This window comes from Pseudomonas sp. E102, from assembly GCF_052660185.1.
In genome coordinates this window covers 5260903-5316729 of the sequence record NZ_CP084025.1, presented here as the reverse complement: position 1 = coordinate 5316729, position 55827 = coordinate 5260903, and the positions used below count along the sequence as shown (strand labels likewise).

Genomic DNA, 55827 nt, shown 5'->3' with positions numbered 1-55827 from the left:
GAGCTTGCTCCCGCTGGGCCGCGAAGCAGCCCCAAACCGGGCGCCACCGTCGTCCAGACAGCCCCGGGCGGCAGCATTCAGGGCCGCTTCGCGCTGGAGCGCCAGCCCGGCCCAGCGGGAGCAAGCTCCCTCGCCACAGATTGATCCAGTCACCACAGGGTTTGCATCAGCGGACAATCAGCGCCGCCCTTTGCTTGCCGCTAACCCCAGCGGTCTTTAGACTTACGCCTCATTTCAACGAGAGCAGGGTCGATGCCAGCTGCCTTTCCCCCCGATTCCGTTGGTCTGGTGACGCCGCAAACGGCGCATTTCAGCGAGCCCCTGGCCCTGGCCTGCGGCCGTTCGTTGCCAGCCTATGACCTGATCTACGAAACCTACGGCATCCTCAACGCCACGGCGAGCAATGCCGTGCTGATTTGCCACGCCTTGTCGGGGCATCACCACGCCGCCGGCTACCACAGCGTCGATGACCGCAAGCCCGGCTGGTGGGACAGTTGCATCGGCCCCGGCAAGCCCATCGACACCAACCGGTTCTTCGTGGTCAGCCTGAACAACCTCGGCGGTTGCAACGGCTCCACCGGCCCCAGCAGCCTCAACCCCGACACCGGCAAGCCCTTCGGCGCCGATTTCCCGGTACTGACCGTGGAAGACTGGGTCCACAGCCAGGCCCGCCTGGCCGACCGCCTCGGCATCGGTCAATGGGCGGCGGTGATCGGTGGCAGCCTCGGCGGCATGCAGGCCCTGCAATGGACCATCACCTACCCGGATCGCGTGCGCCATTGCCTGGCAATCGCCTCGGCGCCCAAGCTGTCGGCGCAGAACATTGCCTTCAACGAAGTGGCGCGCCAGGCGATCCTCACCGACCCCGAGTTTCACGGAGGTTCGTTCCAGGAACATGGCGTGATTCCCAAGCGCGGGTTGATGCTGGCGCGGATGGTCGGGCACATCACCTACCTGTCCGACGATTCCATGGGTGAAAAATTCGGCCGAGGCCTCAAGAGCGAAAAGCTCAACTACGACTTCCACAGCGTGGAATTCCAGGTCGAGAGCTACCTGCGTTATCAGGGCGAGGAATTCTCCGGGCGCTTCGACGCCAACACCTACCTGCTGATGACCAAGGCGCTGGACTACTTCGATCCGGCGGCGAACTTCGACGATGACCTGGCGAAAACCTTCGCCAATGCCACCGCCAAGTTTTGCGTGATGTCGTTCACCACCGACTGGCGCTTCTCCCCGGCCCGCTCCCGGGAGCTGGTGGACGCGCTGATGGCCGCGCGCAAGGACGTCTGTTACCTGGAAATCGACGCACCCCAGGGCCACGACGCCTTTTTGATTCCGATCCCGCGCTACCTGCAGGCGTTCGGCAACTACATGAACCGTATTACGCTGTGAGGACGCCATGAGAGCCGATCTGGACATCATCCAGGAATGGATCCCCGCCGGCAGCCGCGTGCTCGACCTGGGCTGCGGCAACGGCGAATTGCTGACCTGGCTGCGCGACAACAAGCAAGTGACGGGCTACGGGCTGGAAAACGACCCGGACAACATCGCCGAATGCGTGGCCAAGGGCATCAACGTCATCGAACAAGACCTGGACAAAGGGCTGGGCAACTTCGCCAGCAACAGCTTCGACATCGTGGTCATGACCCAGGCCCTGCAAGCCGTGCATTACCCAGACAAGATTCTCGACGAAATGCTGCGCGTCGGGCGCCAGTGCATCATTACCTTCCCCAACTTCGGTCACTGGCGCTGCCGCTGGTACCTGGCGAGCAAGGGACGGATGCCGGTGTCGGAATTCCTGCCCTATACCTGGTACAACACTCCGAACATCCATTTCTGTACGTTCGAGGATTTCGAAGAACTGTGCCGCGAGCGCAAGGCCAAGGTCATCGACCGGCTGGCGGTGGACCAGCAGCACCGCCACGGGTGGGCCAGCAAGCTATGGCCTAATCTGTTAGGTGAGATTGGCATTTACCGGGTCAGCAGCCCGGGCCTTGCCGACCATCAGGTCGCGGTGTGAGCACCCGCCTTTTCAGGAGCACGACATGAAGCGTCTAGCGTTGCTGTTAATCACCTCCTGCCTGAGCATCGGCGCCATGGCCGCCGATGTCATCAAGGCCGAGCGCAAGGAAGTGTTCGGTGACGTCACCGTTCACTACAACACGTTCAACTCCACCTTCCTGACCCCCGACATCGCCAAGGGCGCCGAGCTGATTCGCAGCAAGCACCAGGGCGTCATCAACGTCTCGGTGATCAAGGAAGGCAAGCCGTTGATGGCCCAGGTCAGCGGTACGGTCAAGGACCTGACCAGCAAGACAGTCCCGCTCACCTTCCGCCAGGTCACCGAAGCAGGCGCGATCTACTACATCGCCCAGTATCCAGTGGAACAGCAGGAAACCCGCACCTTCGAGATCAAGGTGCAAACCGGCGACAAAATCAACACCATCAACTTCAACCAGGAACTGTTTCCGGGCCAATGATCAACCTTACCCAACTCGTACTGGCCAGCCACAACGCCGGCAAACTCAAGGAACTCCAGGCGATGCTCGGCGGATCGGTGCAGCTGCGCTCGATCGGTGAATTCAGCCAGGTCGAGCCGGAGGAAACCGGTTTGTCGTTCGTCGAGAACGCCATCCTCAAGGCCCGCAATGCGGCGCGCATTTCCGGCCTGCCGGCGCTGGCCGACGATTCCGGTCTGGCGGTGGACTTCCTCGGCGGCGCGCCGGGCATCTATTCGGCCCGTTACGCCGATGGCAAAGGTGACGCAGCGAACAACGCCAAGCTGCTCGAAGCCCTCAAGGACGTGCCCGAAGCCGAGCGCGGCGCGCAATTCGTTTGTGTGCTGGCGCTTGTGCGCCATGCCGACGATCCACTGCCGATCCTCTGCGAAGGCCTGTGGCACGGGAGCATCCTCGCCAAGGCCAGCGGCGAACACGGCTTTGGCTACGACCCGTTGTTCTGGGTGCCTGAGCGCAATTGTTCCAGCGCCGAGCTGGGCCCCGTTGAAAAGAACCAACTGAGCCACCGCGCCCGCGCCATGGCCCTGCTGCGCCAACGCCTGGGCCTGCAATGACCACCGACTCCCCCGCACCGCTGATCCACGGCGGCGCACAGACACCTCGGGCGCCGCTGCCCATGCTGCCGCCCTTGGCGTTGTACATCCATATCCCCTGGTGCGTGCGCAAATGCCCGTATTGCGACTTCAACTCCCACACCGCCAGCCCGCAGCTGCCGGAGGAGGAATACGTCGACGCCTTGCTGGCCGATCTCGACCAGGATTTGCATGGGGTTCACGGCCGGCCGTTGTCCTCCATTTTCTTTGGCGGCGGCACGCCGAGCCTGTTCAGCGCCCAAGCCCTGGGGCGTCTGCTGCGGGGCGTCGAGGCGCGCATCCCTTTTGCGCCCGATATTGAAATCACCCTGGAAGCCAACCCAGGCACCTTTGAGCAAGAGAAATTCGTCGCCTACCGGGCGCTGGGCATCAATCGTCTGTCCATTGGCATCCAGAGCTTCCAACAGGCCAAGCTCCAAGCGCTTGGCCGAATCCATAACGGCGACGAGGCGGTGCGTGCCGCTGGCATGGCCCGCCAGGCCGGGTTCGATAATTTCAATCTCGACTTGATGCATGGCCTGCCGGATCAATCCCTCGAAGATGCCTTGAGCGATCTGCGCCAGGCCATTGCCCTGAAGCCCACCCATTTGTCCTGGTATCAACTGACGCTGGAGCCGAACACGGTGTTCTGGAACCAGCCGCCAATCTTGCCGGAAGACGACACGCTGTGGGACATCCAGGAAGCCGGGCAGGCGCTGCTCGCCGAGCATGGCTACGACCAATATGAGGTCTCCGCCTATGCCCAGCCAGGGCGCGCGGCGCGTCACAACCTCAATTATTGGAGCTTCGGTGACTTCATCGGCATCGGCGCCGGGGCCCACGGCAAGCTCAGCCATCCGGACGGGCGCATCGTGCGCACCTGGAAGACTCGCCTGCCCAAGGATTATCTCAACCCGGCCAAACGTTTCCTGGCCGGCGAAAAGAGCCTGGCCAACGAAGAACTGCCTTTCGAGTTCCTGATGAACGCGCTGCGTCTTACCGAAGGTGTAGCGGCGCAGCTTTATCCGCAGCGCACCGGCCTGTCTTTGGAAAGCCTGGCCGACGGCCGGCGCGAGGCCGAACAAAGTGGGTTGTTGCAGGTCGAACCGTCACGTCTGGTGGCGACCGAGCGCGGACAGCTGTTTCTCAACGACTTGCTGCAGAAATTTCTGAGCTGATCAACACAAGGAAATCGAATGGATCTGGTACTCGACCTGCTCGCCACCGTATCCCGCTGGAGCCGCAGCAACCTGTCGGAAATCTCCCTGGCGTTGGTAGGCTGCCTGCTGGTGTTGTTTGGTGCGGATATTAAGGGCTGGGTCGAACAGCGCCTGGGCAGCATCGCCGGCGCCTTGCGCGTCCCGCTGATCGCCCTGCTATGCATGATCGGCAGCGGCGCCGCGCTGATCTACGCCACGCCGTGGATCGTCCGGGGCTTGAGCCAGTTCAATAACTACAGCCTGGCGCCGGTGTTATTGGTGGTGTTGGTGTTGATCGGCGTGGTGGCGGATCGGCGCTGAGCCAGCCACAACCAAAAACAATTGTGGGAGCGAGCTTGCTCGCGATGAGGCCATGACATTCAACATTTTTGTCGATTGTCAGGCCGCCATCGCGAGCAAGCTCGCTCCCACAGGGGGGCGCTTTTCAAAGAGTCTTCGGGTGCTTAAGCGACCTTCTCGAACTTCAAGTCCCAAACCCCATGCCCGAGCCGTTCGCCACGACGTTCGAACTTGGTGATCGGCCGTTCAGCCGGGCGCGGTACGCACTTGCCGTCCTCGGCCAGGTTGCGATAACCCGGCGCGACGTTCATCACTTCCAGCATGTATTCGGCGTAGGGCTCCCAGTCGGTGGCCATGTGCAACACACCGCCGACCTTCAACTTGCTGCGCACCAGCTCAGCGAACGACGCCTGGACGATCCGGCGCTTGTGGTGTCGGCTTTTGTGCCACGGATCCGGGAAGAACAGCATCAGCCGATCGAGGCTGTTATCGGCCACGCAACGATTAAGCACTTCGATAGCGTCGCAATCGTAGACCCGCAGGTTGGTCAGCCCTTGGGTCAGCACGCCGTTGAGCAGCGCACCGACACCCGGACGATGGACCTCCACGCCGATGAAATCCTGTTCCGGCGCGGCGGCGGCCATCTCCAGAAGCGAGTGGCCCATGCCAAAACCGATTTCCAGCGAGCGCGGCGCCGAGCGTCCGAAGACCTGGTCGAAGTCGACCGGTGCATCGGCCAGGGGCAGGACATACAGCGGGGCGCCCTGTTCCAGGCCGCGTTGCTGGCCTTCGGTCATGCGCCCGGCGCGCATCACGAAACTCTTGATGCGGCGGTGCTGGCGCTCTTCGCCTTCTTCCGGCAGGACAGGCGTGTCGTTCGATTCAGTCATCAATGGCTCTTACTTGATCAGACCATCCAGCGGCGAGGACGCGCTGGCGTAGAGTTTTTTCGGCATGCGGCCGGCCAGGTAGGCCAAGCGGCCGGCAACGATGGCGTGCTTCATGGCTTCGGCCATCAGGATCGGCTGCTGGGCATGGGCGATGGCCGAGTTCATCAGCACCGCTTCGCAACCCAGCTCCATGGCGATGGTGGCGTCGGATGCGGTACCGACACCGGCATCCACCAGCACCGGGATCTTGGCTTCTTCCAGGATGATCTGCAGGTTGTATGGGTTGCAGATCCCCAGGCCGGTGCCGATCAGGCCGGCCAACGGCATGACCGCGATGCAGCCGATTTCCGCCAACTGACGGGCGATGATCGGGTCATCGCTGGTGTAGACCATCACGTCAAAACCTTCCTTGACCAGGGTCTCGGCGGCCTTGAGGGTTTCGATCACGTTGGGGAACAGGGTTTTCTGGTCCGCCAGCACTTCCAGCTTCACCAGGTTGTGACCGTCGAGCAGTTCACGGGCCAGGCGACAGGTGCGCACGGCCTCGATGGCGTCGAAGCAACCAGCGGTGTTCGGCAGGATGGTATAGCGATCCGGCGGCAGGATATCCAGCAGGTTCGGTTCGCCCGGGTTCTGGCCGATGTTGGTGCGGCGCACGGCGACGGTCACGATTTCGGCGCCCGAGGCCTCGATGGCCAGGCGGGTTTCTTCCATGTCGCGGTATTTGCCGGTGCCTACCAGCAAGCGCGACTGGTAGGTACGACCGGCCAGGACGAAGGGCTTGTCGCTACGAACGATGCTCATGGGAAATCCTCTGTTGGGGTGAGGTTCTTGCGAAAGGCTGCGAAACCGAGGCGACTAACCGCCACCGATGGCGTGGACCACTTCGACGCTATCACCGTCGTTCAATTTGGTTTCGGCGTGCTGGCTGCGCGGGACGATATCCAGATTGAGTTCCACCGCGACGCGGCGTCCGGTGAGTTCCAGACGGGTCAGCAGGGCCGCGACGGTTTCACCGTCGGGCAGATCAAGGGGTTCGCCGTTCAACTGAATGCGCATGCCGGATGCCGCCATCATTTTTAGGGGCTGGCATTCTAGCCCGATCAGTCTGGGTGACCCAAGCCCCTTGGTCAGCTACGAGCGACAAGCTTCAAGCGGCAAGTTGCAGGCGCCAGGCCGCGATGCCCAGGCACAACCAACCGATCAGAAAAGCCACGCCGCCCAGGGGCGTGATCATGCCCAGCTTGGTGACACCGGTAAGGGTCAGCAGATACAGGCTGCCGGAGAACAGCAGAATGCCGATCACGAATGAAATTCCGGCCCAAGTGACGATACGACCCGGGATGTGCGTGGCCAACAGCGCAACGCCGAACAGCGCCAGGGTATGCACCAGTTGGTAGGTCACCCCAGTGTGGAAAATCGCCAGATAATCGGCGCTCAGGCGGTTTTTCAGGCCATGGGCGGCAAACGCCCCCAGCGCCACGCCCGTGAAGCCGAAAAAAGCCGCCAGCATCAGAAAGCTACGCAACATGGGAACTCCGGTCAGACTCGATGGACAGGGTCTGTATAATGGCCCGCTCGACGGGTTCGGCCAAGCCATCTCTATGCTGCGTTCATTGTTTCGACGATTCATTAAAGCCCTGTTCTGGTTCGCCGCCTGCAGCGTTGTGCTGGTGCTGCTGTTTCGCGTGGTGCCACCGCCGTTCACCGCGCTGATGATCGAGCGCAAGGTGCAATCCTGGTTCGGAGGCGAACCGATCGACCTGCAGCGTGACTGGCAACCCTGGGACAAGATTTCCAATCATCTCAAGGTTGCGGTCATTGCCGGGGAAGACCAGAAATTTCCCGAGCATTGGGGCTTTGACATCGGCGCAATCCAGGCCGCGTTCGCCCACAACGGGCGCGGCGGTTCGATTCGTGGCGCCAGCACCCTTAGCCAGCAGGTTTCCAAGAACCTTTTCCTATGGTCGGGCCGCAGTTGGCTGCGCAAGGGGCTGGAGGCCTGGTTCACCGCGCTGATCGAAGTGTTCTGGCCCAAGCAGCGGATCCTCGAGGTGTACCTCAATAGCGTCGAGTGGGACGACGGGGTGTTTGGGGCCGAAGCGGCGGCGCGGCATCATTTTCGTGTCGGTGCAAACGCCTTGTCCCGACAACAGGCCAGCCTGCTCGCCGCAGTCCTGCCCAACCCGAGGGCCTGGAGCGCCAGTCGGCCGAGCCCTTATGTGCTCAGGCGTGCGAGTTGGATTCGCCAGCAGATGAGCCAATTGGGAGGTGATGGTTATCTGTTGCGGTTAGATGAGTCTCGGCCGGCGCCCTGGGCTCAATAGCCGCGATACCACGGATTCTTGTGGGAGCGAGCCTGCTCGCGATGACAATCGAGCATTCAGCAGAGATGTCGCCTGACCCACCGCCATCGCGAGCAAGCTCGCTCCCACAAAGGCTGAGTTGACGCTTGCATCGCACAAACAAAAACGCCCCGATCAGTAATGATCGGGGCGTTTTTGTGATAGCTGTCGCAGGTCAAGCCGCAATCGACACCTTGAGCTTGTTCATCGCGCTCTTCTCAAGCTGGCGAATTCGCTCGGCCGACACGTTGTACTTTTGCGCCAGGTCGTGCAGCGTGGCCTTCTCCTCGGCCAGCCAGCGCTGGTAGAGAATGTCGCGGCTGCGCTCGTCCAGCACTTCCAGCGCTTCGTGCAGGTTGGTGTTGGAGTTGTCACTCCAGTCGGCGTCCTCCAGTTGACGCGCCGGGTCGTACCGGTGGTCTTCCAGGTAGTTGGCCGGCGATTGGAAAGCGCTGTCGTCGTCCGCTTCGGCGGCCGGGTCAAAAGCCATGTCATGGCCGGTCAGGCGACTTTCCATTTCGCGCACTTCACGAGGTTCCACACCGAGGCTCTCGGCCACGCGATGGACTTCCTCGTTGTTCAACCAGGCCAGGCGCTTCTTCTGGCTGCGCAGGTTGAAAAACAGCTTGCGCTGGGCCTTGGTGGTCGCGACTTTCACGATGCGCCAGTTGCGCAGGATGAACTCGTGGATTTCCGCCTTGATCCAGTGCACTGCAAACGACACCAGGCGCACACCCATTTCCGGGTTGAAACGCTTGACCGCCTTCATCAGGCCAACGTTGCCTTCCTGGATCAGGTCGGCCTGGGCCAGCCCGTAGCCGGAATAGCTGCGGGCGATATGTACGACAAAACGCAGGTGGGCGAGCACCATCTGCCGAGCCGCCTCAAGATCCTGCTCATAGTAGAGACTCTCGGCCAGTTCACGCTCCTGCTCGGGGGTCAGCAGCGGGATGCTGTTGACCGTGTGCACATAGGCCTCCAGGTTCGCACCTGGGACCAGAGCATAAGCAGGTTGCAAAGAAGTGGTCATACGAAAAAACCTCCGACTCACATAACTCGTGCAGTTCAGCACTGCGAAAATTGACCGGGAACCGTAGGACAAGTTCCCACAAAAACCGAAAGGTCAATACGCGCAAAAACAACTATTTTGGCGCAAGCTCACGTAGGTGGCGTGCTACCGCAATCCATGCACCGATATAACCCAACAGCACCGCGCCTAGCAAGAGCGACAGACCGTCAGCGACTGGCACTCCGGCCAGCGCGAAGTCACTGCCATACAAACCGGCCAGTCCCACTACCGCATCGTTCAGCCAGTCCAGGCCGAACGCCAATACACCCCAGGACAGGATGCCTGCGCCGAAGCCATACAACGCTCCCATATAAAGGAAAGGCCTGCGTACATAACTGTCCGTACCGCCGACGAGTTTAATCACTTCTATCTCGGTGCGGCGGTTTTCAATATGAAGACGAATGGTATTGCCTATCACCAAAAGTAATGCAGAAACCAAGAGCACCGTCAGGCCGAAGACAAACCTGTCGCCGAGCTTGAGGATCGCCGCAAGACGCTCGACCCAGACTAGATCAAGTTGCGCCTGTTGTACCTTCGGCAGCTCGGAAAGTCTTTGTCTTAATGCTTCAAGGGTCGGCTTGTCGACCTCATTTGGGGTGACCAGCACAACGCCTGGCAGCGGGTTCTCCGGCAGCTCCTTGAGGGCTTCGCCCAGGCCCGACTGCTGCTGGAACTCTTCCAGCGCCTGCTCGCGACCCACGTATTCGGCATCGGCCACGCCCGGCATGGTCTTGATCTGCTCACGCAGCGCCTCGCCTTCGCCTGGCGTCGCATCCAGTTGCAAATAAAGGGAGATCTGCGCCGCGCGCTGCCAGGAACCGCCCAGGCGCTCCACATTACTCAGCAGCAATGACAGGCCCATGGGCAGGCTCAAGGCCACCGCCATCACCATGCAGGTAAAGAAGCTGCCGATCGGTTGCTTGCCCAGGCGCCGAAGGCTGTCCAGCAGGCTGGCGCGATGGCTTTCGATCCAGGCGTGCAACAGCGTGGTGAAATCCGGGCCATCGTCATCGTCGCGCTTTTTCTTCTGCGGCTGCGGATCGGTGCCCTTCGGGGCCACGCGTTCGGCCACTTTCGGGCTGCGAGTAGCACTCATACGCCTGCCTCCCCGTCGCCGATCAGTCGACCGCGTTGCAAGGTCAGCATGCGGTGACGCATACGCGCGATCAGTGCCAGGTCGTGGCTGGCGATCAGCACGCTGGTGCCCAAGCGGTTGATGTCTTCGAATACGCCCATGATCTCCGCCGCCAGTCGCGGGTCGAGGTTACCGGTGGGTTCGTCCGCCAACAGCAAGGCCGGGCGATGGACGATGGCGCGGGCAATGCCGACGCGCTGTTGCTGGCCGGTGGACAGGTCGCCCGGGTACAGATCGGTCTTGTCCGACAGAGCCACGCGCTCCAGGGCCGAATCCACGCGTTTGTTGATTTCGGCCTTGGACAGCCCAAGGATCTGCAAAGGCAGCGCCACGTTATTGAATACCGTGCGATCGAACAGCAGTTGGTGATTCTGGAATACCACGCCGATCTGGCGCCGCAGATAAGGGATCTGGGCGTTGCTGATGGTGCTCAAATCCTGGCCGGCCAGCAGCAGCTTGCCGGTGGTGGGCCGTTCCATCGCCAGCAGCAGGCGCAGCAAGGTACTTTTACCGGCACCGGAGTGGCCGGTCACAAACAGAAACTCGCCCCGACGGACCCGAAAGCTCAGCTCGTGCAAGCCGACGTGACCGTTCGGATAGCGTTTACCGACCTGTTCGAAACGAATCATGAATGCTCCCGCTCGGCAAACAGCGCCTGGACAAAGGGCTCGGCTTCGAAGGTGCGCAGGTCATCGATGCCTTCACCCACGCCGATGTAGCGAATTGGCAGGCCAAACTGCTTGGCCAGGGCGAAGATCACCCCGCCCTTGGCGGTACCGTCGAGCTTGGTCAGGGCCAGCCCGGTCAGTTCGACGGTCTGGTTGAACTGCTTGGCCTGGTTGATGGCGTTCTGGCCGGTCCCGGCATCCAGCACCAGCAACACTTCGTGGGGCGCATCGGCGTCGAGCTTGCCGATCACCCGGCGGACCTTCTTCAACTCTTCCATCAGGTTGTCTTTGGTGTGCAGGCGACCGGCCGTGTCGGCGATCAGCACATCGACGCCACGGGCCTTGGCGGCCTGCACGGCGTCGAAGATCACCGAAGCGGAGTCGGCACCGGTGTGCTGGGCGATGACCGGGATCTTGTTGCGCTCGCCCCACACTTGCAGTTGCTCGACGGCGGCGGCGCGGAAGGTGTCGCCGGCGGCAAGCATGACCTTCTTGCCTTCGAGCTGCAGCTTCTTCGCCAGCTTGCCGATGGTGGTGGTCTTGCCGGCACCGTTGACGCCAACGACCAGAATCACGAACGGCTTGTTCTGCGAGGCAATCACCAGCGGCTGCTCCACGGGCTTGAGCAGGTTGGTCAGTTCGCCCTGGAGGGACTTGTACAGCGCATCGGCATCGGTCAACTGTTTACGCGCGACTTTCTGGGTCAGGCTCTGGATGATCACCGAGGTGGCCTCGACGCCTACGTCGGCGGTGAGCAGGCGGGTCTCGATGTCTTCCAGCAGCTCGTCATCGATGACTTTCTTGCCCAGGAACAGGCTGGCCATGCCCTCGCCAATACTGGCGCTGGTCTTGGACAGGCCCTGCTTGAGGCGGGCAAAAAAACCGACCTTGCTCTCTTCAACGGGCCGCGGCGGTTCGACCGGGGCCGAAGCCTCTACCACGACAGGTTCAGGCTCGGGGGCGAGCTCCGGGGTCGAAGGCGCGAGCACGGCAGCCGGCGTCTCCTCCGGTTGCGTCGGGGCTGGGATTGGCGGCGTGACGTGGGGTGCCTGGGCGTCCTCTACCAGCGCGACCGGTTCTTCCGCCACGGGCAAGGTGAGCCAAGGGGCCTGCCCGGGAGGCGGGGTCAGGGGTTGCTCGACCACCGGCTCATCCACCGGTTCAGCCACTGGCTCGGCTTCGGCCTCGGCCGGTTGCAGCACCGGCTCGGCGATCGGCAGGACAATGGGCGCAGCCTCTTCGACCACCGTCTCGTCGGCGGGCTCAGGCTGCGGTTGCGGCTGTTCGCCCACGGTTTCCTGCGGCTTCTTGCGCAGCCATCCGAACAGGCTTTTTTTCTCGCCAGCCGCAGCTGGGGTCTTCTTGTCGTCGTTGGAACCAAACATGGAGGACGGCTATCTCACGGTAGCGACGCGCCTGGAGGGCGCCTCGGTGATAAATATTCGATGCTGAACAGACTGCGTTTCATCGAGCTTGTTCACGCGCAACAGATTGTCGAAATGTCGCCAGGACACCTCATGGTCGATTTTTTCGAAGGACTGGTACGGCATCGTCGGCGAAAACGCGGGGATACAGGAACAAACCCAACGTTTGTGCACGGAACCCAGACAGCCTTGGGCCGATAAAAGACCCGATAGGCGTGGCCGCCAGTAAAACGGACCGTTATCCTAGCACCTCCTCGCCTGCTGAGGCTAAGACCCGGCAGGCAGCCCGACAGGTTTAAACACGAATGAATGCTCTTGCCCGCCGCGCCGCAGGCCTGCTGCTCAGCACGGTTTGTCTGCCCTTTTCAGTCTTTGCTGCCGATCCACAACCTACCCACGAATTCACCCTCGACAACGGCCTCAAGGTCGTGGTGCGTGAAGACCATCGCGCCCCGGTCGTGGTTTCCCAGGTCTGGTACAAGGTCGGCTCCAGCTACGAAACGCCGGGCCAGACCGGTTTGTCCCATGCCTTGGAACACATGATGTTCAAAGGCAGCGATAAAATCGGCCCCGGCGAAGCATCGTTGATCCTGCGCGACCTGGGCGCCGAAGAAAACGCCTTCACCAGCGATGACTTCACTGCCTACTACCAAGTGCTGGCCCGGGATCGCCTGGGTGTGGCCTTCGAACTGGAGGCCGATCGCATGGCCAGCCTGCGCCTGCCGCCGGAAGAGTTCAGCCGCGAGATCGAGGTGATCAAGGAAGAGCGCCGCATGCGCACCGACGACAAGCCGATGTCGAAGGCCTTCGAGCGCTTCAAGGCCATGGCCTATCCAGCCAGCGGCTATCACACGCCGACCATCGGCTGGATGGCCGATCTGGACCGGATGACCGTCGGCGAGCTACGTCACTGGTACGAATCCTGGTACGCCCCGAACAACGCAACCCTGGTGGTGGTGGGTGACGTGACGCCGGATGAGGTCAAGAACCTGGCCCAGCGCTATTTCGGTCCGATAGCGCGGCGCCCGGTGCCCGCCGCCAAGATCCCTCTGGAGCTGGCCGAACCGGGCGAGCGCAAGCTCACCCTGCATGTACAAACCCAACTGCCCAGCGTCATGCTGGCCTTCAACGTGCCCAGCATCGCCACCGCGACGGATAAGGGTTCGGTCAACGCGCTTCGCTTGATCTCGGCCTTGCTGGACGGCGGCTACAGCGGCCGCATCCCGACCCAGCTGGAGCGTGGCGAGGAACTGGTGTCAGGGGGCTCGTCGAATTATGACGCATTCACCCGTGGCGACTCGTTGTTCACTTTGTCGGCAACGCCTAACACACAGAAAAACAAAACCCTCGCCCAGGCCGAAGCAGGTTTGTGGCGCTTGCTTGAACAACTGAAAACCACGGCCCCGACCGTCGACGAACTGGAGCGCGTCCGCGCCCAGGTCATCGCCGGGTTGGTGTATGAGCGCGACTCGATCACCAGCCAGGCCACCGCCATCGGGCAATTGGAAACCGTCGGCCTGTCCTGGAAGCTGATGGACACCGAGCTCGCCGAACTGCAAAGCGTGACCCCGCAGGATATCCAGAAGGCAGCCCAGCTGTATTTCACCCGCTCGCGCTTGAGCGTTGCGCACGTCCTGCCCGAGGAGAAAGCCCATGAGTAAGCGCCAATCATCACGCCTGGTGCTGATGGGCCTGGTGTTGGTTGCCCTGGCCGGTTCCCTGGCCGTCTACCTATCGCCATCGAAGAGCACCGATGCCAGCCAGGCATTGGACAAGGCCAAGTCAGGCAACAAGTTGCAATCGTTGGCCGAACTGGATGACAAGGCACCGAGCCGCCGCCAGCTCGATGTGCAGACCTGGAAAACCGCTGACGGCGCCAAGGTCCTGTTCGTCGAGGCCCGGGAATTGCCAATGTTCGACCTGCGCCTGACCTTTGCCGCCGGCAGCAGCCAGGACGGCGACGCCCCCGGCCTGGCCCTGCTGACTAATGCCATGCTCAACGAAGGCGTGGCCGGCAAGGATGTCAGCGCCATCGCCCAAGGCTTCGAAAGCCTCGGCGCGGACTTCGGCAACGGCGCCTATCGGGACATGGCCGTGGCCTCCCTGCGCAGCCTCAGCGCGACGGACAAGCGTGAGCCGGCGCTGAAGCTGTTTGCCGAAGTCGTCGGCAAACCGACCTTCCCCGCCGACTCGTTCGCCCGAATCAAGAACCAGATGCTCGCCGGTTTCGAGTATCAGAAGCAGAACCCCGGCAAACTGGCGGGCTTGGAGTTGATGAAGCGCCTGTATGGCGATCATCCGTACGCCCACTCCAGCGACGGCACCGAACAGAGCATTCCACCGATTACCCTGGCCCAAACCCGGGCCTTCCATGCCAAGGCCTATGCCGCCGGCAACGCCGTGATCGCCCTGGTGGGGGACCTGTCCCGCGCTGACGCCGAAGCCATCGCCAACCAAGTATCAGCCGCGCTGCCCAAGGGCCCTGCGCTGGCCAAGACTCCGCCACCGGTGGAGCCGAAAGCGAGCGTCAACCATATCGAGTTCCCGTCCAAGCAGACCAACCTTATGCTCGCGCAGTTGGGCATCGACCGGGACGATCCGGATTATGCCGCCGTGTCCCTGGGCAACCAGATCCTGGGCGGCGGGGGTTTCGGTACACGACTGATGACCGAGGTCCGGGAAAAACGCGGCCTGACCTATGGCGTGTACTCCGGCTTCACGGCAATGCAGGCTCGCGGTCCGTTCATGATCAATCTGCAAACCCGCGCGGAAATGAGCGAGGGCACGCTCAAGCTGGTGCAGGACGTGTTTGCCGATTACCTCAACAATGGCCCGACCCAGAAAGAACTCGACGACGCCAAGCGCGAGTTGGCCGGGAGCTTCCCGCTGTCCACCGCCAGCAATGCCGACATCGTTGGCCAGCTCGGCGCGATGGGCTTCTATGATTTGCCGCTGAGCTACCTGGAAGATTTCATGCGCCAGTCCCAGGCGCTGACGGTCGAGCAGGTCAAGGCTGCGTTGAATAAACACCTGAGCACCGACAAGATGGTCATCGTCACCGCTGGCCCGACCGTGCCGCAAAAGCCATTGCCGGCCCCCACTGACAAACCTGCCGAGCAGCCGCTCGGGGTTCCGGAGCACTAATGGCCCGCCCATCCAATTCCAGCAAGAAACCCGTGCACAACGGCGTGAACCAGTTGCGCATCATTGGCGGCGAATGGCGCAGCCGGCGGCTGAGTTTTCCGGATGCTCCAGGATTGCGACCGACACCGGACCGGGTTCGTGAAACCCTGTTCAACTGGCTAGCGCCTTACGTGGCGGGCGCCAAGGTGCTCGACCCGTTTGCCGGCAGCGGCGCACTGTTTCTCGAGGCGTTGTCCCGTGGTGCCGCCATGGGCCAGGCGCTGGACGCCAGCAGCCTGGCCGTGTCCAGCCTGAAGGAACACCTCGGCACCCTACGCTGCACCGTCGGCCAGGTGCAGACAGCCGATGCGCTGCGTTACCTTGACAGCCAGCCGGCAACTCCATTCGACCTCGTCTTCCTCGACCCGCCATTCAACCAGAATCTGCTGCCGACGGTATGCGCCTTGCTCGAGGAACGTCAGTGGCTGGCCGAGGATGCCTGGGTCTACACTGAAAGCGAGACCGCTCCGTCCACCCTGGGCTTGCCGAGCAATTGGCGCTTGCATCGCGAGCAGAAATCCGGACAGGTGCATTACGCGTTGTGGCAGCGTTTACCAAAGGACATTGGCTGAACGGCTGGCCGTGCATCGAGAAATAGTCAGAATGTCCGCCGCATCCGAACCTTTCGTCCCTGCCCCTGGGCTTGGCAACCCGCACCTGCAAACATTGTGGGGGCCGTTATGGCGGAAGTCCTGCCCCATCGATCGCGAACGGGAGCGGCTGTGGCTGGAAGACGGCGACTTTCTCGACCTCGACTGGTATGGACCCCATAGCGCCGAGGCGCCATTGGTACTGGTACTTCACGGGCTGACCGGTTCTTCCAACTCGCCCTACGTGACCGGGCTGCAACAAGCACTCAACGACCAAGGCTGGGCCAGCGTCGCGTTGAACTGGCGCGGGTGTTCGGGGGAGCCGAACCTGCTGCCCCGCAGCTACCATTCAGGAGTGAGCGAAGACCTGGCCGCCGCCCTGACGCATCTGCGCACCCGGCGACCTCTGGCGCCATTGTTTGCCGTGGGCTATTCACTGGGCGGCAACGTCTTGCTCAAGCATCTGGGCGAGACCGGCAGCGACAGCCAACTGCTGGGCGCGGTGGCCGTTTCGGTGCCGTTTCGCCTGGACCAGTGCGCCGATCGTATCGGGCAGGGCTTCTCCAAATTCTACCAAGCGCATTTCATGCGGGAGATGATCGCCTACATGCGCAACAAACAGCGCCAATTCCAGCACGACGGACGCCAGGAAGGGCTTGCGGCCCTGGCCGCGCTGGGCTCGCTGGACAATATGCGCACGTTTTGGGATTTCGATGGGCGCGTCACCGCGCCCCTACACGGATTCTCGGATGCGGCGGACTATTATCGTCGCGCCTCCAGCCGCTATTTCATGGCGGGGATCAAAACGCCGACCTTGCTTATCCAGGCCGCCGACGATCCGTTCGTATTTCCCCACAGCCTGCCCGCCCCTGAAGAGTTGTCAGCGTCGACCCGGCTTGAATTGCATGCCCGAGGCGGACATGTCGGATTCGTCGACGGGACGTTACGGCGTCCCGGCTACTATCTGGAACGACGCATCCCCAAATGGCTCGCCACCCTGGGCCATGGCTGACGATTCGCAAGCGAGAAAACTTTTCTGGGAGCGAGCTTGCTCGCGATAGCGACAGATCAGCGACATGACTGATACACCGCCATCGCGAGCAAGCTCGCTCCCAATTGGTTGTAGGTGCCTCGTTATTCGCCCTTCGCCACGCCCCGCCGCGGATCATTGATCCACTCGCTCCACGAGCCGGCGTACAGCTTGCCCAACGGATACCCTGCCAGGCACAAGGCGAACAGGTTATGGCATGCTGTCACGCCCGAGCCGCAATAGGCCACCAGGCCGCTCGGCGAGCGATCGCCGAATTTTGCGGCAAAGCGCTGCTTGAGCTGGTCGGTCGGCAGGAACCGCCCATCGGCGCCAAGGTTATCGGTGAAGGCCGCGCATTGCGCGCCCGGGATATGCCCGGCCACCGGATCGATCGGCTCGACCTCACCTTTGAATCGCGGCAACGCCCGCGCATCCAGCAACGTCATGTCCGGCTGGCCGAGACGTTGTTGCAATATGTCGGCATTGACCAGCAGATTCGCGTCCGGCGAACCACTGAAGGAGCCGGCCTGGATGGCCGGCGGATCGAGACTCAGGGGCAAACCGACCGTGTGCCAGGCCTTGAGGCCGCCGTCGAGAATGTAGACGCCCTCGCGCTTGCCCAGCCAGGCCAGCAGCCACCAGGCCCGGGCAGCGTAGGTACCGGGACCATCGTCGTACAGCACGACGTCACTCTCATTGTTGATGCCCCAGGTCTGCAGACGCGTAACCAAGGCCTCAGGTGCGGGCAAAGGATGGCGCCCGGTCACGCCTTTGACCACCGGACCGCTCAGGTCGCGCTCAAGGTCCGCGTGAGACGCACCGGCGATATGGCCTTCGGCATAACTGCGCTGGCCGTAGTCCGGGTCCTCCAGGGCAAAACGACAATCAAGGATCACCAACCCAGGCTGTGATCGCCTCTGTTCTAGGGCCTGGGGGCTTATGAGTTGCGCGATGGGCATGGTGAACTCCTGTGGCTGAATCAAGCAGGTCCGATCCTTATTGCCCTTCCTCCAGGGTCTGGGCCAGGGGGACATAAAATTCTTTGAACAACGCATCCACCGCTTCACGGGCCTGGTCAGTCACGAAACCCGCCTCGAGCACCAGGACCTGGTATACGCCACGCTTGATGGCTTGTTCGCTCAAGTGGCTGGAGTTTTCACGGGTCGTGCACAGGAACCGTACCCAGGACGTGAGGATGATCCAGGCGTTGAGGGTCAGGGATTCGATCTGCACGCGGTCCATCTTCAGGATACCGGCTTCGACGAAGCCCTCGTAGATGGCGGTGCCATGGATCAGGCAGCGCTGGGAAAAACGCCGATAACGCGCCGCAAGTTCCGGGTCGCTGTCGAGCAGGTGTTCCAGGTCGCGATGCAGGAACCGGTAACGCCACATCGCCGACAGCAGCTCTTGCAGATAAAAGCGCTTGTCGTCCACCGTGGCCAGGCGGCCTTGGGGCGGGCGCAAGAAGCTGTCCACCAGGTTTTCATACTCACTGAACAGCACGGCGATGATCGCCTGCTTGTTGGGGAAGTGGTAGTAGAGGTTGCCGGGGGACATCTCCATGTGAGCGGCAATATGGTTGGTGCTGACGCTGCGCTCGCCCTGGCGGTTGAACAACTCGAGGCTGTTCTGCACGATGCGCTCGCTGGTTTTCATTCGTGGGGCCATGGCTTGGGCTTTAATAAAAAGTGATCGAAGGGCATCTTACGACCTATCGGTCACAGGATAAAACCCAAGGGATTTACAGAGGCTCATTTGACTTTCTAGAGCATAAGCTCTAGAAAACACCGATTCCAATAATAATCCGGTGCCCGCCATGCCTGCCGATGTCGCTTACCTGCACGAGTCTCAACAGCAGCTGGACGAGCTCCAAGCGCTCTTCATCGCCCAGCGCCAAGCCTACGCGGCTCACCCGATGCCACCGGCGGCGCAGCGACTGCAATGGCTCAAGGCATTGGGCGAACTGTTGAGCAATGAACGGCAGGCCTTGATCGACGCCATCAGCGAGGATTTCAGCCACCGCAGCGCGGACGAAACATTGTTGGCCGAGCTGATGCCGAGCCTGCACGGTATCCATTACGCCAGGCGACACCTCAAAGGCTGGATGAAGCCCTCTCGACGCAAGGTTGGCCTGGCCTTCCAGCCGGCATCGGCCAAAGTGGTCTATCAGCCGCTGGGGGTGGTCGGGGTCATCGTGCCCTGGAACTATCCGCTCTTCCTGGCCATAGGGCCTTTGGTCGGAGCCTTGTCGGCGGGCAACCGGGTGATGCTAAAACTCAGCGAATCGACCCCTGCCACCGGCTTGTTGCTCAAGCAACTGCTGGCCCGGATATTTCCCCAGGACCTGGTGTCCGTCGTGCTTGGCGAAGCAGACGTAGGCATCGCGTTCTCCAGGCTGCCGTTCGATCACCTGCTGTTTACCGGCGCCACCAGCATCGGCAAGCACGTCATGCGTGCGGCCGCGGAAAACCTGACGCCCATCACCCTGGAACTGGGCGGAAAATCTCCGGCCATCGTTTCCGATGACGTCCCGCTTGAACACGCTGCCGAGCGCATCGCCTTCGGCAAGACCCTCAACGCCGGGCAAACCTGTGTCGCACCGGATTACGTGCTGGTGCCGCAAAACCGTGTCGGGGCGTTCGTCGAGGCCTATCGCGAGGCCGTACGCGGGTTCTATCCGACGTTGATTGACAACCCGGACTACACCGCCGTAATTAACGAACGACAACTGGCGCGGCTTAACGGCTACATCGGCGATGCAACAAGCAAAGGGGCGTTGCTGATCGAGCTGTTCGAGCAAAGCCAGGGACAACGCATGGCCCACAGCCTTTTGCTCAATGTCACGGACGACATGACGGTCATGCAGGACGAGATTTTCGGGCCGCTGCTCCCCATCGTCCCTTATGAGAACCTCGACCAGGCATTTGCCTACATCAATCAGCGACCTCGCCCCTTGGCGCTCTACTATTTCGGCTACAACAAGACCGAACAGAATCGCGTACTCGACGAAACCCATTCCGGCGGCGTCTGCCTCAACGACACGCTGTTGCACGTGGCCCAGGACGATATGCCGTTTGGCGGTATTGGCGCCTCGGGGATGGGGCACTACCACGGACATGAGGGGTTCCTGACCTTCAGCAAGGCCAAGGGCGTGCTGGTCAAGCAGCGGTTCAACGCGGCGAAACTGATCTACCCGCCCTATGGAAAGCCGTTGCAGAAACTGATCCAGAAGCTGTTTATCCGCTAACCAGTGTCTTCCCGGGTAATAACAATAATGAACCCAAGCCTGACCGATAAGCCCGTCCTGTCACGACGCGGTTTACTGCAACTGAGCTTCGGCGCCAGCGCCTTCCTGGCCACGGTGGGATTGGGCGCCAGCCTGAGCGGCTGCTCCTCCAGCCAACCGGCCCTCGGGCTGGCGGCATTGCGCGACAGCGACTTGCCGTTCTTGCGTGCCGTGATAGCCGTCATGCTCGACGGGGCCACAACAGCTGGAACGCTCCCCGCCGCCACCGATGCCACGCTGCAAAGCCTGGATCGAGGGCTGGCGCACCTGTCGCCCGCCATGCTCAAGCTAACGCACCAGCTATTCGACGTGCTGACGCTGGGGATTACCCGCGGGCCGCTGACCGGGATCTGGGGCGCGTGGGAAAACGCCAGCGCCGATGACATTCGACAGTTTCTGACGCGGTGGGAAAACAGCTCGCTGAGCTTGTTGCGCCAAGGCCACGGCTCGTTGCTGCAAATGGTGATGATGGCGTGGTACAGCCGGCCCGAGTCCTGGGCCCATTGCGGGTACCCGGGACCACCGATGGTTTGAAAGCCACAGTGGACTCCAGCGCCGTCCATAACAACAAGGGACCCCTAGCATGCCCGTACCCGACCCGTTCCGTGAAGGCCTCGCCCGTGGCTGGACCACCTACAACGGCGCGCAACTGAGCCAGGACCTCACGCTGGAAGCGGACGTGGCGATCATCGGCAGCGGCGCCGGCGGTGGCACCACGGCGGAAATCCTCAGCGCCGCCGGTTACAAGGTATTGCTCATCGAAGAAGGGCCGCTGAAGACCAGCCACGACTTCACGCTGCGGGAGGACCAGGCCTATACCAGCCTGTACCAGGAAGGCCTCGGACGCATGAGCAAGGACGGCGCCATCACCATCCTCCAGGGACGTGCGGTGGGCGGCACGACGTTGATCAATTGGACTTCAAGCTTGCGCACCCCAACGCAAACCCTTGAGCACTGGGCGGCCGAACACAACGTCAAAGGCCACGGCCCCGCCGACATGGCCCCTTGGTTTGAACGGATGGAACAACGCCTCGGCGTGGCACCCTGGATGATTCCACCCAACGCCAACAACGACGTGATCCGCAAGGGCTGTGACCAATTGGGCTACGCCTGGCATGTCATCCCACGCAACGTGCGAGGTTGCTGGAACCTGGGATACTGCGGCATGGGCTGCCCGACCAACGCCAAGCAATCGATGCTCGTCACCACCATACCCGCCACGCTGGACAAGGGCGGCGCGCTGCTTTACCTCGCGAGGGCTGAGCGTCTGGTCATCAAAAACGACGCGGTCGTCGGCTTGGATTGCCTGGCCATGGACGAGCATTGCGTGGCACCGACCGGGCGGCGCATCACGATCAAGGCGCGGCATTATGTATTGGCCGGCGGCGGTATCAACAGCCCTGCCCTGCTGTTGCGCTCCGAGGCACCGGACCCGCACGGACGGCTGGGCCAACGCACGTTCCTGCACCTCGTGAACATGTCGGCCGGCCAGTTCGATGAAGTGATCAACCCGTTCTACGGCGCTCCGCAGTCGATTTATTCGGATCATTTCCAATGGCAGGACGGCGTCAGCGGCAGGATGTCGTACAAGCTGGAAGTGCCGCCATTACATCCCGCCCTTGCCGCCACGCTGCTGGGTGGCTTCGGCGGCGAAAATGCGGCGCACATGGCTCACCTGCCCCATACACATGCCATGCTGGCGTTGCTGCGTGACGGCTTCCATCCGGATAGCCCCGGCGGCAGCGTCGAATTGCGCAGCGACGGCACGCCAGTGCTCGACTATCAGCTGTCGCCCTACGCCTGGGATGGCCTGCGCCGGGCATTTCACAGCATGGCCGAAATCCAGTTCGCCGGAGGCGCCCGGGCCGTGATGCCCCTGCACAGCGATGCCCATTATGTGAAAACCCTGGCGGAGGCCCGCGAAATGATCGACGGGCTTGATATGGTCCTGTACCGCACGCGCCTGGGCAGTGCCCATGTCATGGGCGGCTGCGCCATGGGAGAAGATCCGAAGGCTGCCGTGACAGACAGCCTCGGCCGACATCATCAATTGGGCAATCTCTCCATTCACGACGGCTCGCTGTTCCCCACCAGCATCGGCGCCAACCCGCAATTGTCGGTGTATGGATTGACGGCACAACTGGCGACATCCCTGGCCGAACGTCTGGAAAAACCTTGAAAACATGGATTATTCGCAGCGTCTATAGTGCTTTCTTCGTCAACAGCCGACTTGGCCGGCCGAGATGGCTGCGATACCATCCGACTCCCCAACGGACTCCCGCCAGGACGACGCGATGAACCGAGTGTTGTACCCAGGTACCTTCGACCCTATTACCAAGGGCCATGGCGATCTGGTCGAACGCGCCTCGCGCCTGTTCGACCATGTGATCATCGCCGTCGCCGCCAGCCCGAAGAAAAACCCGCTGTTCCCGCTGGAACAACGAGTGGAGCTGGCCCGCGAGGTCACCAAGCACCTGCCCAACGTGGAAGTGGTCGGTTTCTCGACCCTGCTCGCGCATTTTGCCAAGGAAAAGAACGCCAACGTGTTCCTTCGTGGCCTGCGAGCGGTCTCGGATTTCGAGTACGAGTTCCAATTGGCGAACATGAATCGCCAGCTGGCGCCGGACGTCGAGAGTCTTTTCCTGACGCCGTCGGAACGCTATTCCTTCATTTCTTCGACGCTGGTGCGAGAAATCGCGGCCCTGGGCGGCGATATCACCAAGTTCGTCCACCCGGCGGTGGCCGACGCGCTGACCCTGCGCTTCAAGAAATAACCCCTACGGGCGACGATCCCTAACGCGGCTCGACAGTCATGCGTGCGCAGTCCATCGCGCCCGCGTGCACTGCGCGCGTGATTGCGGCACAATTGCGTCTATTCGTTTTCAACTGCCCGGGCCCTACGCCCCGGCCGGAGTCTGCATGTCCCTTATCATCACCGACGACTGCATCAACTGCGACGTCTGCGAACCCGAGTGCCCGAACGAGGCCATTTCCCAAGGCGAAGAGATCTACGTCATCGACCCGAACCTGTGCACCCAGTGCGTCGGCCATTACGACGAACCCCAGTGCCAGCAAGTCTGCCCGGTGGATTGCATCCCGCTGGACGAGGCTCATCCGGAGACGGAAGAACAGCTGATGGCGAAATATCGCAGGATTACTGGCAAGGCTTGAGCTTCTGGACGGCCTTGCCGGCCCTATCGCGAGCAAGTGATTTATTTCTGCCACACAGCAGATCCCTGTGGAAGCGAACCTGCTCGCGACAGGGCCATCAGCCACACCACAAATGCACACAAGTGACGATTCACTCCTGCCGCTCGAACCCCTCACCGATACACCCCAGGCATCGCACGAACGTGGCCTTCGCCGGGTCCACCACCAACGCCTTGCCCGCATCGCCCACGCCGCCGCCCAGCGCGGTAAAGGGCAACGACACGACAAACGCGCCGGCGCCGATCACAGTGGCAGCGAGCAGCAGCGGTCGCGCGATCAGCAAGTCGCCGATCATGGCGTAGGCCGGTGGGTTCTGGATGGTGTAGCGCGGATCACCGCTTTCGGTGTTTGCGAATACAGGCAAACCGACACTCAGCGAGAGCGCCAGAACGACAGGTCGAATCAGACTCATGGGTGCGATCCTTCGGCTAAATCAATATGACTACTGACTATAGACCGTAGGACGAATCAACTCTGGCAGCGTGGACACCAGACACTCGCTCGCTGCCCCAGGCGGATCTCCCGCAGCCCCGTGCCGCACATCTTGCACGTCTGCCCGCCTCGTCCGTACACGAACAATTCCTGCTGGAAATACCCAGGCTGGCCGTCGCCGCCAATGAAATCCCGCAGCGTGGTCCCGCCGCGCTCGATGGCATGGGCGAGGATGCGCTTGATCTCGATCGCCAGTTTCAAATAGCGCGCCCGGGAAATGCCCCCCGCTTCGCGGCGCGGGTCGATTCCGGCGGCGAACAGCGCTTCCGTCGCATAAATATTGCCCACGCCCACGACGATCGCGTTATCCATGATGAACGGCTTGACCGCCATCGAGCGGCCGCGGGAAAGCTGGAAAAGCCGTTCGCCGTCGAACAGATCGGTCAGCGGCTCAGGCCCAAGGCGGATCAGGAGTTCGTGGTTGAGCGGATCAAGACTCCAGAGCATCGCGCCGAAGCGACGAGGGTCGGTGTAGCGCAGAGCCAGGCCCGACTCCAGTTCGATATCGACATGCTCATGCCTCGCGGCGGGCATGCCGGTTTCAACCAGCCGCAAATTGCCGGACATGCCCAGATGACTGATCAACGTGCCGGCTTCGGCGTTGATCAGCAAATACTTGGCCCGCCGTTCCACTTGAACGATGCGCTGCCCGGAGAGGCGCACATCGAGGTCTTCAGGAATCGGCCAGCGCAAGCGGTGATCGCGCACCACCACGCGGCTGACCCGCTGCCCCTCGAGATGTGGCGCGATTCCGCGGCGAGTGGTTTCGACTTCCGGCAGTTCTGGCATGGGGTTCTCGAATCAGGCGAAGACTGGCATTCAACGACTGGCCAGGTCGCGTATTTCCTGTTTCTGGGTCTGGAAGTCATATTCCGACAACCCGATATAGTCGAGCACCAGCGGTCCGACGCATTCCCACTCGTGATCGTCGGCCTGGTTACCCAGCACGCGGTGGGACGCGCAGATGTTTTCCGACATCTTCAGGATCGCCAGCAGGTTTTTCAGCGGGCAGTTATTGCGCGCATTTTCGTCGCTGAAGATCGCCAGGGCGTTGTGGTGATTGGCGATGGCCTGGCTGACATGGTCCGGCAGGCGCCAGGACTTGGACGTGTAGTAACCGACCACGGCATGGTTGGTATTGAACACACGGTTTTCGGTGTCCACCACCCGGCATTCGGCACTGGCGTTGGCGTAGGCCTCCTCCAGCACGCTCATGTAGGTTGGGAACTGCTTGAGCATCAGCGGCACGCCACAGTCGTGGAACAGCCCGAGGGCGTAGGCTTCGTCACCATTCTGCATACCGAGGCGCTTCGCCAGGGTCAGGCAGGTCATCGCCACGTCCTGGGCGGTGTCCCAGAAACGATTCAAGGTCACGATGGTGTCGTCGTGCAACTCTCCCTTGATCGATTGGGCATTGATCAGGTTGATGATCGAACGGCTGCCCAGCAGGTTCACCGCGCGCTGGATCGAGGTGATCTTGTTGCTCAAGCCGTAATACGGCGAATTGACGATTTTGAGCAAGGCCCCGGAGAGGCCCGGATCCTGGGAAATCAGCTTGGCGATGGTCTCCAGGTCCGGATCGGGCATGTACTGCTCCATCTGCAGATCCACCATGATTTGCGGCTGCGGCGGGACGCTGATCCCTTGCAGGGACTGTTGGATCTGTTCGGTGGAAAGCTCTTTGGACATGGGTACGCACTCTGGGCCAGGCGGGGATTCTAACCCTTAAAGATAAATCCGGCACACCGCCGGGTAGACCGGCGGAACTTTCATTCAAGCCTCGGCTTCGGATTTTGTAGGACCGACAACCAAGCCTGCATACCGGCTTAGGTCGGCAGCTCACCCACTCAGCTTGAGGAGATTTTTCATGCCCGGCTCCCTGAATGACAAACGCGTGGCCATCCTGGTGACAAATGGTTTTGAACAGGCCGAACTGACCGGTCCGAAGCAGGCGCTGGAGCAGGCCGGGGCCAAGGTGGAAATCGTTTCGGCCAGCGAAGGCCAGGTCAAAGGGTGGAACCATGACCAGCCGGCCGACGATTTCCAGGTCGACCTGACGTTCAAGGCCGCCAATGTCGAGCAATACGATGCCGTGGTGCTGCCCGGTGGGGTACAGAACTCCGACACGATCCGTATCGACCCCGACGCCCAGAACCTGGTCAAGGGCTTCGAGGCGGCCGGCAAGCCCATCGCAGTGATTTGCCATGGCGGCTGGTTGCTGGTGTCGAGCGGGCTGGTCAAGGGCAAGACAATGACCAGCTACAAGACCCTCAAGGATGATTTGACCAATGCCGGCGCGAACTGGGTCGATCAGGAAGTGGTCAAGGATGGCAAACTGATCAGCAGCCGCCAGCCTGATGACATTCCTGCTTTCAACCGCGAGCTGATCAGCGCGCTGTCCGCCTGAAGCCGTTACATTGCGGCGAGGCGAGCGTGCTCCTTCGCCGCATGTCCAGCACAAGCCCCGCAACGGTTGCAACACGGTATACTCCCGCTCTTTTTTCCGGAGCGACGTCATGTCCCTGCCTAGCCTGCGCCTCAAAGCCAACGCCGACCGTCGCCTGCGCGCCGGCCATTTGTGGGTCTACAGTAACGAAATCGACGTAGCCGCCACCCCGTTGCACGGTTTCAAGGCTGGCGACCAGGCCATCCTGGAGGCTGCGGGCGGCAAGCCACTGGGCATCGTCGCGATGAGCCCCAACAACCTGATCTGCGCCCGATTGCTGTCCCGTGACGTGAAGCTGCCCCTGGACAAATCCCTGCTGGTGCATCGCCTCAACGTGGCGTTGTCCCTGCGCGAGCGCCTGTTCGACAAGCCGTTCTATCGCTTGGTCTATGGTGATTCCGATTTGCTGCCGGGCCTGGTGGTCGACCGTTTCGGCGACATCCTGGTGGTCCAGATCGCTTCCGCCACCATGGAAGCCCATAAAGACGACGTGATCGCCGCCCTGACCCAGGTCCTCAAGCCAAGCGGCATCCTGTTCAAGAACGACTCCGCGGCCCGTGACGCCGAAGGCCTCGAACGCTACGTCGAGACCGTGTTCGGCCTGGTACCGGAATGGGTCGCCCTGGAAGAGAACGGCGTGAAGTTCGAAGCCCCGGTGATGGAAGGCCAGAAGACCGGCTGGTTCTATGACCATCGCATGAACCGCGCGCGCCTGGCGCCGTATGCCAAGGGCAAGCGCGTGCTGGACCTGTTCAGCTACATTGGCGGCTGGGGCGTGCAAGCCGCCGCGTTCGGGGCCAGCGAAGTCTTCTGCGTCGACGCATCGGCATTCGCCCTTGACGGCGTGGAGCGCAACGCTGCCCTGAACGGCTTCGCCGAACGGCTGACCTGCATCGAAGGCGATGTATTCGAAGCCTTGAAGGAGCTCAAGGCCGGCGAGGAGCGTTTCGACGTCATCGTGGCCGACCCGCCCGCCTTCATCAAGCGCAAGAAGGATCTGAAGAACGGCGAAGGCGCCTACCGACGCCTCAACGAGCAAGCCATGCGCCTGCTCAGCAAGGACGGCATCCTGGTCAGCGCTTCGTGCTCGATGCACTTGCCCGAGGACGACCTGCAAAACATCCTGCTGACCAGCGCCCGTCACCTGGACCGCAACATCCAATTGCTCGAACGCGGCGGCCAAGGCCCAGACCATCCGGTGCATCCGGCAATCGCCGAAACGCGCTACATTAAGAGCATTACCTGCCGTCTGCTGCCCAACAGCTAAGGCCTTGTTGGGCGTAGCCGCTGCTGCGCCCAGCCTGCAACAATTAGAACGTCCCCACGCAGCCCAGGCTGCGTTTTTTTTGGTCGTAAGAAAAGTTACCCCTTCAGGAAGCAAATAATTGTATTAGTGGATCTTGTATGAACTATCCCACGCAATTACTGGAGCCGTCCTACCTGATATTTGCTTGCCATGCATTCGTTAGAAACTATGATTGAGCTGTCACACCGGAAGTGACAACCCATAGTAAAAAACAACACTTAACGAACAAGGAGTTTCGTCATGAAAACAATTACCCTCGAAGTCAGCAAAATCGCCAACCTGGCAGGCTTGGTGACGCCTAAAGCCCGCTAAGCAAGACGACGGGGACGCGGTTGCCGGCGCCTCGCCCCCTTCTTTCTCTTCGCCACAGCGGAAACGATGCCATGCAAATAAACCCTTGCCTGTTCATATTGGCGCGCCCACCCCATCAAGTCGTATGGAATTATGAGCAACACACCCAGTTCGAACTGGACATCTATTACGCAACCAGACTGGCGCAACTTATAAACGACCCTTCACGATTCGATCGTTCAAACCCCATCGACAGGGAATTTGCCAAAGTCGATATATTGGTCGAGGGTCGGACTAAGAATATTGACTGGAAGTGGGACGAACTCTCCAGGATCTTTCATATCGGAACAAAAAACATTCCCTGCGAGAGCGTCCCCCAGGATGTGGACGAATGGGCGACGCTTTACCTGTATCATTGCGCCGAAGTCCTCTCCTCACCCGCGCCCCCAGCCAGGACAACACCCTGTCCCGTCGGGCGAACCGTCCTTGAGCGCCCTTCATGGGATGAACTCAAAGAGGTGTCGCTGGTACGGACGCTCGTCAGCCGAAGCACCTCCCGCTCATTCCACAATCGCGCCATTTCCATTGCTCAGGTCAGCACTCTCCTTTACCTGGCCTTGGGTTACCTGAACGAACGATCATGCCCTCTCGAACGGTTCGCCGCGCGAAGAAGCAGCCCCTCGGGTGGTGGTCTTAATGCCTGCGAAGGTTATTTGTACGTGCGTAACGTCACGGGACTCGATGCGGGCCTCTATGCCTATCACCCGGACGAACATTCGGTCAGCCTGATCCGGACGCTGCCGGATGAATCCCTGGGCCAGCTGCTGTGCGGCCAGCATTTCATCAACAACCTGCCGTTCGGGCTGTTCATTACTTCGCGCTTCGACAAGCTCTGGTGGAAGTACGAACATTCGCGCGCCTATCGGATGGCTTTTGTCGAAACCGGCCATGTCTCCCAGAGCTTCCTGATGGTAGCCACCGCCATGGGCCTCGATACATGGCTGACAGGGGCCTTGGCCGACTGCCAGGTGGAGCACTTGCTCGGCCTTGAGGGAACCCCTGAACAACCGTTGTTCTTTGTCGGCTGCGGCCACGGTGACGGCCAGGTCCACTGCCGCGAGTTGATAACGTTGCTCGACGAACAGGACGCTGCGCCATGAGCGAGCAGACCTTTGTCCAGGCACCGCTTTATTCCTTGGCCGACTGGAATCGCAAAGCCGCCGTACGAGCAGGCCAGGACGACTATCGCCTGCCTGACGATCTGGAGCGGCAGTTATCGAGCCGGCACTGGTTTCCACCAACCTTCATTCCCTATGTCGAACACCCGTTGGTCATACACGCAGGTCAATCCGTTGCCCAACGGCTGGCGGCCAATCACCTGGTGTACTTCCTCGATTACACGACGATGCTGGAACACCGGATCGTCAACCGCTCCGTGGAGGCACTGGTCCATGGCGAACTGGCCGTGCCGATTCCGACCGAAATGAAAACCGCGGCCCTGCAGCTGTATACGGACGAGGGCTACCACGCACTGTTTTCCAACGAGGTGGCTGAACAGATCGCTGCCTTGTACGGCATCCAGGATCGCCCTCCGGCCAGGCGAATCGGTCGGCTGTTGGGCGTGATCCAAAAATGCCCACCCCCGGACCGCCCCCTCGCGTGGTTCCTGTTGGGGTTTGTCTCCGAAACGATCATTGCCCGTGAGCTGCTCACCCTCACCCGGAAAGCCTTGGTCTGTACGGTCTACCGCATGCTCAAAACTCATCTGCAGGACGAAGCGCGCCACAGCCGATACTTCAGCGAGGTCTTCGGCTACCTCTGGCCGATTCTCGACGCAACACAACACGAGTGGGCGGCGAGGCTGCTGTTGGAGATCATCGGGCTCTATTTCGAACCGGATATCCCCTGGTTGATGGGCAGCCTCGCCAGCGTGGGCTTCGAGGAGACGGCATCCCTTCAGGTCGTTGCCGACATCGTGCCGCCACATGCCCATGCCGCACGGGTTCGCTCAGGTGCGGTATCGACATTCGCGGCCATGCAACGAGCCGGTTTTTTTGACAATGACCACAACCGAGCGCTCTTTTGCGAGGCGGGGTTCCTTGATGGCTGACCTATCCAGTCGTCCATCTGTGGACAAGCCAGCCATCGTCGGGCTCCTGACGATGTTGACGCTGCTTGGCGTGTTTCCGATCGATGTTGTACTGCCTTCGTTTCCGGCGCTGGCTGGGCACTTTCGCAACTCATCCTCAGACATTGCCCTGTCTGTCAGCCTGTTTGCCGTAGGCATTGCGCTCTCACAGCTATTGATTGGCCCGCTTTCCGATGCCATGGGCCGCAAGACACTGTTGTTGGTCGGCATCGCCGTCTCGGTTGTCGGCGCAGCGGGGTGCACCTTGACTGACGACTTCCGGCTGTTCCTGGTTTTTCGGATCATCCAGGCGTTGGGGTGCGGTTGCTTTGTGCTCTCCCAGGCACTGGTCCAGGACCTGTTTACCGGAACGCAACAGCAGCGGCTGCGTATCTTTCTGGTCACCTGCGGCGGCGTCTTTATTTCCATCTCGCCACTGGCCGGCACTGGCCTACAAGGTTGGATGGGGTGGCGCGGCAGTTTTCTGGTGTTCATCGTACTGGCAATCGGCGCATTTGCCGGCGCCTGTCTTTTACTTGAAGGCCCGGCCCAAAACTGCCGATCCACGCGGATGAACTTCTTTGCGTCTTATCGCAGAGTCTGCGGTCATTTCAGCTTCATGGCCTATTGGCTGATTTCGGCACTCGCGTTTTCCTGTCATTTTTCATTCATTGTCATTTCGCCATTGATCTTCATCGACCAATTGCAGCTCTCGCAGCAGGCTTTCTCAGTGATGCTGCTGGGCTACGGGCTGGCCTATATCGGCGGCGGCGCATTCGCGACCATACTCGACAACCGAATCGACTCGCACACCCAGATCATCACCGGCCTGAGCCTGATCCTGACGGCGGGTCTATCGATGCTGGTGCTTTTCTACATCATTGGCCTGTCCATCACGACCGTTCTGCTGCCCATGGTTGTATGCACCACTGGCACAACGATTGCGCGCGCGGCCGCCCATACCCGGGCGATGAACACCTTTGCGGAGCAAGCGGGTACCTCCGCATCGGCGGGCAGCGTGCTGATCTTCATCACGGGCGGCCTGGCCAGCGCCGGCATCAGCCTCTCTCCCTTACCCTTGCCTTTCACGCTTGCGCTATGCCTGATCGCATTCAGCCTCCTTGGCATGACGCTCAACACGCTGGTCAGGCTTCGTCACCGAAGGTTATTGCCCGGCTGAACGCTGCCAGTCGTCATCCCGAGCGTGACATTGGCGACAGATCGGCGCTTTGCGTCATTTCATCCTGGCGCCAGCGGTGTAGAATCGGGGGCATTCATCGCCATTCATCCCCGGCGGGTTTATGAGCTCATGCTGAGGCACGCAGCGATCCTGCAAAGTCATCGGCCACTTCCGGACACACCGCCAATCCCGAGTGTTCCAGACGTCGACAGAAGCTCACTCCCCATTGATACCTGATAAGTACCTGATTAGCCGCCCGGAGTGCTCCATGCCTGATTACCGTTCGAAAACATCCACCCATGGCCGCAACATGGCCGGCGCCCGTGCATTGTGGCGCGCCACGGGGATGAAGGATGACGACTTCAAGAAGCCGATCATCGCCATTGCCAACTCTTTCACCCAGTTCGTACCGGGTCACGTCCACCTCAAGGACCTGGGCCAATTGGTTGCCCGTGAAATCGAACGTGCCGGCGGTGTTGCCAAGGAATTCAACACCATCGCCGTGGACGACGGCATCGCGATGGGCCACGACGGCATGCTTTATTCGCTGCCCAGTCGCGAGATCATCGCCGACTCGGTCGAGTACATGGTCAACGCCCACTGTGCCGACGCCATCGTCTGTATCTCCAACTGCGACAAGATCACCCCCGGCATGCTCATGGCCGCACTGCGCCTGAACATCCCGGTGATCTTCGTTTCCGGCGGCCCGATGGAAGCCGGCAAGACCAAGCTCGCCAGCCACGGCCTCGACCTGGTGGACGCGATGGTAATCGCCGCCGACTCCAGCGCTTCTGACGAGAAGGTCGCCGAGTACGAGCGCAGCGCCTGTCCGACCTGCGGTTCGTGCTCCGGCATGTTCACCGCCAACTCGATGAACTGCCTGACCGAAGCCCTGGGCCTGGCATTGCCAGGCAACGGTTCGACCCTGGCCACCCACAGCGACCGCGAGCAACTGTTCCTGCAGGCCGGCCGGACCATCGTCGAGCTGTGCAAGCGTTACTACGGCGAAAACGATGAATCGGTGCTGCCACGCAACATTGCCAACTTCAAGGCGTTCGAGAATGCCATGACGCTGGACATCGCCATGGGCGGTTCCACCAACACCATCCTGCACTTGCTCGCTGCCGCTCAGGAAGCCGAGATCGACTTCGATCTGCGCGACATCGACCGCCTGTCCCGTCACGTACCGCAGCTGTGCAAAGTCGCGCCGAACATCCAGAAGTACCATATGGAAGACGTGCACCGCGCCGGCGGCATCTTCAGCATCCTCGGCTCCCTGGCCCGAGGCGGTCTGTTGCATACCGACCTGCCAACGGTACACAGCAAGACCATGGCCGAGGCCATCGCCAAGTGGGACATCACCCAGACCACCGACGAAGCCGTGCATCACTTCTTCAAGGCCGGTCCGGCGGGCATCCCGACCCAAACTGCCTTCAGCCAATCGACTCGCTGGGAAACCCTGGATGACGACCGTGAAAACGGCTGCATCCGCAGCGTCGAGCACGCCTACTCCAAGGAAGGCGGCCTGGCTGTGTTGTACGGCAACATTGCCCTGGACGGCTGTGTGGTAAAAACCGCCGGCGTCGACGAGTCGATCCATGTATTCGAAGGCAACGCCAAGATCTTCGAAAGCCAGGACAGCGCCGTGCGCGGCATCCTTGCCGATGAAGTGAAGGCCGGCGATATCGTGATCATTCGCTACGAAGGCCCGAAAGGCGGCCCGGGCATGCAGGAAATGCTCTACCCGACGTCCTACCTGAAGTCCAAAGGCCTGGGCAAAGCCTGCGCGCTGCTGACGGACGGGCGGTTCTCTGGCGGCACCTCTGGCCTGTCCATTGGCCACGCTTCGCCGGAAGCGGCGGCTGGCGGCGCCATTGGCCTGGTGCGCGATGGCGACAAGGTATTGATCGACATTCCCAACCGCTCGATCAACCTGCTGATCAGCGACGAAGAATTGGCCGAACGCCGCGTCGAGCAGGACAAGAAAGGCTGGAAGCCGGTGGAAGTGCGTCCGCGCAAAGTCACCACCGCCCTAAAGGCCTACGCCCTCCTCGCCACCAGCGCCGACAAAGGTGCGGTGCGCAACAAGGCGATGCTTGACGGGTTATAAGCGTCCTAGCTTCGAACAAAATGCCCCGCCAAGCGCGGGGCATTTTTTGGGCTTCAGTCTGACCCTTTTGGGCCAAGTGCTCCCTCGCCACAGGGTTACTTGGTATCAGTGTGGGGGACGGGTTACTGAATGTCCTCGGGCTTGACGATCACCCAGTTCTTGTCAGCCGTCACCGGCAATCCTTCCTTGGCCTGGGCGGCGGCGTGCTTGGCCATCATGCCGTTGATCTGGGTCATGTACTTGTCCTTGCGGTTGACCCACAGGTGGATGCCGCCCTTGGCCACGTCCACATCGTGGAACAACATGTAGCCGTCGCTGCTCGGCGTATCGCCGGCGACGAGTACGGGTTTTTTCCATTCGTCGATGTAGGTCAGGATCGCCGCATGCTTGCCGGCCATCCAGGTCGCCGGGGTCCAGAGGTAGGGGGTGTACTCCAGGCCCAGGTTGGCCTTCTCGTCGTATTTGCCGTTTGTGATCTGTTTGCGCGCGGTGGTCAGCTCGCCGGTCTTGCGGTCCTTGAGCAGCGTGGTCACGCCGATCACGTTCTGCGGCTTGAGGTTGTAGCCGTACTTCGGATCGGCCGCGACCATGCGCACCAGCTCTTCGGAAGCCGCGGTCATGACGTAGACCTCGATACCGTTTTCCATCAGTTTGTTGTACAGCTCGGTCTGGCCGGTGAAGATTTTCGGCGGGTTGACGTTGTACTGGACCACCTTGTCGCCATCGTAATAGGTGGTCGGCACCGGTTTGCCTGAAGCCATCAATTCATCGACATAACCCTTCAGCTCCTTGAGCGTGAACCCAGAGAACACCTGGGCCACCCACGGGTAGCAAACCATGTCGTCCAGTTCGCACAGGCGGTAGTAATAGCTGAAGAGGCTTTCCTTGTGTTCAGCCGTATCCTTGAACGGCATCAGCTTCAGGGATGGGTCCAGGGTTTCACGGCTGATGAGGCCCTTGTTCTCCATGAACGGCAACAGCGACTCCTCCAGGTCGTAGCGGTAGCTGGTGTTGTCCATGTCAAAGACCGCGTAGTTACCCTTGTTGGCGTTGGCCGCGATCATCGCTTCCAGCGCCTTGGCCTGTTCCGTCGGCCAGTGCTTGAGATCGGTGGCGAGCGCTTGGCCGACGAGGCCCAAGCCTAGAGCGACAGCGAGCAGGTGCGGTACGAGCTTCATCGGCGTTTACTCCCAGTTTGTAAGAGGTCGACGCTAACAAATGCCTGTGACGGATCCCGCCTGTGGGCGACCGCTTGCGTCCCGATAACGGCAGCGGCATGTCCGTGGGCGCCAGCGCCTTATTCCAGAAGCGACAGTAATCATTCTTTTTTAGTATTAATTCTTTAGATATCAGACTGTTAGGCTTTCCGGCTCACAGTCGCGGCTCGTGGCGACTGGCAAAGTCTTATCGGAGCTTTTCATGAATGTGCCGCTGATACTCAATCTGCTGGTGTTCATTGGCCTGCTGTTCGGCCTGGCGCAAACCCGCCACAGCACCTGGAGCCTGGCCAAAAAGGTCTTGCTGGCGCTGGCGCTGGGCGTGGTGTTCGGTATCGCCCTGCATACGATTTATGGGGCAGCGAATCCCGTGCTCAAAGCGTCGATCGGTTGGTTCGACCTCGTGGGCAATGGCTATGTGCAGTTGCTGCAGATGATCGTGATCCCGCTGGTCTTCGCCTCGATCCTCAGCGCCGTGGCCCGCCTGCACAATGCCGCGTCCCTGGGCAAGATCAGCTTCCTGACCATCGGTACGCTGCTGTTCACCACCGCCATCGCGGCGCTGATCGGCATCGGCCTGACCAACCTGTTCGGCCTCACCGCCGAGGGCCTGGTGGCCGGCACCCAGGAACTGGCGCGCCTGCAAGTGATCCAGGGCGACTACGCCGCAAAGGTCGCCAACCTGAACATTCCGCAGCTGCTGCTTTCGTTCATTCCACAGAATCCTTTTGCCGACCTCGCCCGGGCGAAGCCGACGTCGATCATCAGCGTGGTGATTTTCGCGGCGTTCCTCGGTGTCGCCGCGTTGCAGTTGCTCAAGGATGACGCCGAGAAAGGCCAGAAGGTGGTCGACGCCATCGACACCCTGCAAAGCTGGGTGACGCGCCTGGTGCGCCTGGTGATGAAGCTCACGCCATACGGCGTGCTGGCGCTGATGACAAAGGTGGTCGCCGGCTCGAATCTGCAGGACATCATCAAGCTCGGTAGTTTCGTAGTGGTGTCGTACCTGGGGCTGGGCTTGATGTTCGTGGTCCATGGCCTGCTGGTGTCGGCCGCCGGGATCAACCCGCTGCGTTTCTTCCGCAAGATCTGGCCGGTGTTGACGTTCGCCTTCACCAGCCGTTCCAGCGCCGCGACCATTCCGTTGAGCATCGAGGCCCAGACCAGTCGCCTCGGCATTCCCCGGGCGATCGCCAGCTTCAGCGCCTCGTTCGGCGCCACCATCGGCCAGAACGGTTGTGCTGGGCTGTATCCGGCGATGCTGGCGGTGATGGTCGCGCCCACCGTGGGCATCAACCCGCTGGATCCGGTGTGGATCGCAACGCTGGTCGCCATCGTGACCTTGAGTTCGGCGGGCGTGGCAGGAGTCGGTGGTGGCGCGACGTTCGCCGCGCTGATCGTGCTGCCGGCCATGGGTTTGCCGGTCTCGCTGGTGGCGCTGCTTATTTCGGTGGAGCCGCTGATCGACATGGGCCGCACTGCATTGAATGTCAGTGGCTCGATCACTGCGGGGGCGATTACCAGCCAGGTGATGCAGCAGACTGACAAAGCACTGCTCGATGCCGACGAGCATGGGGAGTTGGCGCAGGCTTGACGGGGGGCCTGTTAAATCGGCTATCGCGAGCAAGCTTGCTCGCGATGCTTCAGCGTTTTTCCCAGACTTCGAAACTGTAGGCCGGCTTGTCCCCTTCGGCCGGATTCGGCTGGTTCGAAACCAGCTTCCACTGGTTCGAATCAAACGCCGGGAACCAAGCATCCCCTTCCGGGCTCAGCGCCACGCGGGTCAGGTACAGCCGATCCGCCTGATCCAATGCCTGGGCATAGAGCTGGGCACCGCCGATCAGCATCAGCTCGTCCACGCCTTGTTCCAGCGCCCAGGCTTCGGCCCGTTCCACTGCGGCTTCAAGCGTGGAATAAACCTGCGCGCCTTCCAAAACCAGGCCGGGTTGGCGGCTCACCACGATATTCAAGCGACCCGGCAGCGGTCGACCGAGGGAGTCCCAGGTCTTGCGGCCCATGATGATCGGCTTGCCCAGAGTGGTGGCCTTGAAATATTTGAAATCCCCCGGCAAGTGCCAGGGCATGGTGTTGTCGATGCCGATCACACGGTTTTCACCGAGGGCTGCGATCAGGCTTAAGGGAAGAGTTTTTTTCATGAGGGCGAGAATACCAGAGGCCCGGACTGGCGCCACAGCGGTTATGCTCTTTGCTCATTCGAGCAACGGAAGCGCCCGTGACAGAACTGCAGAACCTCTGGTTGACCGAGACGATACGCCTGCGTGAAGAACACGCCGGCCCGCTCGAGGACCAGGAAGCCAATCGCCTGGCCCGCGCGGCAGGAGGCGATCTATCCACCCGCATCCGCCACCGCGCCCGCTGGCTGGCCGACCGCGACGGCCTTGCTCAAGCCCTGCGCCACTGGCTGCAGGGAGCGCGGCTGGCGCTGATGGCGTTGGCGGTGCTCGCCATCGCCAGCGGCGCCGGCCTGGGGTTCGCCGCCCTCGGCGATGGACGCGCGCCGGTCAACGTTTTCTGGGCCTTGGGCAGCCTGTTGGGGCTGAACCTGCTCCTGCTCATTGGCTGGCTCCTGGGCCTGCTGTTCGCTGGGGAGCAAGGCGCCACGCTGGGACGCCTTTGGCTGTGGCTCAGCGAAAAACTGGCGCGCGATGCCAAGGCTGCCCAACTGGCGCCAGCCCTGCTGCTGCTGTTGTTGCAACGGCACCGGCTCAATCGCTGGGCGCTCGGCGTGCTGGTCAACGGCTTGTGGCTACTGGCGATGCTCAGCGCGCTGGTCATCGTACTGATGCTGATGGCGACCCGGCGTTATGGCTTCGTCTGGGAAACCACGATTCTGGGCGGCGATACCTTTGTCGCCATGACCCAGGCCCTCGGTGCGCTGCCCGCCCTGCTGGGCTTCAGCGTGCCGACCGTCGAGATGATCCGCGCCAGCGGTGACGCCGCGTTGGATATCGAGAGCGCCCGCCAGGCCTGGGCCGGGTGGTTGGTCGGCGTCTTGCTGGTCTACGGCGTGCTGCCGCGCCTGTGCCTGACGCTGCTGTGCCTGTGGCGATGGCGTCGTGGCCGCGCCAGACTTCGCCTGGACTTGAACCTGCCCGGTTACGCGCAGTTGCGCGAGCGGTTGATGCCCAGCAGCGAGCGCCTGGGGGTCAACGATGCCGCGCCCGCACAGTTGCACAGAATCGACAGCGCCGTCGGGGCAATGGAAAGTGACGGCGCGTTGCTGGTGGCGATCGAGCTGGACGAACGTCCCTGGCCGCCCAAGCTGCCCGACTCCGTTAAAAACGCCGGCATCCTCGACAGCCGCGAGTCCCGCCACAGACTCTTGGAACAACTGTCGCGTTTCCCACCCGCGCGCCTGGCGATTGCCTGCGACCCCCGGCGTTCGCCGGACCGTGGAAGCCTAGCGTTGATTGCCGAGCTGGCCCGCAGCGCCAGCGCTACCCGTATCTGGTTATTGCAGGCGCCACCCGGCGAAGCGCTGGACGGCGAGCGCCTGGGTGATTGGCATAACGCGCTGCAACAGTTGGAGTTGCCGTTCGCCGATTGCGCCCCGATGAACTGGCTGGAGACCGGCCATGACTGAATCCATCAAGCCCCTGAAGCTCGCGGTGGTCGGCCACACCAATGTCGGCAAGACCTCCTTGCTGCGCACCCTGACCCGCGACGTCGGCTTCGGCGAGGTGTCCCATCGCCCGAGCACCACCCGTCACGTCGAAGGGGCTCGCCTGTCGGTGGATGGCCAGGCGCTGCTGGAACTGTACGACACGCCGGGGCTGGAAGACGCCATCGCCCTGCTCGATTACCTGGAACGCCTGGAGCGGCCGGGCGAACGCCTGGACGGCCCGGCACGCCTGGCGCGCTTCCTCGATGGCAGTGAGGCCCGGCAACGCTTTGAGCAGGAAGCCAAGGTGCTGCGGCAGTTGCTCGCCAGCGATGCCGGACTGTATGTCATTGATGCCCGCGAGCCAGTGCTGGCCAAATACCGCGATGAGTTGGAAGTCCTCGCCAGTTGCGGCAAACCGCTGCTACCGGTGCTCAACTTCGTCAGCAGCGCCCAGCATCGCGAACCTGAGTGGCGCGAAGCCCTGGCGCGATTGGGCCTGCATGCGCTGGTGCGCTTCGACAGCGTCGCCCCGCCGGAAGACGGCGAACGACGTCTGTACGAAAGCCTTGCGCTGTTGCTGGAAAACGCTCGCGAACAGCTGGAGCGACTGATCGATGATCAACAGGCCCAGCGCCAGGCTCGCCAGCAGAGCGCAAAGCGCCTGATCGCCGAACTTCTGATCGACTGTGCCGCCTGCCGACGCAGCGTCGCCAGCGATGCGGATCTGGAGCACCAGGCCATCGGCCAATTGCGCGACGCCGTCCGTCAGCGCGAGCAGCGCTGCGTTGAAGCGCTGCTCAAGCTTTACGCTTTCCGTGCCCAGGACGCGGCCGCCAGCGATTTGCCTCTACTGGACGGTCGCTGGGGCGATGACCTGTTCAATCCCGACACCCTCAAGCAATTGGGCGTGCGAGTCGGTGGCGGGATCGCGGCCGGGGCAGCGGCGGGTGCGGGCGTGGATTTGCTGGTGGGAGGGTTGACCCTTGGCGCCGCAGCCCTGGCCGGAGCCATTGCCGGCGGTGCGCTGCAAACCGCCCGCAGCTATGGCAACCGGTTGATGGGCAAGCTCAAGGGCCAGCGCGAACTGACCGTGGACGACAGCGTGCTGCGCCTCCTGGCCTTGCGCCAACGGCAATTGCTGCAAGCGATCAATCAGCGCGGTCATGCGGCGATGGACAGTATCCGTATCGCCACGCCCCACGATAAGACATGGCGCGAAGGCAGGTTGCCCGAAGCATTGAACAAGGCCCGGGCGTATCCGCAGTGGTCGTCGCTCAACCCCAGTCCCCGCTTGAGCCAGGCCGAGCGGCAAGAGCAGATCGAGCTATTGGCCGAGCAGCTTTAGACACCGTCATTTCTGTGGTGAGGGCATTTATCCCCGTTGGGTCGCGAAGCGGCCCCCTGCTTTTTGGATGTGCGGCTGTGGTCGATATTTTTTTGGGGGCGCTTCGCACCCCAGCGGGGATAAATCCCCTCGCCACAAAAAAACGGTTCGCCGCAATTATTCCGCGGCCAACGCTTTTAGCGCCGACGCCGCTTCCGCCAGCTCCAGCTCGCTGAACACCCGTACGCCATGGCGCTTGAGCAACGCCGCCGTCACGCCCTCGCCGAGGACTTTCACACCGCTGAATGTCCCGTCATAGGTGAGCAGGTTGCCGCAGGAGGGGCTGTTGGCCTTCAGCACGGCGATCCGGATGCCGTGTTCGCGCACCAAATCCAACGCTTGATAGGCACCCGACAAAAACTGCGCGCTCACATCCTCGCCATCGGTGGTGATGACCGCCGCGTCGCCATCGAGCACTTTCACTCCTTGCCCGCCAGGAATCTCCGCCGCCGGCCGGGGCGTGGGCAAGCCGCCGGCGACCTCCGGGCACAGCGGCACGACACGACCCTCGTCGAGCCATTGCTGGAGCTGATCGAATGGCCCGCTGGCGCCACCGTCGTAACGCACGCGATGACCGAGCAGACAGCGACTGACGAGGATTTTTTCCATGCTCAGAACAACTCGTTGCCGCGGCGTCGGAACCAACCGGTCAAGGACAGGCGCTCACGCGTCGCCGGCAGCACTTCATGGGGAATGTCCCCCGAGAGAAACACCACCAGGCAGCCGCCGGTGGGCACTACATCGTGCTCACTTTCGCCCAGGTACATGCGCAACTGACCGCCGTGTTCCGGCAGCCAGGCGTCATTGAGATAGAGCACCGCCGAGACCATGCGCCGGTCATCGTCACGGAAGCGGTCGACGTGCTTGAGGTAGAACGCACCGGGCGGGTACAGGGCGAAGTGGCTCTCGAAATCCTCCAGGCCCAGGAACAGGCCCCGGTTCAAGGCCTCGCGCAGGCAGTCCATCAACCCCAGGTAACGGTCGCAGGCGTCAACCTGGCCGGGCTCGATCCACTGGATGTGATCGCCACGGATCCCTTCGCGAATTTCCGAAAACGGCCCGCGTCCAACGGCGGCCGGGGCCAGTTCACCTTCAGCGGCGCGCTGGCGGCACTCGGCCGCCAAGGCGCGCGTCAGCGCATCCGGCAGGAAGATGTTCTGCTGCGACCAGCCGCGCTCGGCCAGGTCGTCGACGATACGTAACAGCAACGGATGATCAGAAGGTATTTGCATGGCGCGCATAATATTCCTGTGCCTGCAAAACCGACAGCGCCGCGCAGCGGGTTCGCTGCGCCAGGTGGCACCGCCGTACGAACTTGATACGAATTCTCGACAAGTTCCCGCACCCCACGGAGAATAGTCGGCTGCTGACAGGAGTCCCTATGCGCCGTTTGCTTTTCTCACTGTTGATGTTCTGCGTATTGCCCGCCTGGGCAGACAGCTACGACCAGTTGTACAAGGTCGCCGGCTGGCCGGAACAACGGGCGCATTTCAATGACGCCTTGAATGCCGCGCAGCAGCGCTATCAGAACAGCCTGCCGCCAGCGGTGTTCCAGGCGTTGGTGAACAACAGCAACCAACGGTTCGCGCCCCAGGCCATGGACCAACGGGCCGAGGCCCAGCTGCGCAAGAACCTTGCCGATCCGGACCCGGCCCTGACCTTTTTCCAATCGCCCCTGGGCCGCAAAGTCGTCGCGGCCGAACTGCTCGCCACCCGCCGCGACCAATTGGCGAAGAACGCCAAGGGCCTGCCTAAGATGCAGGCCAGCGATAACCGCCTGCTGATCATCGGCCATCTGGCCCAGGCCCTGCCCGCCCGTGAAGCAGGTGCCGAAGTCAGCCTGGCGATCGCCGGCGTGGCGGCCGACAGCCTGAGTTCGATGATTCCAGGCTTGCTGGGCGGCGGGCAGGCTCAAGGCATGTTGAACGGCCAGCGCCAGCGCCTGATGGACCAGATCGGTGCGGACCTGAACAACACGTTGCTGTACGTCTACCGTGACCTGACCGACACCGAGCTGGAAGAATTCGCCACCTTCGCCGAGTCGGCCGAGGGGCAGGCCTATTACCAGGCGGCGCTGGCGGCGATTCGGGCGGGGTTAGCGGTGGGGCAGAACTTAGGGCAGTAGGGATTGTACATCGCTATCGCGAGCAGGCTCGCTCCCACAGAGACTGATTGCACAGATCTATTGTGGGAGCGAGCCTGCTCGCGAACGCGATAGATCGATCACCGCCGGACCCGACTCATCCGCCTGCTCAAGAACTCAAACATTTCCTGACGCATCGCCAACCTCTCATTCGCCAGGTGATGCCGCCCCTGCGGCAACATCAGAACCTGCGGCCGGTCGAATTTGGCCTGCAACACTTGCAAGTTGTGTCGCCAATCCACCGTCATGTCCGCCTGCCCCTGGACGATCAACGGCTGGCGCGGGCTGCTCGGCGCCGCCTCTATGCGCTTGATCCACTGCGCGAGCGCCCCGACCCACGCGGTGGGCAGGCGCAGCGGTTGCAGCGGGTCGGCCTGCAGGAACGGAAGGAAATCCGGGTCGGTGGAATTCTCGGTGAACCGCCGGGCAATGCCGGTCACGAACGGCTTGAGCAGGTAATAACTGAGGCGCGACCAGCCCCAGGCGCGAGGCCGGACCAGGGGCGATAACAGGATGACCTGGCCCTGGGCCGGGCTGTTTGCGCCCTGGTTGAGGACATGGTCGACCACAATTGCCCCGCCGGTGCTTTGTCCGCACAGGTGCCAGGGTTGCGGCAAGCCAAGGCTCTCCCCTTCTGCCAGCAAACCTTGCAATGTCGCCTGGTAGTCGGCGAAATCGCCGATGCTGGCGCGCTCGCCACTGGACAATCCATGGCCCGGCAAGTCGCAGCTGATCACCACGAACCGCTGCTCCAGCGCCCAGTCGATCAAGTGCCGGTAAAGGCCCATGTGGTCGTAATAGCCATGGAAAAGGAACAGGGTCGCCACGGCTTTTTCCGGCCACCAGACCTGGCCGACCAGCTCATACCCCGCAACGTCGAAACGACCCAGGCCGCTGCGCAGCGTGCGTGCCGGGAAATCCAGTCCATAGAATTGCTGGTAGGCCTGCGCTTGCGCAGACAGCGGCTGCCACTGCGCCAAAGGTTGCAGGCTGGCGCGCAGATGATCAGGGTCAAAAGAAGCGGGCATTGGTATTCCAGGCAGGAGCGCATCGCGCGAAACAGGCTTTGTAAGCCTGTGATATTCATCTGTCGCGTCGGGCATGGCAAGCTACGCGGCTCCAGAGGATCGACTCCATGCGCCCGTCCCACCGCACGACCTTGCTTGCCAGCCTGCTCGCCCTCGCGTGCGCCGTCGTGCTGTGGCTCGCCTACGACTGGTTCCAGGGCCGATTCCTGAGGACGTTCAGCCAACACACGGCAGTATTTTCCGGCGACCCCCTGCGCCTGCCGCCCGACCTGGCCGGCCCCGGCGCAATCCGCCTGGTGCATTTCTGGGATCCGGCCTGCCCGTGCAACGTTGGCAATCAGCAGCACCTCTCCGAGCTGGTCGAGAAATACACCCCCCTTGGCGTGGCGTTCTACGCAGTACAAAAAACCGGCAGCCAGGGCCGCCTGCCTGCCACGCTGAATAGCCTCAAGGCACTGCCGGCGCTTCCCGGTTCGGAACAGATTCCTGCCAGCCCCGCCGTGGCGATCTGGGACCGCCACGGCAAACTGGCGTATTTCGGCCCGTACAGCGAAGGCTTGACCTGCAATTCGAGCAACAGCTTTATCGAACCGATTCTCGAAGCGTTGAGTACCGGCCGGCAAGTCGACGCAACCCACACCATGGCGGTGGGTTGTTATTGTCCGTGGGCCCAGGACACATCCAGCAAACAGTAGGGCCGAAGATATCCCTCCGAGGAACGATGCACCGGGAAGCGGTCACGTGTTAAACAGGCGATCCACAGCGAGATCGTGGGACCGCTGCCACTCGAATAAGGAATGACCATGAAACGGACCCTCGTCGCCTTCCTGTCACTGGTCGTCACCGCCGTTATCGTCGCGGGCGGCTACCTCTACAGCAAGCAGCCCACCCGCCAGGGCACGGTGCAGTTGCAAGGGCTGCAAGGCTCGGTGACGGTGCGCTACGACGAACGCGGCGTGCCGCATATCCGCGCCGAGAACGAAACCGACCTGTACCGTGCCCTCGGTTACGTCCACGCCCAGGATCGGCTGTTCCAGATGGAGATCATGCGGCGCCTCGCCCGGGGCGAGTTGGCCGAGATCCTCGGGCCCAAGTTGCTCGACACCGACAAGCTGATGCGCAGCCTGCGCATTCGCGAGCGCGCCGCCAGCTACGTCGCCGAGCAGGATCGACAGTCGCCGGCCTGGATCGCTACGCAAGCGTACCTGGACGGCATCAACGCCTATCAGCAAACCCACACGCGGCCGCTGGAGTTCGATGTGCTGGGCATTCCCAAGCGTCCCTTTACCGCTGAAGACACCGCCAGCATCGTCGGCTACATGGCCTACAGCTTCGCCGCGGCCTTTCGCACCGAACCCTTGTTGAGCTATGTGCGCGACGAACTCGGTGCCGAGTATCTGAAGATTTTCGACCTCGACTGGCAGCCCCAGGGCGTCCTGCCTCAGGATCCGGCAGGCGGCACGACACTGTCCGCCACTGACTGGAAAGACCTCAACGCCCTCGCCCGCCTGAGTGAGCAGGCCTTGGCCGACCATGGCCTGCCGCAGTTCGAAGGCAGCAACGCCTGGGCGGTCTCGGGCAACCGCACCCACAGCGGCAAGCCTTTGCTGGCGGGCGATCCGCATATCCGCTTTTCCACGCCGTCGGTGTGGTACGAAGCCCACCTGTCGGCGCCAGGTTTCGAACTCTACGGCCAGTATCAGGCCCTCATGCCGTTCGCCTCCCTGGGCATGAACAAGGATTTCGGCTGGAGCATCACCATGTTCCAGAACGACGACCTGGACCTGATCGCCGAGAAGATCAACCCGGACAACCCCGAACAGGTCTGGTATCGCGGCCAGTGGGTGGACATGACCCGCAGCGAACAGCAGATCGCCGTCAAAGGCCAGGCCCCGGTAACGCTGGTGTTGCGCCAGTCGCCCCACGGCCCGATCGTCAACGATGCCCTCGGCGCCAATGCGGGCAAGACGCCAATCGCCATGTGGTGGGGGTTCCTGGAAAGCCGCAATCCGATCCTCGAGGCGTTCTACCAGCTCAACCGCGCCGACACCTTAGTGAAGGCCCGCGGTGCGTCGGCCAATATCCATGCGCCGGGGCTAAACGTGGTCTGGGCCAATGCCAAGGGCGACATCGGCTGGTGGGCCGCAGCGCAATTGCCCAAGCGGCCGGCTGGCGTGAAACCCGGCTTCATTCTCGACGGCACCAGCGCCGAAGCGGAAAAAGACGGTTTCTACCCTTTCAGCAGCAATCCCCAGGAAGAGAACCCGGCCCGGGGCTACATCCTCTCAGCGAATTTCCAGCCGGTGGCGGCCAGCGGGATCGAGATCCCTGGCTACTACAACCTCGCCGACCGGGGTCAGCAACTCGACCGACAACTGAGCGACAAACAGGCCAAATGGGACATCCAGACCACCCAGAAACTGCAACTGGGCACCACCACCGCCTATGGCCCGCGGCTGATTGCACCTTTGTTGCCGATCCTGCGCGAAGCGGTCAGCGACCCGCAGGAGCGCAAGTGGGTGGAACAACTGGCTGAGTGGAAGGGCGACTACCCGCTGGACTCCATCAGCGCCACGCTGTTCAACCAGTTCCTGTATGACCTGGCCAACACCGCCCTGCGGGACGAACTGGGCGACGGATTCTTCGAAACCGCGCTATCGACCCGTGTCATCGACGCCGCGCTGCCACGCCTGGCCGCCGAGAAAGACTCGCCGTGGTGGGACGACCGATCGACGCTGGGCACCGAAACCCGCGCCGACACGGTGATCAAAGCCTGGGACAAATCCCTGGCGCACTTGAGGGCGACGCTGGGGGCCGACCCCGCCCAATGGCGGTGGGGTCAGGCACACACCCTGACCCACGGGCATCCCCTGGGCCAGCAAAAGCCACTGGACCGGGTCTTCAACGTTGGACCGTTCGCCGCACCCGGCACCCATGAAGTGCCGAACAATCTCTCGGCCAAGATCGGACCGGCGCCCTGGCCCGTGACCTATGGCCCTTCCACTCGGCGCATCATTGACTTCGCCGACCCGGCCCACAGCGTCACCATCAACCCTGTCGGCCAGAGCGGCGTACCATTCGACAAGCACTACAAGGACCAGGCCGACGCCTATATCGAAGGGCTGTATCACCAGGCGCACCTGGCCGAGGAAGAAGTCACCGCCAACACCCACGGCACACTGAAACTGCTGCCCGCCAGGGCCGAGCCCTGACCATGGCATCGGAATGTTTCTGACGATCGACAGGCTTGGACATCAATGATCGTCAAGACTGCAAAAGCCCAACCCGTTTATCACAATGGAGTCGATGCAATGTTCAATAACTGGTCCGAACTGCTGCCCACCATCAAGAGTGCCTTTGGCGCCCTGGGCAAAAGCAATCCCAAAATGGTCAAGGCCTACATGGCCCTGGATGAGGCTGCCGCCGAGAACAACGTGCTCGACGCCAAGACCCGTGAACTGATCTCCATCGCCGTGGCGATCACCACCCGATGTGACGGCTGCATCGGCGTACACACCGACGCCGCGATCAAGGCCGGCGCGACCCGCGAAGAAATCGCCGCCACCCTGGCAACGGCGGTCTCGCTGAATGCCGGAGCGGCTTATATCTATTCCCTGCGGGCGCTGGAGGCCCATGACGCACTGAAAAAATGAGCTTAAAGCAACGCGGCAAAATTCAACCTGAACTGTTGCGGCGTCACGCCCAACCGCCGATTGAAGACGCTGCGCATGTGTTGGGCATCGCGAAAGCCGCATTGGTAAGCGACGGTCTTGAGCGGTGCCCGAGTGCTTTCCAGCATCACGCGCGCCGCGTCTACCCGGGCCTGTTCGACGAACTCGGCTGGCGTGACCTTCGCCTCCCGGGCGAACACGCGGGAGAAATTGCGTGGGCTCATGTTCGCCGCGCTGGCGAGGTTGGCGATGCCCAGATCACCGTTGAGATTCGCCATCACGTACGCCTGGACCTGGGCCACGGTGGAGGTCGGCTCGGCATGGGGCGCGAGAAACGGACTGAACTGTGATTGACCGCCTGAACGCTGGGTGAACACCACCAGCCGCTTGGCGACGTTCAGTGCCACCTCCGGCCCATGGTCCTGAGCCAGCAGAAACAACGACAGGTCGATTCCCGCCGTAACGCCCGCCGAGGTATACAGCTCGCCGTCCTGCACGTACAGCCGATCGGCTTCGATCCGGGTCGAGGGGCACAGCTGCGCCAGCGCCGAAGCATCGCCCCAATGGGTGGTGACGGTCCGCCCCTGGAGCAATCCCGCCCGAGCGAGCATGAACGCGCCATTGCAGATCGAACCGAAGCGCCCGGCCCGGGCGCAGGCTTCGCGCAGCCAGGCATTGAACGCTGGGCCAACGTCCATGAACGGCAATTGCGGCCCGCCCGCGACCAGCAGCAGGTCGTACGGCCCTGACGCTTCGCTGAAATGGCGGTGGGGATTGAGGGACATGCCGTTGGAGCAAGACGTCGCGCCGCGCTCGACGCCGATCACTTCCAGCCGATAGTGATCCTGCGCGGCGAGAAAGCGATTGGCTTCGCAGAACACATCCAGGGGGCCGCTGACATCCAGGGACTGGACGCCCGTGAACACCACGATGGCGACGGTTTTTTCCATGGTGCTCACTTACCTGTCCGGGTTGACCACAGAACCCTAGCCAATCCGGCGTGCAGAAGCCAGATGGCATGAAACCCAAGTTCATTGGCCGTAATCGCAGCCATGGCGCGATTGCTGCGCCGTATCCCGGCGAACAGACTGAACCCTCAGCGCCGCCACGGCGCACCGTCAAGAGGAGAGCAGCATGACCCGCATCGCCGGCATCCAGATTCCCGACAGCGCCCTCGCCCGGGCCACCACCGAATACATCCGCGACATTGAATCGGACCTGCTGTATCACCATTCCCGCCGGGTGTTCCTGTTCGGCGCCTTGAGCGGCCAGCGCCAGCAGTTGGCTTACGATCCGCAGCTGCTCTACGTCGGCGCGATGTTCCACGACCTCGGGTTGGTGGAAGGCTACCGCAGCGACGATGAGCGCTTCGAAGTGGACGGCGCGAATGCCGCCGCGGCCTTCCTCAAACCCTACGGGTTGAGCGATGACGACATCGAGCAAGTGTGGCTGTCGATCGCGCTGCACACCACGCCCGGCGTGCCGAAGCACCTGCGCCCCAACGTCGCCCTGGTGACCGCTGGCGTGGAAATGGACGTGCTGGGCATGGATTACGCCGCGTTCCCCGCCGCACAGCGCGACGCCGTGGTGCATGCGCATCCCCGGGGAGAAGGCTTCAAGGAGTGCATCATCTGCGCCTTCGCCGACGGCTTGCGGCATCGTCCACATACCACCTTCGGCAATGTGAAAACCGATGTGCTGAGGGATCAGGAGCCGGGGTTCAAGCCGATGAACTTCGTTGAAGTGATCCGCAGCTCGCCCTGGAATTCATAGCCAGCACACCCCACCGCTATCGCGAGCAGGCTCGCTCCCACAAGGGGATCTGCGCTGAGCCACGGATTTGCAGGCAAAAAAACACCAGTGGGAGCGAGCTCGCTCCCACATTTTGGTCCCAGAGTCGGTTAGGCCGAAGCGGTTTCCGCCCGGCGTACTTCCGGTTGCTTCCAGGAATCGGCGGCGCTTTCCTCGATCGCTTGCTGGATCGCCCGCTTGCGGTTTTCTTCGGCACGGCGGCTGAAGTACCAGACCAGGAAGGTCACCAGGGACACCGCCAGCAGGATCAGGCTCGCCACGGCGTTGATTTCCGGTTTCACCCCCAGGCGCACCGCCGAGAAGACTTCCATCGGCAAGGTGGTCGAGCCAGGGCCGGAGACGAAGCTTGCCAGCACCAGGTCGTCGAGGGACAGCGCGAACGACATCATGCCGCCCGCCGCCAGCGACGGCGCGATCATTGGAATGGTGATCAGGAAGAACACCTTCCACGGCCGCGCGCCGAGGTCCATGGCCGCCTCTTCGATGGACAGGTCCAGCTCACGCAAGCGCGCCGAGACCACCACCGCCACGTAGGCCGCGCAGAACGTCGTGTGGGCGATCCAGATCGTGACGATGCCACGTTCCTGAGGCCAGCCGATCATTTGCGCCATGGCCACGAACAACAGCAACAGCGACAGGCCGGTGATCACTTCCGGCATCACCAATGGCGCGGTGACCAGGCCGCCGAACAGCGTCCGACCCTTGAAGTGGGTGATGCGGGTCAGCACGAAGGCCGCCAGCGTGCCCAGGGCCACCGCGGCAATCGCCGTGTAGCAGGCGATTTCCAACGAGCGCATCACCGAGCCCATCAGCTGGCTGTTGTCCAGCAGGCCGACGTACCACTTGACTGACCAACCGCCCCACACCGTCACCAGTTTGGAGGCGTTGAACGAGTAGATCACCAGAATCAGCATCGGCGCGTAGATGAACAACAGACCCAGCACCAGCATCAGGCTTGAAAAACTGAAGCGCTTCATTACTTGCCCTCCATTTCTTTGGCCTGACTGCGGTTGAACAGGATGATGGGCACGATCAGGATCGCCAGCATCACCACCGCCAAAGCGGATGCCACCGGCCAGTCTCGATTATTGAAGAATTCCTGCCACAGCACTTTGCCGATCATCAGCGTTTCCGGGCCGCCCAGCAGTTCCGGAATCACGAACTCGCCCACCACCGGGATGAACACCAGCATGCAGCCGGCGATGATGCCGTTCTTGGACAGCGGCACGGTGATCTTCCAGAAGCTGTTGAAGGTGCTCGAACCCAGGTCCGACGCGGCTTCCAGCAGGCTGGCATCATGCTTCACCAGGTTGGCGTAGAGCGGCAGGATCATGAACGGCAGGTAGGAATAGACCACGCCGATATAGACCGCCAGGTTGGTGTTGAGAATTTGCAGGGGTTCGCTGATCCAACCCATGCTCATCAGAAAGCCGTTAAGCAAGCCGTTGTTGCTGAGGATACCCATCCACGCGTAGACGCGAATCAGGATCGCGGTCCAGGTCGGCATCATGATCAGCAGCACCAGCACCGTCTGCATCTCTTTGCGGGCGTTGGCGATGCCATAGGCCATGGGGTAGCCGATCAGCAGGCACAACGTGGTGCTGATCAGCGCCATCTTCAGCGAGCCGAGATAGGCGGAGATGTACAGCTCATCCTCGCTGAGCATCACATAGTTGCCAAGGTTGAGCAGCACCTGCAGCTTCTGGTCGATGTAGCTGTAGATTTCGGTGTAAGGCGGGATCGCCACGTCGGCTTCGGCGAAACTGATCTTCAGGACGATGAAGAACGGCAGCATGAAGAACAGGAACAGCCAGATGAAGGGCACCCCGATGACCATCTGACGGCCACCGGGCGTTATTCGGGCGAGTCGGCGTTTGAACTTGCGCATGTTCATGAGCGAAGCACCACGCCGCTGTCGTCTTCCCACCAGACGAATACCTGGTCGCCCCAGGTCGGACGCTGGCCTCGGCGTTCGGCGTTGGCGACGAACGACTGCACCAGCTTGCCACTCGGCAGCTCGACGTAGAACACCGAGTGGCCGCCCAGGTAGGCGATGTCATGGACCTTGCCACTGGACCAGTTGTGCTCGCAGGTTGGCTGCTCGGGCGTGACCAAGAGTTTTTCCGGGCGGATGGCGTAGGTGACGGACTTGTCCTGCACCGAGGTGCTGATGCCGTGGCCGACGTAAATGTTGCGGTCCAGGTCCTTGCACGTCAGCACCGCGTGGCCCTCGGCGTCGTCCACCACTTCGGTCTCGAAGATGTTGACGTTGCCGATGAATTCACAGACCAGGCGGCTGGTCGGGGTCTCGTAGATATCGATCGGGCTGCCGATCTGGGCGATCCATCCCAGGTGCATGATCGCAATGCGCTCGGCCATCGTCATGGCCTCTTCCTGGTCGTGAGTCACCATCACGCAGGTCACGCCGACCCGCTCGATGATCTCCACCAGCTCAAGTTGCATCTGCGAGCGCAGCTTCTTGTCCAGAGCGCCCATTGGCTCGTCGAGCAGCAAGAGTTTGGGCCGCTTGGCCAGGGATCGGGCCAGGGCCACGCGCTGGCGCTGGCCACCAGAGAGTTGGTGCGGCTTGCGCTTGGCGTACTGGCTCATCTGCACCAGCTTGAGCATTTCAGCCACGCGGGCGTCGATCTCGGCTTTCGGGATCTTGTCCTGTTGCAGGCCGAAGGCGATGTTCTGTGCCACGGTCATGTGGGGGAACAAGGCGTAGGACTGGAACATCATGTTGATCGGCCGCTCGTAGGGCGGCAGGTCGGTGATGTCCACGCCATCGAGGAAAATCCGCCCCTCCGTGGGCCGCTCGAAGCCTGCCAGCATGCGCAGCAAAGTGGATTTGCCCGATCCCGAACCGCCGAGCAAGGCAAAGATCTCGCCTTTCTTGATTTCCAGGGACACGTCGTCCACGGCAATCGTCTCGTCGAACTTCTTCGTGACCCGGTCGATCTTGACCAGCACCTGCTTGGGTGTCTGGTCGCCCTCGAGGGCTTTCTTATAGGCGCCGGAGGCAACTGCCATTTACGAAACTCCCACAAAATTTGCAGCTCGCCCAAGACGGGCGAACCTTGGAAAAGTTAGAGCGCTTGACGCTATTTACCCGACTTGACCTTGGTCCAGCTGCGGGTCATGAGTCGTTGGATCTTGGGCGGCAACTCGGAGTTGACGTAGAGCTTGTCGACAACCTCCTGCGGGGGATAAACCGCTTCGTCGGTGCGCACTTCCTGGTCCATCAGTTCGCCAGCCTTGGGGTTCGGGTTGGCATAACCGACGTAGTCGCTCACCTGGGCGATGACCTCAGGCTTGAGCAGATAGTTGATGAACGCGTGGGCCTCCTTGACGTTGGCGGCGTCGCGTGGGATTGCCAGCATGTCGAACCAGAGGTTGCCACCTTCCTTGGGAATCACGTAGGCGATTTCGACGCCCTTGCCGGCCTCGCTGGCACGTTCACGGGCCTGGAAAATATCGCCGGAGAACCCGGCAGCCACGCAGATGTTGCCGTTGGCCAGGTCCGAGATGTACTTGGAGGAGTTGAAGTAGGTCACGTAAGGCCGGATCTTGAGGAGCTGGGCCTCGGCCTTCTTGTAGTCTTCGGGGTTCTGGCTGTTGGGGTCCAGGCCCAGGTAGTTGAGCATCGCCGGGATCATCTCGTCGCCCGAGTCGAGGAACGAAACGCCGCAGCTGGACAGCTTCTTGATGTTTTCCGGTTCAAACAGCATGGCCCACGAGTCGATTTTTTCGACACCCAGTACCGCCTTGATCTTCTCGACGTTATAGCCGATGCCGTTGGTGCCCCACAGGTAAGGCACGGCGTATTGATTGCCCGAGTCGTTTTTTTCCAGACGCTTGAGCAGCGAAGGATCGAGGTTGGCGTAGTTCGGCAGCTGCGATTTGTCGAGCTTCTGGAACGCCCCGGCCTTGATCTGCTTGCCCAGGAAATGGTTGGATGGCACGACCACGTCGTAACCGGTGCGACCGGCCAGCAACTTGCCTTCCAGGGTTTCGTTGGAATCGAACACATCGTAGACCGGCTTGATCCCGGTGGCTTTCTCGAAGTCCGCCAGGGTGGATTCGCCGATGTAGTCCGACCAGTTATAAATATGCACGGTGGAAGCCGCTTGGGCACTGACAGCGAGTGTCAGGCCAGCACCGACCAGCAAGGCGTTGCGCAACAAAGAAAAGACAGGCACGTGGAGGTCCTCTTAAATAGTTGGGCCCAAGTTGCCCCCGTTACCGGGCAACGATATGCCCTGCAACAAAACCGGCGCGCAACTTACCCTCGATAAACCGATCCAGCAAAACTTTTAGTTATTTAATTGCTCCTGTTGCCGCCCTCCCGGGGATGGCGACAACCGGAGCGTGCTTCAAGCCGGCTTATTTGCCGGATTTGATCTTGGTCCAGCTGCGGGTCAGGATCCGCTGGGTCGCCGACGGCAGGTCGGCGATGGCGTACAGCTTGGCCTTCACTTCGTCCGATGGGTAGATGCTCGGGTCACCGGAGATTTCCTTGTCCACCAGCGCGGTGGCGGCCTTGTTGCCGTTAGGGAAACGCACGTTGTCGGTGATCTCAGCCATGATTTCCGGCTGCATGATGAAGTTCATCCACTTGTAGGCGGCTTCGACGTTTTCGGCATCTTTTGGAATGGCGACCATGTCGTAGAACGAACCGGCACCTTCCTTCGGAATGGTGTAGGCCACTTTCACCTTGCCGCCAGCTTCAGCCGCACGGCTCTTGGATTGCTCGATATCACCCGAGTAACCCACGGCCACGCAGATGTTGCCGTTGGCCAGGTCCGAAATGTACTTGGAAGAGTGGAAGTAACCGATCGATGGGCGCAGCTTGAGGAACAGTGCTTCGGCTTCGGCCAGTTGCTTCTTGTCCTGGCTGTCGGTCGGGTAGCCGAGGTAATGCAGAGCCACGGGAATCATTTCGGTTGGCGAATCGAGGAAGCTCACGCCGCAGCTCTTGAGCTTGGCAATGTTCTCGGGCTTGAGCAGCACGTCCCAGGAGTCGATCTTGTCGACGCCCAACGCGGCCTTGACCTTCTCGGGGTTGTACCCGATGCCGATGGTGCCCCACATGTACGGAAACGCGTGCTTGTTGCCCTGGTCGCTGGCATCGCCGACGGCCTTGAGCAGGTCGGGGTCCAGGTTCTTCCAATTCGGCAGCTTGGACTTGTCCAGCTCCTGGTAGACGCCGGCCTTGATCTGCTTGGCGAGGAAGTTGTTCGACGGCACCACGACGTCATAGCCGGATTTGCCGGCCAGCAACTTGGCTTCCAGCGTCTCGTTACTGTCGAATACGTCGTAGACGACCTTGATCCCCGTTTCCTTCTCGAACTTGGCGACCGTGTCCGGCGCGATGTAGTCGGACCAGTTATAGACGTGCAGCACCTTGTCGTCCGCCTGGACGGCGCCCGCCATCACGCCCATCAGGGACATGGCGAGGAGGGTCTTGCCAGCTAACTTCATACCTAATGTCTTCATGCCTAATGCCTTCATGAAAAGTGCTCCAGTTATTCTTCTTGGCCACGGTTGCGTAGCCGGCTCTCTGGCAACTTGAACAGCGGGGGTAGTCTGGCAAGTTACAGGGCAAGCTTTCAACAAAAGCCCAGCCTTTTGTTCACGCTGGGCGAGGCCCATGCCGGCACCTCGCTCAGAGCCTAGCACTTAGCCCTGCAACGCACTGAGCGTCAGGTCCAGGCATTGCCGCGCCTTGGCCACCAGTTCGTCGATCTCGGCCTTGCTGATCACCAGCGGTGGCGCAATGATCATGGTGTCGCCCACGGCGCGCATGATCAGTCCATTATCGAAGCAGAACTGCCGGCAGATCATGCCCACGCCCTTGCCTTCGTAACGCTTGCGCGTGGCCTTGTCCTGGACCAGCTCGATCGCCCCCAGCAAACCGACGCCGCGCACTTCACCCACCAGCGGATGATCGTTCAGTTCCCGCAGACGTTGCTGCAAATAGGGTGCCGTCTCGCCGTGGACACGCTCGATGATCTTCTCGTCGCGCAGGATCCTGATATTTTCCAGGGCCACTGCCGCAGCCACCGGATGGCCGGAGTAGGTGAACCCGTGGTTGAAATCGCCGCCTTCGTTGAGCACCGCAACCACGTCGTCGCGCACGATCAGGCCACCCATGGGGATGTAGCCGGAGGTCAGGCCCTTGGCGATGGTCATCATGTGTGGTTTCAACCCGTAATGGTCGGTACCGAACCACTCGCCGGTGCGCCCGAAACCACAGATGACCTCGTCGGCCACGAACAGGATGTCGTACTTGGCGAGGATTTCCTTCATGCGCGGCCAGTAGCTGTCCGGCGGCACGATCACGCCACCGGCGCCCTGGATCGGCTCGGCGATGAACGCACCGACGTTATCCACGCCGATCTCGAGGATTTTTTCTTCCAGCTGATTGGCCGCCCAGATGCCGAACTCTTCAGGGCTCATGTCGCCGCCTTCACCGAACCAGTACGGTTGGGCGATGTGGACGATGCCCGGGATCGGCAGGTCGCCTTGCTCGTGCATGTAAGTCATGCCGCCCAGGCTCGCGCCGGCCACGGTCGAACCGTGATAACCGTTCTTGCGACTGATGATGACTTTCTTGCTCGGCTGGCCCTTGATCGCCCAGTAGTGGCGGACCATGCGCAACATGGTGTCGTTGCCTTCGGAGCCAGAGCCGGTGAAGAACACGTGGTTCATGCCTTGCGGCGCGATATCGGCGATGGCCTTGGACAATTCCAGCACGGGCGGGTGAGCGGTCTGGAAGAAGAGGTTGTAGTACGGCAGCTCACGCATCTGTTGGCTGGCGGCGTCCGCCAGTTCATCGCGACCGTAACCAACGGCCACACACCAGAGGCCGGCCATGCCGTCGAGAATCTTGTTGCCTTCACTGTCCCAGAGGTACACGCCCTTGGCGTGGGTGATGATGCGCGGGCCTTTCTCTTTCAGTTGCTTGAAGTCGCTGAACGGTGCCAGGTGATGATCGCTGCTAAGAGCCTGCCATTCGCGAGTTTGCGGGTTGTTGCGGGTCATGCGAATTCTCCTTTATTCCATGAGGGCGGGGCCTATGGCAGCCCCGCCCGGCGCATCAGACGGCAAAGAGCAGGAATTCCCGCTCCCACGAACTGATGACGCGCTTGAAGTTTTCATGCTCGGCCCGTTTGACCGCGACGTAGCCCGTGATGAATTTCTTGCCCAGGTACTTCTCGATGGTGGTGCTGTTCTCCATGCGTTCCAGGGCGTCTTCGATGGTCAGCGGCAGGCGCAGGTTGCGGCGCTCATACCCTCGACCCACCACCGGCGCGCTCGGGTTGATGCCTTCGACCATGCCGATGTAGCCGCACAGCAGGCTGGCGGCAATCGCCAGGTACGGGTTGGCGTCGGCGCCCGGCAGGCGGTTTTCCACCCGACGGTTCTGCGGCCCGGCATCCGGCACCCGCAGGCCCACGGTGCGGTTCTCTTCGCCCCACTCCACGTTCACCGGCGCCGAGGTGTCGGGCAGGAAGCGGCGGAACGAGTTGACGTTGGGTGCAAACAGCGGCAACAGCTCAGGGATGAAT

The 55827-nt window shown here is 61.7% G+C and carries 56 protein-coding genes (1 of these 56 only partly in view); 30 read left to right on the top strand and 26 right to left on the bottom strand.

Going from position 1 to position 55827, the window contains the following annotated elements:
- Positions 1–252: 252 nt before the first annotated feature.
- From metX to DOCECA_RS23995, 6 genes are all read left to right on the top strand, one after another.
- A complete protein-coding gene (gene metX / locus DOCECA_RS24020) occupies positions 253–1392 on the top strand; it encodes a homoserine O-succinyltransferase MetX (RefSeq protein ID WP_445571189.1) in 1140 nt (379 codons plus the stop codon).
- 7 nt (positions 1393–1399) lie between these two features.
- Positions 1400–2020: a methionine biosynthesis protein MetW gene (metW, locus tag DOCECA_RS24015; RefSeq protein ID WP_420765036.1), complete on the top strand. Its 621-nt coding sequence runs from the start codon at positions 1400–1402 to the stop codon at positions 2018–2020.
- A gap of 25 nt (positions 2021–2045) precedes the next feature.
- Entirely contained in the window at positions 2046–2480 is a 435-nt protein-coding gene (locus tag DOCECA_RS24010; RefSeq protein WP_434561797.1) for a DUF4426 domain-containing protein, read from the top strand.
- Entirely contained in the window at positions 2477–3073 is a 597-nt protein-coding gene (rdgB, locus tag DOCECA_RS24005) for an RdgB/HAM1 family non-canonical purine NTP pyrophosphatase (protein WP_445571188.1), read from the top strand. The genes DOCECA_RS24010 and rdgB overlap by 4 nt, the downstream gene beginning before the upstream one ends.
- Positions 3074–3135: 62 nt before the next feature.
- On the top strand, positions 3136–4269 hold the full coding sequence (gene hemW, locus DOCECA_RS24000; protein ID WP_434651079.1) for a radical SAM family heme chaperone HemW: 1134 nt from the start codon (positions 3136–3138) through the stop codon (positions 4267–4269).
- Between the two features lie 18 nt (positions 4270–4287).
- Positions 4288–4611, top strand: a complete 324-nt coding sequence (locus tag DOCECA_RS23995) for a DUF3392 domain-containing protein (RefSeq protein WP_014340681.1) — start codon at positions 4288–4290, stop codon at positions 4609–4611.
- A 143-nt stretch (positions 4612–4754) separates the two neighbouring features.
- Here the strand turns inward: DOCECA_RS23995 and trmB are convergent, their stop codons facing one another.
- The 4 genes from trmB to DOCECA_RS23975 all read right to left on the bottom strand — a co-directional run bounded on the left by trmB (position 4755) and on the right by DOCECA_RS23975 (position 7011).
- The gene (trmB, locus tag DOCECA_RS23990; protein ID WP_420765039.1) at positions 4755–5480 is read right to left on the bottom strand and encodes a tRNA (guanosine(46)-N7)-methyltransferase TrmB; all 726 of its coding nucleotides are present in this window, start codon (positions 5478–5480) and stop codon (positions 4755–4757) included.
- A 9-nt stretch (positions 5481–5489) separates the two neighbouring features.
- A complete protein-coding gene (locus DOCECA_RS23985) occupies positions 5490–6284 on the bottom strand; it encodes a thiazole synthase (protein WP_003177480.1) in 795 nt (264 codons plus the stop codon).
- A gap of 54 nt (positions 6285–6338) precedes the next feature.
- Positions 6339–6539 carry a sulfur carrier protein ThiS gene (thiS, locus tag DOCECA_RS23980; protein ID WP_420765040.1) on the bottom strand — a complete coding sequence of 67 codons (201 nt, stop codon included), beginning with the start codon at positions 6537–6539 and terminating at the stop codon, positions 6339–6341.
- 91 nt (positions 6540–6630) lie between these two features.
- Entirely contained in the window at positions 6631–7011 is a 381-nt protein-coding gene (locus tag DOCECA_RS23975; protein ID WP_420765041.1) for a DUF423 domain-containing protein, read from the bottom strand.
- A gap of 73 nt (positions 7012–7084) precedes the next feature.
- Here DOCECA_RS23975 and mtgA point away from each other — a divergent pair, with 73 nt between their 5' ends.
- On the top strand, positions 7085–7807 hold the full coding sequence (gene mtgA, locus DOCECA_RS23970; protein ID WP_420765042.1) for a monofunctional biosynthetic peptidoglycan transglycosylase: 723 nt from the start codon (positions 7085–7087) through the stop codon (positions 7805–7807).
- Between the two features lie 193 nt (positions 7808–8000).
- Here mtgA and rpoH read toward each other — a convergent pair whose 3' ends face one another.
- The 4 genes from rpoH to ftsY all read right to left on the bottom strand — a co-directional run bounded on the left by rpoH (position 8001) and on the right by ftsY (position 12082).
- Positions 8001–8855: an RNA polymerase sigma factor RpoH gene (gene rpoH / locus DOCECA_RS23965; RefSeq protein WP_003177476.1), complete on the bottom strand. Its 855-nt coding sequence runs from the start codon at positions 8853–8855 to the stop codon at positions 8001–8003.
- 112 nt (positions 8856–8967) lie between these two features.
- Positions 8968–9990: a permease-like cell division protein FtsX gene (gene ftsX / locus DOCECA_RS23960; protein ID WP_420765043.1), complete on the bottom strand. Its 1023-nt coding sequence runs from the start codon at positions 9988–9990 to the stop codon at positions 8968–8970.
- Positions 9987–10658, bottom strand: coding sequence for a cell division ATP-binding protein FtsE (gene ftsE, locus DOCECA_RS23955; protein WP_024778908.1), 672 nt, complete (start codon positions 10656–10658; stop codon positions 9987–9989). The genes ftsX and ftsE overlap by 4 nt, the downstream gene beginning before the upstream one ends.
- Positions 10655–12082 (bottom strand): signal recognition particle-docking protein FtsY, encoded by a 1428-nt coding sequence (gene ftsY, locus DOCECA_RS23950; RefSeq protein WP_445571187.1) that lies wholly within the window; start codon positions 12080–12082, stop codon positions 10655–10657. The genes ftsE and ftsY overlap by 4 nt, the downstream gene beginning before the upstream one ends.
- Before the next feature lie 344 nt (positions 12083–12426).
- Between ftsY and DOCECA_RS23945 the strand changes: the two genes are divergently transcribed.
- Genes DOCECA_RS23945 through DOCECA_RS23930 form a run of 4 tightly spaced genes read left to right on the top strand, consistent with a single transcriptional unit; the run spans position 12427 to position 16906 of the window.
- Positions 12427–13782: a M16 family metallopeptidase gene (locus DOCECA_RS23945; RefSeq protein ID WP_445571186.1), complete on the top strand. Its 1356-nt coding sequence runs from the start codon at positions 12427–12429 to the stop codon at positions 13780–13782.
- Positions 13775–15265: a M16 family metallopeptidase gene (locus DOCECA_RS23940; protein ID WP_445571185.1), complete on the top strand. Its 1491-nt coding sequence runs from the start codon at positions 13775–13777 to the stop codon at positions 15263–15265. The genes DOCECA_RS23945 and DOCECA_RS23940 overlap by 8 nt, the downstream gene beginning before the upstream one ends.
- Entirely contained in the window at positions 15265–15876 is a 612-nt protein-coding gene (gene rsmD, locus DOCECA_RS23935; protein WP_420765047.1) for a 16S rRNA (guanine(966)-N(2))-methyltransferase RsmD, read from the top strand. Before DOCECA_RS23940 ends, rsmD begins: the two co-directional genes overlap by 1 nt.
- A 31-nt stretch (positions 15877–15907) precedes the next feature.
- Positions 15908–16906, top strand: a complete 999-nt coding sequence (locus DOCECA_RS23930; RefSeq protein ID WP_434561781.1) for a hydrolase — start codon at positions 15908–15910, stop codon at positions 16904–16906.
- Between the two features lie 122 nt (positions 16907–17028).
- Here the strand turns inward: DOCECA_RS23930 and DOCECA_RS23925 are convergent, their stop codons facing one another.
- Both DOCECA_RS23925 and DOCECA_RS23920 read right to left on the bottom strand, forming a co-directional pair.
- Positions 17029–17883, bottom strand: coding sequence for a sulfurtransferase (locus DOCECA_RS23925; protein WP_434649748.1), 855 nt, complete (start codon positions 17881–17883; stop codon positions 17029–17031).
- A gap of 37 nt (positions 17884–17920) precedes the next feature.
- Entirely contained in the window at positions 17921–18592 is a 672-nt protein-coding gene (locus DOCECA_RS23920; protein WP_420765050.1) for a TetR/AcrR family transcriptional regulator, read from the bottom strand.
- A 148-nt stretch (positions 18593–18740) separates the two neighbouring features.
- Here DOCECA_RS23920 and DOCECA_RS23915 point away from each other — a divergent pair, with 148 nt between their 5' ends.
- The 5 genes from DOCECA_RS23915 (at position 18741) to DOCECA_RS23895 (ending at position 23381) form a co-directional block, all read left to right on the top strand.
- The gene (locus DOCECA_RS23915) at positions 18741–20171 is read left to right on the top strand and encodes a coniferyl aldehyde dehydrogenase (RefSeq protein WP_434609020.1); all 1431 of its coding nucleotides are present in this window, start codon (positions 18741–18743) and stop codon (positions 20169–20171) included.
- A gap of 27 nt (positions 20172–20198) precedes the next feature.
- The gene (locus DOCECA_RS23910; RefSeq protein WP_434701314.1) at positions 20199–20744 is read left to right on the top strand and encodes a twin-arginine translocation pathway signal protein; all 546 of its coding nucleotides are present in this window, start codon (positions 20199–20201) and stop codon (positions 20742–20744) included.
- Between the two features lie 49 nt (positions 20745–20793).
- Positions 20794–22389: a GMC family oxidoreductase N-terminal domain-containing protein gene (locus tag DOCECA_RS23905; protein ID WP_445571184.1), complete on the top strand. Its 1596-nt coding sequence runs from the start codon at positions 20794–20796 to the stop codon at positions 22387–22389.
- 115 nt (positions 22390–22504) lie between these two features.
- Entirely contained in the window at positions 22505–22984 is a 480-nt protein-coding gene (coaD, locus tag DOCECA_RS23900) for a pantetheine-phosphate adenylyltransferase (RefSeq protein WP_007897855.1), read from the top strand.
- Between the two features lie 145 nt (positions 22985–23129).
- Positions 23130–23381: a YfhL family 4Fe-4S dicluster ferredoxin gene (locus DOCECA_RS23895; RefSeq protein WP_009683359.1), complete on the top strand. Its 252-nt coding sequence runs from the start codon at positions 23130–23132 to the stop codon at positions 23379–23381.
- Between the two features lie 130 nt (positions 23382–23511).
- On the opposite strand, the gene DOCECA_RS23890 is transcribed toward DOCECA_RS23895, so the two are convergent.
- From DOCECA_RS23890 to DOCECA_RS23880, 3 genes are read right to left on the bottom strand one after another with little or no spacing between them, the layout of a single operon-like run.
- Entirely contained in the window at positions 23512–23832 is a 321-nt protein-coding gene (locus DOCECA_RS23890) for a multidrug transporter (RefSeq protein WP_420765054.1), read from the bottom strand.
- Between the two features lie 56 nt (positions 23833–23888).
- Positions 23889–24701 (bottom strand): bifunctional DNA-formamidopyrimidine glycosylase/DNA-(apurinic or apyrimidinic site) lyase, encoded by an 813-nt coding sequence (gene mutM, locus DOCECA_RS23885; RefSeq protein ID WP_445571183.1) that lies wholly within the window; start codon positions 24699–24701, stop codon positions 23889–23891.
- Positions 24702–24731: 30 nt separating this feature from the next.
- Positions 24732–25601: an HDOD domain-containing protein gene (locus DOCECA_RS23880; RefSeq protein ID WP_420765056.1), complete on the bottom strand. Its 870-nt coding sequence runs from the start codon at positions 25599–25601 to the stop codon at positions 24732–24734.
- Between the two features lie 178 nt (positions 25602–25779).
- On the opposite strand from DOCECA_RS23880, the gene DOCECA_RS23875 reads away from it, so the two are divergent.
- From DOCECA_RS23875 to ilvD, 6 genes are all read left to right on the top strand, one after another.
- The gene (locus tag DOCECA_RS23875) at positions 25780–26319 is read left to right on the top strand and encodes a type 1 glutamine amidotransferase domain-containing protein (RefSeq protein ID WP_434561773.1); all 540 of its coding nucleotides are present in this window, start codon (positions 25780–25782) and stop codon (positions 26317–26319) included.
- Between the two features lie 109 nt (positions 26320–26428).
- Positions 26429–27625: a class I SAM-dependent rRNA methyltransferase gene (locus DOCECA_RS23870; protein ID WP_434609011.1), complete on the top strand. Its 1197-nt coding sequence runs from the start codon at positions 26429–26431 to the stop codon at positions 27623–27625.
- Between the two features lie 422 nt (positions 27626–28047).
- The gene (locus DOCECA_RS23865; RefSeq protein ID WP_445571182.1) at positions 28048–29115 is read left to right on the top strand and encodes a SagB family peptide dehydrogenase; all 1068 of its coding nucleotides are present in this window, start codon (positions 28048–28050) and stop codon (positions 29113–29115) included.
- Positions 29112–30065 (top strand): diiron oxygenase, encoded by a 954-nt coding sequence (locus DOCECA_RS23860; protein ID WP_445571181.1) that lies wholly within the window; start codon positions 29112–29114, stop codon positions 30063–30065. Before DOCECA_RS23865 ends, DOCECA_RS23860 begins: the two co-directional genes overlap by 4 nt.
- Positions 30058–31263, top strand: coding sequence for an MFS transporter (locus DOCECA_RS23855; RefSeq protein ID WP_445571180.1), 1206 nt, complete (start codon positions 30058–30060; stop codon positions 31261–31263). Before DOCECA_RS23860 ends, DOCECA_RS23855 begins: the two co-directional genes overlap by 8 nt.
- A 268-nt stretch (positions 31264–31531) precedes the next feature.
- On the top strand, positions 31532–33373 hold the full coding sequence (gene ilvD / locus DOCECA_RS23850) for a dihydroxy-acid dehydratase (protein WP_420765062.1): 1842 nt from the start codon (positions 31532–31534) through the stop codon (positions 33371–33373).
- Between the two features lie 122 nt (positions 33374–33495).
- Here ilvD and DOCECA_RS23845 read toward each other — a convergent pair whose 3' ends face one another.
- Entirely contained in the window at positions 33496–34551 is a 1056-nt protein-coding gene (locus tag DOCECA_RS23845) for a haloacid dehalogenase-like hydrolase (protein WP_445571179.1), read from the bottom strand.
- Positions 34552–34792: 241 nt separating this feature from the next.
- Here DOCECA_RS23845 and DOCECA_RS23840 point away from each other — a divergent pair, with 241 nt between their 5' ends.
- Complete coding sequence (locus tag DOCECA_RS23840; RefSeq protein ID WP_434701320.1) at positions 34793–36184, top strand: L-cystine transporter; 1392 nt, start codon at positions 34793–34795, stop codon at positions 36182–36184.
- 49 nt (positions 36185–36233) lie between these two features.
- Here DOCECA_RS23840 and DOCECA_RS23835 read toward each other — a convergent pair whose 3' ends face one another.
- A complete protein-coding gene (locus tag DOCECA_RS23835; RefSeq protein WP_434561759.1) occupies positions 36234–36746 on the bottom strand; it encodes a dihydrofolate reductase in 513 nt (170 codons plus the stop codon).
- Between the two features lie 77 nt (positions 36747–36823).
- Here DOCECA_RS23835 and DOCECA_RS23830 point away from each other — a divergent pair, with 77 nt between their 5' ends.
- Together DOCECA_RS23830 and DOCECA_RS23825 are read left to right on the top strand one after the other, a co-directional pair.
- The gene (locus tag DOCECA_RS23830; protein WP_445571178.1) at positions 36824–38194 is read left to right on the top strand and encodes a DUF2868 domain-containing protein; all 1371 of its coding nucleotides are present in this window, start codon (positions 36824–36826) and stop codon (positions 38192–38194) included.
- Positions 38187–39560, top strand: a complete 1374-nt coding sequence (locus DOCECA_RS23825) for a GTPase/DUF3482 domain-containing protein (RefSeq protein WP_434649734.1) — start codon at positions 38187–38189, stop codon at positions 39558–39560. Before DOCECA_RS23830 ends, DOCECA_RS23825 begins: the two co-directional genes overlap by 8 nt.
- A 156-nt stretch (positions 39561–39716) precedes the next feature.
- Here DOCECA_RS23825 and DOCECA_RS23820 read toward each other — a convergent pair whose 3' ends face one another.
- Positions 39717–40208, bottom strand: coding sequence for a DUF523 domain-containing protein (locus DOCECA_RS23820; protein ID WP_434561753.1), 492 nt, complete (start codon positions 40206–40208; stop codon positions 39717–39719).
- 2 nt (positions 40209–40210) lie between these two features.
- A complete protein-coding gene (locus DOCECA_RS23815) occupies positions 40211–40840 on the bottom strand; it encodes a 2OG-Fe(II) oxygenase (RefSeq protein WP_445571177.1) in 630 nt (209 codons plus the stop codon).
- 140 nt (positions 40841–40980) lie between these two features.
- Between DOCECA_RS23815 and DOCECA_RS23810 the strand changes: the two genes are divergently transcribed.
- The gene (locus DOCECA_RS23810; protein ID WP_434608990.1) at positions 40981–41724 is read left to right on the top strand and encodes a DUF2059 domain-containing protein; all 744 of its coding nucleotides are present in this window, start codon (positions 40981–40983) and stop codon (positions 41722–41724) included.
- 98 nt (positions 41725–41822) lie between these two features.
- Here DOCECA_RS23810 and DOCECA_RS23805 read toward each other — a convergent pair whose 3' ends face one another.
- The gene (locus DOCECA_RS23805; RefSeq protein WP_420765071.1) at positions 41823–42770 is read right to left on the bottom strand and encodes an alpha/beta hydrolase; all 948 of its coding nucleotides are present in this window, start codon (positions 42768–42770) and stop codon (positions 41823–41825) included.
- 107 nt (positions 42771–42877) lie between these two features.
- On the opposite strand from DOCECA_RS23805, the gene DOCECA_RS23800 reads away from it, so the two are divergent.
- The 3 genes from DOCECA_RS23800 (at position 42878) to DOCECA_RS23790 (ending at position 46423) form a co-directional block, all read left to right on the top strand.
- Positions 42878–43465, top strand: coding sequence for a DUF6436 domain-containing protein (locus DOCECA_RS23800; protein ID WP_434561747.1), 588 nt, complete (start codon positions 42878–42880; stop codon positions 43463–43465).
- A 108-nt stretch (positions 43466–43573) separates the two neighbouring features.
- Complete coding sequence (locus tag DOCECA_RS23795; protein WP_445571176.1) at positions 43574–45982, top strand: penicillin acylase family protein; 2409 nt, start codon at positions 43574–43576, stop codon at positions 45980–45982.
- 99 nt (positions 45983–46081) lie between these two features.
- Complete coding sequence (locus DOCECA_RS23790; protein WP_014340738.1) at positions 46082–46423, top strand: carboxymuconolactone decarboxylase family protein; 342 nt, start codon at positions 46082–46084, stop codon at positions 46421–46423.
- Between the two features lie 2 nt (positions 46424–46425).
- On the opposite strand, the gene DOCECA_RS23785 is transcribed toward DOCECA_RS23790, so the two are convergent.
- Entirely contained in the window at positions 46426–47391 is a 966-nt protein-coding gene (locus DOCECA_RS23785; protein WP_445572187.1) for a GlxA family transcriptional regulator, read from the bottom strand.
- 184 nt (positions 47392–47575) lie between these two features.
- Between DOCECA_RS23785 and DOCECA_RS23780 the strand changes: the two genes are divergently transcribed.
- The gene (locus DOCECA_RS23780; protein ID WP_434561743.1) at positions 47576–48214 is read left to right on the top strand and encodes an HD domain-containing protein; all 639 of its coding nucleotides are present in this window, start codon (positions 47576–47578) and stop codon (positions 48212–48214) included.
- 128 nt (positions 48215–48342) lie between these two features.
- On the opposite strand, the gene DOCECA_RS23775 is transcribed toward DOCECA_RS23780, so the two are convergent.
- The 7 genes from DOCECA_RS23775 to DOCECA_RS23745 form a co-directional block, all read right to left on the bottom strand.
- Complete coding sequence (locus tag DOCECA_RS23775; protein ID WP_420765075.1) at positions 48343–49230, bottom strand: ABC transporter permease subunit; 888 nt, start codon at positions 49228–49230, stop codon at positions 48343–48345.
- The gene (locus tag DOCECA_RS23770; protein WP_420765076.1) at positions 49230–50147 is read right to left on the bottom strand and encodes an ABC transporter permease subunit; all 918 of its coding nucleotides are present in this window, start codon (positions 50145–50147) and stop codon (positions 49230–49232) included. The genes DOCECA_RS23775 and DOCECA_RS23770 overlap by 1 nt, the downstream gene beginning before the upstream one ends.
- On the bottom strand, positions 50144–51286 hold the full coding sequence (locus tag DOCECA_RS23765) for an ABC transporter ATP-binding protein (protein ID WP_420765077.1): 1143 nt from the start codon (positions 51284–51286) through the stop codon (positions 50144–50146). The genes DOCECA_RS23770 and DOCECA_RS23765 overlap by 4 nt, the downstream gene beginning before the upstream one ends.
- Before the next feature lie 71 nt (positions 51287–51357).
- The gene (locus DOCECA_RS23760) at positions 51358–52455 is read right to left on the bottom strand and encodes a polyamine ABC transporter substrate-binding protein (protein WP_434561741.1); all 1098 of its coding nucleotides are present in this window, start codon (positions 52453–52455) and stop codon (positions 51358–51360) included.
- A 184-nt stretch (positions 52456–52639) separates the two neighbouring features.
- Positions 52640–53737 (bottom strand): polyamine ABC transporter substrate-binding protein, encoded by a 1098-nt coding sequence (locus tag DOCECA_RS23755; RefSeq protein ID WP_420765174.1) that lies wholly within the window; start codon positions 53735–53737, stop codon positions 52640–52642.
- A 198-nt stretch (positions 53738–53935) separates the two neighbouring features.
- Positions 53936–55300 (bottom strand): aspartate aminotransferase family protein, encoded by a 1365-nt coding sequence (locus tag DOCECA_RS23750; RefSeq protein ID WP_434649730.1) that lies wholly within the window; start codon positions 55298–55300, stop codon positions 53936–53938.
- A gap of 55 nt (positions 55301–55355) precedes the next feature.
- Positions 55356–55827, bottom strand: partial view of a glutamine synthetase family protein gene (locus DOCECA_RS23745; protein ID WP_030138097.1) — the end only. The gene runs 887 nt beyond the window's last position; the window shows 472 of its 1359 coding nt (coding positions 888–1359); its start codon lies beyond the right edge, outside the window; the stop codon is at positions 55356–55358.

Bases quoted from the DNA above. Each gene is read 5' to 3' on its own strand.
- DOCECA_RS23835 (WP_434561759.1), bottom strand. From the start codon at position 36,746: ATGAAAAAAACTCTTCCCTTAAGCCTGATCGCAGCCCTCGGTGAAAAC.
- DOCECA_RS23880 (WP_420765056.1), bottom strand. From the start codon at position 25,601: ATGTCCAAAGAGCTTTCCACCGAACAGATCCAACAGTCCCTGCAAGGG.
- DOCECA_RS23975 (WP_420765041.1), bottom strand. From the start codon at position 7,011: ATGTTGCGTAGCTTTCTGATGCTGGCGGCTTTTTTCGGCTTCACGGGC.
- DOCECA_RS23840 (WP_434701320.1), top strand. From the start codon at position 34,793: ATGAATGTGCCGCTGATACTCAATCTGCTGGTGTTCATTGGCCTGCTG.
- DOCECA_RS23825 (WP_434649734.1), top strand. From the start codon at position 38,187: ATGACTGAATCCATCAAGCCCCTGAAGCTCGCGGTGGTCGGCCACACC.
- DOCECA_RS23770 (WP_420765076.1), bottom strand. From the start codon at position 50,147: ATGAACATGCGCAAGTTCAAACGCCGACTCGCCCGAATAACGCCCGGT.
- DOCECA_RS23860 (WP_445571181.1), top strand. From the start codon at position 29,112: ATGAGCGAGCAGACCTTTGTCCAGGCACCGCTTTATTCCTTGGCCGAC.
- DOCECA_RS23755 (WP_420765174.1), bottom strand. From the start codon at position 53,737: ATGAAGTTAGCTGGCAAGACCCTCCTCGCCATGTCCCTGATGGGCGTG.
- DOCECA_RS23795 (WP_445571176.1), top strand. From the start codon at position 43,574: ATGAAACGGACCCTCGTCGCCTTCCTGTCACTGGTCGTCACCGCCGTT.
- rdgB (WP_445571188.1), top strand. From the start codon at position 2,477: ATGATCAACCTTACCCAACTCGTACTGGCCAGCCACAACGCCGGCAAA.
- DOCECA_RS23940 (WP_445571185.1), top strand. From the start codon at position 13,775: ATGAGTAAGCGCCAATCATCACGCCTGGTGCTGATGGGCCTGGTGTTG.
- metX (WP_445571189.1), top strand. From the start codon at position 253: ATGCCAGCTGCCTTTCCCCCCGATTCCGTTGGTCTGGTGACGCCGCAA.
- ftsY (WP_445571187.1), bottom strand. From the start codon at position 12,082: ATGTTTGGTTCCAACGACGACAAGAAGACCCCAGCTGCGGCTGGCGAG.
- mutM (WP_445571183.1), bottom strand. From the start codon at position 24,701: ATGCCAGAACTGCCGGAAGTCGAAACCACTCGCCGCGGAATCGCGCCA.
- DOCECA_RS23995 (WP_014340681.1), top strand. From the start codon at position 4,288: ATGGATCTGGTACTCGACCTGCTCGCCACCGTATCCCGCTGGAGCCGC.
- DOCECA_RS24010 (WP_434561797.1), top strand. From the start codon at position 2,046: ATGAAGCGTCTAGCGTTGCTGTTAATCACCTCCTGCCTGAGCATCGGC.
- DOCECA_RS23865 (WP_445571182.1), top strand. From the start codon at position 28,048: ATGCAAATAAACCCTTGCCTGTTCATATTGGCGCGCCCACCCCATCAA.
- DOCECA_RS23915 (WP_434609020.1), top strand. From the start codon at position 18,741: ATGCCTGCCGATGTCGCTTACCTGCACGAGTCTCAACAGCAGCTGGAC.
- DOCECA_RS23985 (WP_003177480.1), bottom strand. From the start codon at position 6,284: ATGAGCATCGTTCGTAGCGACAAGCCCTTCGTCCTGGCCGGTCGTACC.
- DOCECA_RS23780 (WP_434561743.1), top strand. From the start codon at position 47,576: ATGACCCGCATCGCCGGCATCCAGATTCCCGACAGCGCCCTCGCCCGG.
- ftsE (WP_024778908.1), bottom strand. From the start codon at position 10,658: ATGATTCGTTTCGAACAGGTCGGTAAACGCTATCCGAACGGTCACGTC.
- rpoH (WP_003177476.1), bottom strand. From the start codon at position 8,855: ATGACCACTTCTTTGCAACCTGCTTATGCTCTGGTCCCAGGTGCGAAC.
- DOCECA_RS23765 (WP_420765077.1), bottom strand. From the start codon at position 51,286: ATGGCAGTTGCCTCCGGCGCCTATAAGAAAGCCCTCGAGGGCGACCAG.
- DOCECA_RS23875 (WP_434561773.1), top strand. From the start codon at position 25,780: ATGCCCGGCTCCCTGAATGACAAACGCGTGGCCATCCTGGTGACAAAT.
- DOCECA_RS23820 (WP_434561753.1), bottom strand. From the start codon at position 40,208: ATGGAAAAAATCCTCGTCAGTCGCTGTCTGCTCGGTCATCGCGTGCGT.
- thiS (WP_420765040.1), bottom strand. From the start codon at position 6,539: ATGCGCATTCAGTTGAACGGCGAACCCCTTGATCTGCCCGACGGTGAA.
- rsmD (WP_420765047.1), top strand. From the start codon at position 15,265: ATGGCCCGCCCATCCAATTCCAGCAAGAAACCCGTGCACAACGGCGTG.
- DOCECA_RS23750 (WP_434649730.1), bottom strand. From the start codon at position 55,300: ATGACCCGCAACAACCCGCAAACTCGCGAATGGCAGGCTCTTAGCAGC.
- DOCECA_RS23805 (WP_420765071.1), bottom strand. From the start codon at position 42,770: ATGCCCGCTTCTTTTGACCCTGATCATCTGCGCGCCAGCCTGCAACCT.
- DOCECA_RS23815 (WP_445571177.1), bottom strand. From the start codon at position 40,840: ATGCGCGCCATGCAAATACCTTCTGATCATCCGTTGCTGTTACGTATC.
- DOCECA_RS23930 (WP_434561781.1), top strand. From the start codon at position 15,908: ATGTCCGCCGCATCCGAACCTTTCGTCCCTGCCCCTGGGCTTGGCAAC.
- DOCECA_RS23775 (WP_420765075.1), bottom strand. From the start codon at position 49,230: ATGAAGCGCTTCAGTTTTTCAAGCCTGATGCTGGTGCTGGGTCTGTTG.
- DOCECA_RS23945 (WP_445571186.1), top strand. From the start codon at position 12,427: ATGAATGCTCTTGCCCGCCGCGCCGCAGGCCTGCTGCTCAGCACGGTT.
- DOCECA_RS23895 (WP_009683359.1), top strand. From the start codon at position 23,130: ATGTCCCTTATCATCACCGACGACTGCATCAACTGCGACGTCTGCGAA.
- ilvD (WP_420765062.1), top strand. From the start codon at position 31,532: ATGCCTGATTACCGTTCGAAAACATCCACCCATGGCCGCAACATGGCC.
- coaD (WP_007897855.1), top strand. From the start codon at position 22,505: ATGAACCGAGTGTTGTACCCAGGTACCTTCGACCCTATTACCAAGGGC.
- metW (WP_420765036.1), top strand. From the start codon at position 1,400: ATGAGAGCCGATCTGGACATCATCCAGGAATGGATCCCCGCCGGCAGC.
- DOCECA_RS23810 (WP_434608990.1), top strand. From the start codon at position 40,981: ATGCGCCGTTTGCTTTTCTCACTGTTGATGTTCTGCGTATTGCCCGCC.
- DOCECA_RS23845 (WP_445571179.1), bottom strand. From the start codon at position 34,551: ATGAAGCTCGTACCGCACCTGCTCGCTGTCGCTCTAGGCTTGGGCCTC.
- DOCECA_RS23910 (WP_434701314.1), top strand. From the start codon at position 20,199: ATGAACCCAAGCCTGACCGATAAGCCCGTCCTGTCACGACGCGGTTTA.
- DOCECA_RS23790 (WP_014340738.1), top strand. From the start codon at position 46,082: ATGTTCAATAACTGGTCCGAACTGCTGCCCACCATCAAGAGTGCCTTT.
- DOCECA_RS23870 (WP_434609011.1), top strand. From the start codon at position 26,429: ATGTCCCTGCCTAGCCTGCGCCTCAAAGCCAACGCCGACCGTCGCCTG.
- DOCECA_RS23905 (WP_445571184.1), top strand. From the start codon at position 20,794: ATGCCCGTACCCGACCCGTTCCGTGAAGGCCTCGCCCGTGGCTGGACC.
- DOCECA_RS23855 (WP_445571180.1), top strand. From the start codon at position 30,058: ATGGCTGACCTATCCAGTCGTCCATCTGTGGACAAGCCAGCCATCGTC.
- ftsX (WP_420765043.1), bottom strand. From the start codon at position 9,990: ATGAGTGCTACTCGCAGCCCGAAAGTGGCCGAACGCGTGGCCCCGAAG.
- mtgA (WP_420765042.1), top strand. From the start codon at position 7,085: ATGCTGCGTTCATTGTTTCGACGATTCATTAAAGCCCTGTTCTGGTTC.
- DOCECA_RS23920 (WP_420765050.1), bottom strand. From the start codon at position 18,592: ATGGCCCCACGAATGAAAACCAGCGAGCGCATCGTGCAGAACAGCCTC.
- DOCECA_RS23800 (WP_434561747.1), top strand. From the start codon at position 42,878: ATGCGCCCGTCCCACCGCACGACCTTGCTTGCCAGCCTGCTCGCCCTC.
- DOCECA_RS23890 (WP_420765054.1), bottom strand. From the start codon at position 23,832: ATGAGTCTGATTCGACCTGTCGTTCTGGCGCTCTCGCTGAGTGTCGGT.
- trmB (WP_420765039.1), bottom strand. From the start codon at position 5,480: ATGACTGAATCGAACGACACGCCTGTCCTGCCGGAAGAAGGCGAAGAG.
- DOCECA_RS23785 (WP_445572187.1), bottom strand. From the start codon at position 47,391: ATGGAAAAAACCGTCGCCATCGTGGTGTTCACGGGCGTCCAGTCCCTG.
- DOCECA_RS23925 (WP_434649748.1), bottom strand. From the start codon at position 17,883: ATGCCCATCGCGCAACTCATAAGCCCCCAGGCCCTAGAACAGAGGCGA.
- hemW (WP_434651079.1), top strand. From the start codon at position 3,136: ATGCTGCCGCCCTTGGCGTTGTACATCCATATCCCCTGGTGCGTGCGC.